The sequence below is a fragment of the Marinobacter sp. BSs20148 genome (assembly GCF_000283275.1).
GTDB classification, from domain to species: Bacteria; Pseudomonadota; Gammaproteobacteria; order Pseudomonadales; family Oleiphilaceae; genus Marinobacter; species Marinobacter psychrophilus.
In genome coordinates, this window is record NC_018268.1 from 344,608 (window position 1) to 402,278 (window position 57,671).

52 protein-coding genes and 3 pseudogenes (2 of these 55 only partly in view) are annotated in these 57,671 nt (G+C 52.6%); 28 read left to right on the top strand and 27 right to left on the bottom strand.

Going from position 1 to position 57,671, the window contains the following annotated elements:
- Positions 1-1,071, bottom strand: partial view of an acyl-CoA dehydrogenase gene (locus MRBBS_RS01475; RefSeq protein ID WP_014869644.1) — the 5' portion only. 108 nt of this gene lie to the left of the window's left edge; only the first 1,071 of its 1,179 coding nucleotides appear in the window; its start codon is at positions 1,069-1,071; its stop codon lies off the left edge, out of view.
- Positions 1,072-1,351: 280 nt separating this feature from the next.
- Here MRBBS_RS01475 and MRBBS_RS20180 point away from each other — a divergent pair.
- Together MRBBS_RS20180 and MRBBS_RS20185 are read left to right on the top strand one after the other, a co-directional pair.
- Positions 1,352-1,429 (top strand): annotated as a pseudogene (locus MRBBS_RS20180) (hypothetical protein); the annotation flags it as partial.
- Positions 1,430-1,526: 97 nt separating this feature from the next.
- Complete coding sequence (locus MRBBS_RS20185) at positions 1,527-1,661, top strand: hypothetical protein (RefSeq protein ID WP_264641355.1); 135 nt, start codon at positions 1,527-1,529, stop codon at positions 1,659-1,661.
- A 106-nt stretch (positions 1,662-1,767) separates the two neighbouring features.
- Here the strand turns inward: MRBBS_RS20185 and csiR are convergent, their stop codons facing one another.
- The 8 genes from csiR to dctP (MRBBS_RS01515) all read right to left on the bottom strand — a co-directional run bounded on the left by csiR (position 1,768) and on the right by dctP (MRBBS_RS01515) (position 10,356).
- Complete coding sequence (gene csiR, locus MRBBS_RS01480) at positions 1,768-2,478, bottom strand: DNA-binding transcriptional regulator CsiR (RefSeq protein ID WP_014869646.1); 711 nt, start codon at positions 2,476-2,478, stop codon at positions 1,768-1,770.
- 77 nt (positions 2,479-2,555) lie between these two features.
- Positions 2,556-3,764 (bottom strand): glycolate oxidase subunit GlcF, encoded by a 1,209-nt coding sequence (gene glcF / locus MRBBS_RS01485; RefSeq protein ID WP_014869647.1) that lies wholly within the window; start codon positions 3,762-3,764, stop codon positions 2,556-2,558.
- 15 nt (positions 3,765-3,779) lie between these two features.
- The gene (gene glcE / locus MRBBS_RS01490) at positions 3,780-4,838 is read right to left on the bottom strand and encodes a glycolate oxidase subunit GlcE (protein ID WP_014869648.1); all 1,059 of its coding nucleotides are present in this window, start codon (positions 4,836-4,838) and stop codon (positions 3,780-3,782) included.
- Positions 4,831-6,318 carry an FAD-linked oxidase C-terminal domain-containing protein gene (locus tag MRBBS_RS01495; RefSeq protein WP_014869649.1) on the bottom strand — a complete coding sequence of 496 codons (1,488 nt, stop codon included), beginning with the start codon at positions 6,316-6,318 and terminating at the stop codon, positions 4,831-4,833. Before MRBBS_RS01495 ends, glcE begins: the two co-directional genes overlap by 8 nt.
- A 98-nt stretch (positions 6,319-6,416) precedes the next feature.
- On the bottom strand, positions 6,417-6,842 hold the full coding sequence (locus MRBBS_RS01500) for a GlcG/HbpS family heme-binding protein (RefSeq protein ID WP_041635017.1): 426 nt from the start codon (positions 6,840-6,842) through the stop codon (positions 6,417-6,419).
- 68 nt (positions 6,843-6,910) lie between these two features.
- Positions 6,911-8,455 (bottom strand): TRAP transporter large permease, encoded by a 1,545-nt coding sequence (locus tag MRBBS_RS01505; RefSeq protein ID WP_014869650.1) that lies wholly within the window; start codon positions 8,453-8,455, stop codon positions 6,911-6,913.
- A complete protein-coding gene (locus MRBBS_RS01510) occupies positions 8,455-9,156 on the bottom strand; it encodes a TRAP transporter small permease subunit (protein WP_014869651.1) in 702 nt (233 codons plus the stop codon). The genes MRBBS_RS01505 and MRBBS_RS01510 overlap by 1 nt, the downstream gene beginning before the upstream one ends.
- Before the next feature lie 84 nt (positions 9,157-9,240).
- The gene (gene dctP / locus MRBBS_RS01515; RefSeq protein ID WP_014869652.1) at positions 9,241-10,356 is read right to left on the bottom strand and encodes a TRAP transporter substrate-binding protein DctP; all 1,116 of its coding nucleotides are present in this window, start codon (positions 10,354-10,356) and stop codon (positions 9,241-9,243) included.
- 290 nt (positions 10,357-10,646) lie between these two features.
- Between dctP (MRBBS_RS01515) and MRBBS_RS01520 the strand changes: the two genes are divergently transcribed.
- From MRBBS_RS01520 to MRBBS_RS01535, 4 genes are all read left to right on the top strand, one after another.
- Entirely contained in the window at positions 10,647-11,369 is a 723-nt protein-coding gene (locus tag MRBBS_RS01520; protein ID WP_144012678.1) for an FCD domain-containing protein, read from the top strand.
- Positions 11,370-11,394: 25 nt separating this feature from the next.
- Positions 11,395-11,763 (top strand): CidA/LrgA family protein, encoded by a 369-nt coding sequence (locus tag MRBBS_RS01525; protein WP_014869654.1) that lies wholly within the window; start codon positions 11,395-11,397, stop codon positions 11,761-11,763.
- On the top strand, positions 11,756-12,487 hold the full coding sequence (locus MRBBS_RS01530) for an LrgB family protein (RefSeq protein WP_014869655.1): 732 nt from the start codon (positions 11,756-11,758) through the stop codon (positions 12,485-12,487). The genes MRBBS_RS01525 and MRBBS_RS01530 overlap by 8 nt, the downstream gene beginning before the upstream one ends.
- A 94-nt stretch (positions 12,488-12,581) precedes the next feature.
- Positions 12,582-14,867, top strand: coding sequence for an EAL domain-containing protein (locus MRBBS_RS01535; RefSeq protein ID WP_014869656.1), 2,286 nt, complete (start codon positions 12,582-12,584; stop codon positions 14,865-14,867).
- Positions 14,868-14,871: 4 nt separating this feature from the next.
- Here MRBBS_RS01535 and MRBBS_RS19820 read toward each other — a convergent pair whose 3' ends face one another.
- Entirely contained in the window at positions 14,872-15,072 is a 201-nt protein-coding gene (locus tag MRBBS_RS19820) for an EAL domain-containing protein (RefSeq protein WP_014869657.1), read from the bottom strand.
- A 593-nt stretch (positions 15,073-15,665) separates the two neighbouring features.
- Between MRBBS_RS19820 and MRBBS_RS01550 the strand changes: the two genes are divergently transcribed.
- On the top strand, positions 15,666-17,219 hold the full coding sequence (locus tag MRBBS_RS01550) for a PAS domain-containing methyl-accepting chemotaxis protein (protein WP_041635018.1): 1,554 nt from the start codon (positions 15,666-15,668) through the stop codon (positions 17,217-17,219).
- Between the two features lie 140 nt (positions 17,220-17,359).
- Positions 17,360-19,285, top strand: a complete 1,926-nt coding sequence (locus tag MRBBS_RS01555) for a methyl-accepting chemotaxis protein (protein ID WP_014869660.1) — start codon at positions 17,360-17,362, stop codon at positions 19,283-19,285.
- Positions 19,286-19,495: 210 nt separating this feature from the next.
- Here the strand turns inward: MRBBS_RS01555 and dctP (MRBBS_RS01560) are convergent, their stop codons facing one another.
- The 4 genes from dctP (MRBBS_RS01560) to MRBBS_RS01575 are packed head-to-tail and all read right to left on the bottom strand — an operon-like array spanning position 19,496 to position 23,313.
- Positions 19,496-20,614 (bottom strand): TRAP transporter substrate-binding protein DctP, encoded by a 1,119-nt coding sequence (dctP, locus tag MRBBS_RS01560; RefSeq protein ID WP_014869661.1) that lies wholly within the window; start codon positions 20,612-20,614, stop codon positions 19,496-19,498.
- 57 nt (positions 20,615-20,671) lie between these two features.
- Positions 20,672-21,994: a TRAP transporter large permease gene (locus tag MRBBS_RS01565; RefSeq protein ID WP_014869662.1), complete on the bottom strand. Its 1,323-nt coding sequence runs from the start codon at positions 21,992-21,994 to the stop codon at positions 20,672-20,674.
- On the bottom strand, positions 21,991-22,518 hold the full coding sequence (locus MRBBS_RS01570; protein ID WP_014869663.1) for a TRAP transporter small permease subunit: 528 nt from the start codon (positions 22,516-22,518) through the stop codon (positions 21,991-21,993). Before MRBBS_RS01570 ends, MRBBS_RS01565 begins: the two co-directional genes overlap by 4 nt.
- A 39-nt stretch (positions 22,519-22,557) precedes the next feature.
- Positions 22,558-23,313: a DeoR/GlpR family DNA-binding transcription regulator gene (locus MRBBS_RS01575; RefSeq protein ID WP_014869664.1), complete on the bottom strand. Its 756-nt coding sequence runs from the start codon at positions 23,311-23,313 to the stop codon at positions 22,558-22,560.
- A 186-nt stretch (positions 23,314-23,499) separates the two neighbouring features.
- On the opposite strand from MRBBS_RS01575, the gene MRBBS_RS01580 reads away from it, so the two are divergent.
- The 5 genes from MRBBS_RS01580 (at position 23,500) to eutC (ending at position 30,087) form a co-directional block, all read left to right on the top strand.
- Positions 23,500-24,909, top strand: a complete 1,410-nt coding sequence (locus MRBBS_RS01580) for an NAD(P)/FAD-dependent oxidoreductase (RefSeq protein WP_014869666.1) — start codon at positions 23,500-23,502, stop codon at positions 24,907-24,909.
- Positions 24,893-26,212: an NAD(P)/FAD-dependent oxidoreductase gene (locus MRBBS_RS01585; protein ID WP_014869667.1), complete on the top strand. Its 1,320-nt coding sequence runs from the start codon at positions 24,893-24,895 to the stop codon at positions 26,210-26,212. Before MRBBS_RS01580 ends, MRBBS_RS01585 begins: the two co-directional genes overlap by 17 nt.
- Positions 26,209-27,672, top strand: coding sequence for a glycerol kinase (locus MRBBS_RS01590; RefSeq protein WP_014869668.1), 1,464 nt, complete (start codon positions 26,209-26,211; stop codon positions 27,670-27,672). Before MRBBS_RS01585 ends, MRBBS_RS01590 begins: the two co-directional genes overlap by 4 nt.
- A gap of 193 nt (positions 27,673-27,865) precedes the next feature.
- Positions 27,866-29,260, top strand: a complete 1,395-nt coding sequence (locus MRBBS_RS01595; RefSeq protein ID WP_014869669.1) for an ethanolamine ammonia-lyase subunit EutB — start codon at positions 27,866-27,868, stop codon at positions 29,258-29,260.
- An 11-nt stretch (positions 29,261-29,271) separates the two neighbouring features.
- Positions 29,272-30,087, top strand: a complete 816-nt coding sequence (eutC, locus tag MRBBS_RS01600; RefSeq protein ID WP_014869670.1) for an ethanolamine ammonia-lyase subunit EutC — start codon at positions 29,272-29,274, stop codon at positions 30,085-30,087.
- A 35-nt stretch (positions 30,088-30,122) separates the two neighbouring features.
- Here the strand turns inward: eutC and MRBBS_RS01605 are convergent, their stop codons facing one another.
- Positions 30,123-30,977, bottom strand: a complete 855-nt coding sequence (locus tag MRBBS_RS01605) for a LysR substrate-binding domain-containing protein (protein WP_014869671.1) — start codon at positions 30,975-30,977, stop codon at positions 30,123-30,125.
- A 227-nt stretch (positions 30,978-31,204) separates the two neighbouring features.
- Between MRBBS_RS01605 and MRBBS_RS01610 the strand changes: the two genes are divergently transcribed.
- Positions 31,205-31,474 (top strand): hypothetical protein, encoded by a 270-nt coding sequence (locus tag MRBBS_RS01610; RefSeq protein ID WP_014869672.1) that lies wholly within the window; start codon positions 31,205-31,207, stop codon positions 31,472-31,474.
- 12 nt (positions 31,475-31,486) lie between these two features.
- Here MRBBS_RS01610 and bhcD read toward each other — a convergent pair whose 3' ends face one another.
- The 4 genes from bhcD to bhcA all read right to left on the bottom strand — a co-directional run bounded on the left by bhcD (position 31,487) and on the right by bhcA (position 35,908).
- A complete protein-coding gene (gene bhcD / locus MRBBS_RS01615; protein WP_014869673.1) occupies positions 31,487-32,491 on the bottom strand; it encodes an iminosuccinate reductase BhcD in 1,005 nt (334 codons plus the stop codon).
- A 65-nt stretch (positions 32,492-32,556) separates the two neighbouring features.
- Complete coding sequence (gene bhcC / locus MRBBS_RS01620; protein ID WP_041635021.1) at positions 32,557-33,720, bottom strand: 3-hydroxy-D-aspartate aldolase BhcC; 1,164 nt, start codon at positions 33,718-33,720, stop codon at positions 32,557-32,559.
- A gap of 26 nt (positions 33,721-33,746) precedes the next feature.
- Positions 33,747-34,709 (bottom strand): beta-hydroxyaspartate dehydratase BhcB, encoded by a 963-nt coding sequence (bhcB, locus tag MRBBS_RS01625; RefSeq protein WP_014869674.1) that lies wholly within the window; start codon positions 34,707-34,709, stop codon positions 33,747-33,749.
- Between the two features lie 29 nt (positions 34,710-34,738).
- Positions 34,739-35,908, bottom strand: coding sequence for an L-aspartate--glyoxylate aminotransferase BhcA (gene bhcA, locus MRBBS_RS01630; protein ID WP_014869675.1), 1,170 nt, complete (start codon positions 35,906-35,908; stop codon positions 34,739-34,741).
- A 296-nt stretch (positions 35,909-36,204) separates the two neighbouring features.
- On the opposite strand from bhcA, the gene MRBBS_RS01635 reads away from it, so the two are divergent.
- Positions 36,205-36,969, top strand: coding sequence for an IclR family transcriptional regulator (locus MRBBS_RS01635; protein WP_014869676.1), 765 nt, complete (start codon positions 36,205-36,207; stop codon positions 36,967-36,969).
- 57 nt (positions 36,970-37,026) lie between these two features.
- Here MRBBS_RS01635 and MRBBS_RS01640 read toward each other — a convergent pair whose 3' ends face one another.
- From MRBBS_RS01640 to MRBBS_RS01665, 7 genes are all read right to left on the bottom strand, one after another.
- Complete coding sequence (locus MRBBS_RS01640; RefSeq protein ID WP_041635022.1) at positions 37,027-37,683, bottom strand: GntR family transcriptional regulator; 657 nt, start codon at positions 37,681-37,683, stop codon at positions 37,027-37,029.
- 126 nt (positions 37,684-37,809) lie between these two features.
- Positions 37,810-38,019, bottom strand: a complete 210-nt coding sequence (locus tag MRBBS_RS20375) for a TRAP transporter large permease subunit (RefSeq protein WP_083846968.1) — start codon at positions 38,017-38,019, stop codon at positions 37,810-37,812.
- A 284-nt stretch (positions 38,020-38,303) separates the two neighbouring features.
- Positions 38,304-39,608: an amidase gene (locus MRBBS_RS01645; RefSeq protein WP_014869678.1), complete on the bottom strand. Its 1,305-nt coding sequence runs from the start codon at positions 39,606-39,608 to the stop codon at positions 38,304-38,306.
- Between the two features lie 52 nt (positions 39,609-39,660).
- Positions 39,661-40,938 (bottom strand): TRAP transporter large permease, encoded by a 1,278-nt coding sequence (locus MRBBS_RS01650; RefSeq protein WP_014869679.1) that lies wholly within the window; start codon positions 40,936-40,938, stop codon positions 39,661-39,663.
- Entirely contained in the window at positions 40,928-41,455 is a 528-nt protein-coding gene (locus MRBBS_RS01655; protein WP_014869680.1) for a TRAP transporter small permease, read from the bottom strand. The genes MRBBS_RS01650 and MRBBS_RS01655 overlap by 11 nt, the downstream gene beginning before the upstream one ends.
- Before the next feature lie 134 nt (positions 41,456-41,589).
- Positions 41,590-42,591, bottom strand: a complete 1,002-nt coding sequence (locus MRBBS_RS18595; protein WP_014869681.1) for a TRAP transporter substrate-binding protein — start codon at positions 42,589-42,591, stop codon at positions 41,590-41,592.
- Positions 42,592-42,654: 63 nt separating this feature from the next.
- Complete coding sequence (locus tag MRBBS_RS01665; protein WP_014869682.1) at positions 42,655-43,515, bottom strand: carbon-nitrogen hydrolase family protein; 861 nt, start codon at positions 43,513-43,515, stop codon at positions 42,655-42,657.
- 110 nt (positions 43,516-43,625) lie between these two features.
- On the opposite strand from MRBBS_RS01665, the pseudogene MRBBS_RS19825 reads away from it, so the two are divergent.
- Positions 43,626-43,826: pseudogene (locus tag MRBBS_RS19825) on the top strand (IS3 family transposase); the annotation flags it as partial.
- 99 nt (positions 43,827-43,925) lie between these two features.
- On the top strand, positions 43,926-44,051 hold the full coding sequence (locus MRBBS_RS20190; RefSeq protein ID WP_014869683.1) for a hypothetical protein: 126 nt from the start codon (positions 43,926-43,928) through the stop codon (positions 44,049-44,051).
- Between the two features lie 96 nt (positions 44,052-44,147).
- Here the strand turns inward: MRBBS_RS20190 and MRBBS_RS01670 are convergent, their stop codons facing one another.
- Positions 44,148-44,804: a GntR family transcriptional regulator gene (locus MRBBS_RS01670; protein ID WP_014869685.1), complete on the bottom strand. Its 657-nt coding sequence runs from the start codon at positions 44,802-44,804 to the stop codon at positions 44,148-44,150.
- Between the two features lie 275 nt (positions 44,805-45,079).
- Here MRBBS_RS01670 and MRBBS_RS01675 point away from each other — a divergent pair, with 275 nt between their 5' ends.
- The 11 genes and pseudogenes from MRBBS_RS01675 to MRBBS_RS01720 all read left to right on the top strand — a co-directional run.
- Positions 45,080-45,541, top strand: coding sequence for a GlcG/HbpS family heme-binding protein (locus tag MRBBS_RS01675; RefSeq protein WP_014869686.1), 462 nt, complete (start codon positions 45,080-45,082; stop codon positions 45,539-45,541).
- Positions 45,542-45,999: 458 nt separating this feature from the next.
- Entirely contained in the window at positions 46,000-46,977 is a 978-nt protein-coding gene (locus MRBBS_RS01680) for a TRAP transporter substrate-binding protein (protein WP_014869687.1), read from the top strand.
- A gap of 97 nt (positions 46,978-47,074) precedes the next feature.
- Positions 47,075-47,626 (top strand): TRAP transporter small permease, encoded by a 552-nt coding sequence (locus tag MRBBS_RS01685; protein ID WP_014869688.1) that lies wholly within the window; start codon positions 47,075-47,077, stop codon positions 47,624-47,626.
- Positions 47,627-47,654: 28 nt separating this feature from the next.
- Complete coding sequence (locus MRBBS_RS01690; protein WP_014869689.1) at positions 47,655-48,941, top strand: TRAP transporter large permease; 1,287 nt, start codon at positions 47,655-47,657, stop codon at positions 48,939-48,941.
- A 19-nt stretch (positions 48,942-48,960) separates the two neighbouring features.
- Positions 48,961-49,755, top strand: a complete 795-nt coding sequence (locus MRBBS_RS01695; RefSeq protein ID WP_014869690.1) for an enoyl-CoA hydratase/isomerase family protein — start codon at positions 48,961-48,963, stop codon at positions 49,753-49,755.
- 39 nt (positions 49,756-49,794) lie between these two features.
- Positions 49,795-50,982, top strand: a complete 1,188-nt coding sequence (locus tag MRBBS_RS01700) for a CaiB/BaiF CoA transferase family protein (RefSeq protein WP_041635023.1) — start codon at positions 49,795-49,797, stop codon at positions 50,980-50,982.
- Between the two features lie 91 nt (positions 50,983-51,073).
- Entirely contained in the window at positions 51,074-52,282 is a 1,209-nt protein-coding gene (locus MRBBS_RS01705; RefSeq protein ID WP_014869691.1) for a pyridoxal-phosphate-dependent aminotransferase family protein, read from the top strand.
- A 91-nt stretch (positions 52,283-52,373) separates the two neighbouring features.
- Positions 52,374-55,325 carry an FAD-binding and (Fe-S)-binding domain-containing protein gene (locus MRBBS_RS01710; protein ID WP_227497563.1) on the top strand — a complete coding sequence of 984 codons (2,952 nt, stop codon included), beginning with the start codon at positions 52,374-52,376 and terminating at the stop codon, positions 55,323-55,325.
- Positions 55,326-55,826: 501 nt separating this feature from the next.
- The gene (locus MRBBS_RS20315; RefSeq protein WP_227497564.1) at positions 55,827-56,249 is read left to right on the top strand and encodes a hypothetical protein; all 423 of its coding nucleotides are present in this window, start codon (positions 55,827-55,829) and stop codon (positions 56,247-56,249) included.
- A gap of 36 nt (positions 56,250-56,285) precedes the next feature.
- Positions 56,286-56,860 (top strand): annotated as a pseudogene (locus tag MRBBS_RS20320) (hypothetical protein).
- Positions 56,861-57,043: 183 nt separating this feature from the next.
- Positions 57,044-57,671, top strand: the 5' portion of a protein-coding gene (locus tag MRBBS_RS01720) for an NAD(P)/FAD-dependent oxidoreductase (protein ID WP_014869695.1). It continues 623 nt past the right edge of the window; the window shows 628 of its 1,251 coding nt (coding positions 1-628); the start codon lies at positions 57,044-57,046; its stop codon lies beyond the right edge, outside the window.

Here is a 57,671-nt window from a genome sequence, read left to right on the forward strand (position 1 = left end):
CACGCCGTACTCATCCGACACGCCGTTGCCGCCGTGCATGTCACGCGACTGACGAGCAATGTCCAGCGCCTTGCCACAGTTATTGCGTTTGATCAGCGAAACCATCTCTGGTGCCCAGTTGCCGCTATCCATCAAGCGACCCACCTGCAACGCCGCCTGCAAGCCCAAGGTGATCTCGGTCTGCATGTCGGCAAGTTTTTTCTGAACCAATTGGTTAGCAGCCAATGGCCGGCCAAACTGCTTGCGATCCAAGGTGTACTGACGCGCTGCGTGCCAGCAGAATTCAGCCGTGCCCATTACGCCCCAAGCGATACCGAAGCGGGCTTTGTTCAGGCAACCAAACGGGCCTTTCAGGCCGCTGACGTTCGGCAGCAAATTCTCTTCGGGTACAAATGCATTATCCAACACGATCTCGCCAGTAATAGATGCACGAAGAGACACTTTCCCTTCGATTTTCGGCGTGCTGAATCCTTTAGTCCCTCGCTCGACGATAAAGCCTTTAATCTGGTTATCGTGGGCAGAAGATTTTGCCCATACCACTGCAATATCAGCAATCGGACTGTTGGTAATCCAGATTTTGGCGCCGATGAGAGAGTAGCCACCGTCCACTTTTACCGCACGGGTGATCATCGAGCCGGGGTCGGAGCCGTGGTCGGGTTCGGTAAGACCGAAGCAGCCGACCATTTCGCCGCTAGCAAGTTTGGGTAAGAACTTCTTCTTCTGGTCTTCCGAGCCGTAGGCTTCGATGGGGTACATTACCAGCGATGACTGCACGCTCATGGCCGAGCGGTAGCCGGAGTCAACACGCTCAACTTCGCGCGCAATCAATCCATAAGAAACGTGATTAACGCCCGAGCCGCCGTATTCTGGTGAAACCGTTGCACCCAACAAGCCGAGTTCGCCCATCTCGTTCATGATCTCGCGGTCAAAACGTTCCTCGCGAAACGCTGACAAAACTCGCGGTTGGAGTTTTTCCTGGCAGTAGTCATGGGCAGCGTCACGAATCTGGCGCTCTTCATCAGTTAACTGCTGCTCCAGCAGCAGTGGGTCGTCCCAATTAAAATGACTCATCGTCAAAACTCCTAAACAAATAATGGCGGTTGGTGGTGCCTAAAGCATTTAGACAAAATATCTACATTTTATCAAAACGTCAAAATAATTTTGAGTGCGCGAAACCCGGTTGGGCTCTTTAACGCCGAATGGACATAACGCTCTCGGGTGTAAAGTCACTAAAATCAGGAATAGACTGTCTATAGATGCGATCTATTCGAACGTCTAAATAATGTTGATATTTTTCCAATTCGTCGAAATTTTACGGAATTTTTAGTTTACATGGGACTACACTGAACCCATGCAACGTGTTCTGGATGACTTCGCCATCCTGTTCATCACTATCCCGATTTACGTGCCAATCGTGCGCGATCTGGGTTTCGACACCACCTGGTTTGCGGCGCTGTTTATTCTCAGCATGCAATCAGCGTATTTAACGCCCCCCCTTTGGCTACAACCTCTTCTACATGCGATTGGTGGCGCCAAAATCCATCACCATTGTGGATATTTATCACTCGGCGCTGCCTTACGTTGGTTTTCAGCTTGTCGGCCTTGTACTGGTTGTCGCTTTTCCGGCCATTGCGCTGTGGCTACCCGGTTTGTTGTTTTAACAAACGCATCGCCTGTTTTACAGGTAGGACAAATGAAAAGGGGGGAAAACGATATCGTTCTCCCCCCTTTTCATTTGTATCAGGCCGTTATTTCAAACTGCTGTTTTCAGGCAATGCCTTGTTGCTTCATGACGGCCGTAATAATCGGCACAGGCGTCATCAGGTGTTCGCGCATCATCGTTTCGGCCTCTTCTTTGCGGCGTGCAAGAGTAACCTCCACAAGCGCAGCGTGCTCCTGGCGTTTTTTTTCTAAAGCCTCGCTGGAAAAAACAGTTTCTTTCAGCCAGACATGGCGATAGCGCTGAACTTTATCAAAAAGCCCGTCGCGCACTTTCATTAGCTGAGGAGAGCGGCAGCCGCAAACCAGAGCGATATGAAACTGGCTATGGCGGGCATCCCACACTTCCAGCAGTGCGCCGGGGATATGGGTTTCGCTCACTTTAGCGAGCTGATAGTTTCGGGCCAGTATCTCCGCTTCCCAGTTGTCATCGCCCCGTTCAATCGCCAGGCCAAGCATCATGGCTTCCAGTTCTGCGCGCGCATCGTAAATATCATGCAATTCTGCAAGCGACATAGGAGAAACGCGATAGCCTCTCTGACTGATGGCCACAACTAATTGCTCGGCTACCAATTGCGACAAGGCTTCGCGTAATGGCCCGATACCGAGGTCGTAACGCTCCTTCAAGATACTCATACGCAGCTTCTCGTCGGGGCGAAACTGACCCTTGATAATGTCATTCTTTAGCAGCTTGTATGCGCGGACACCGAGGTTCTCTCTGACATCCGCCAGCTCTTCTTGGCGCGTGTTCGGATTCATGGTTGATTCATGGTTAACAGATTCGAAAAATTATCCTAAAATCATAACATAATTCGATTGAAAGCAATGGCGTGGGCTCACCGGTCCAGCAGTTCCACCCAATGCTGTACTGGCACATGAGCCTTGCTTTCAAGATGCAGCTGGCAGCCAATGTTAGCGGTGACTATGCGGTCAGGTTGGTCCAGAGTTAGCGCCTCGAGTTTGTTCTTCAACAGCTTCTGGCTCATTTTCGGCTGCATGATCGAGTAGGTGCCCGCGGAACCGCAGCACAGGTGCTTATCTTTAGTTTTGGCCAGGTTAAAACCGACTTTGGTCAGAACCTGTTCTACCAAACCATTTTTCTGCATTGCGTGCTGCAGGGTGCAGGGACAGTGGAAGGCAATTTTGTCGGTGGATGCCTGCAGATCGAGTTTGCCCAGGTCTTCGGCCAGCAACACTTCACTGATGTCTTTCATCAGTTCACTGACACGCTTCGCCTTTTGGGCGTACACCGGGTCGTCGCGAAGCAGGTGGCCGTAATCTTGTACCATGGCGCCACAGCCAGAGGCGGTCATCACAATGGCCTCGGCGCCGGCTTCAATGGCGGGCCACCAGGCGTCAATGTTGTTGCGCATAAAGTTTAAACCTTCCTCATGGGCCGACAGGTGATAACTGACGGCGCCACAACACCCGGCTTTTGGCGCTTCTACCAAAGTAATTCCAAGCTTGTTCAGCACCCGCGCCGTTGACGCATTCGTTGTGGGGGCAGCGGAGGATTGCGCACAACCGGCCAGCCCCATCATCACCCGGGGGTGGTTGGCGGTGGGCCAGGGCGAGGCTTTGCGTCGGGGCGGCACCTTGGCCTTCAGGGCTTCTGGCAGCACGGGCTTGAACAGCTGTCCAAGTGCCAGCAGCGGCCCGAACCGGCTGCTGTAAGGTAGTATTTTGCGCAACGCCAGCCGCAGCAACCGCTCGTTACGCGGGCGTTCCAGCTTTTCTTCAATTACGCCACGGCCAATGTCGACCAGGCGGCCGTATTGAACACCAGAAGGGCAGGTGGTTTCGCAGGCGCGGCAGGTCAGACAGCGATCCAGGTGGTCCCGGGTTTTGCTGGTAACTTCAGCACCTTCTAGAAGTTCTTTAATCAGGTAGATGCGACCCCGAGGGCCGTCACGCTCGTCATTGAGCTCCTGGTAGGTCGGGCAAGTTGCGGTGCAAAAACCGCAATGAACGCACGCCTGCAATATGGATTCAGCTTCCAGGCCTTCCGCAGTGTTCTTAAATTCAGCAACAAGGTTGGTCTTCATAAAGCACCTGCTAGGTTACAACCAGCTGTAGAGCCGCCCGGGATTGAAAAGGGCGTCAGGATCAAAGGAATGTTTCAGTCGTTTCTGGATGGCTTGCAGGGCGGGCTGCTGGTGGTGCATGACTTCGCCGGTGCGGTTACCGCCGCGATACAGGCTGACCTGTCCGCCGGCTTTCTCGGCAAGGGCTTCCATGGTCGCCATTTCGCTATCGCCTCGGTACCAGCGCTGGGAGCCAGCCCAGTCCAGAAGCCAGGAGCCTTTTAGCGGCGGCGTTGCCGCAGTAGAGTTTATGGAAAAACGCCACAGCGGCTGCTCGCCTGCAAAGAAGTCTAACTGCTGATTGCGCAATTGCCGCCAGAAGGTGTCGCCGTCGGTCATTACCGGTATATCCCAGTGCTTAGCCGTGGCTTCCACTGCAGAATGGGCGCCGGACAATCTCAAATAAAGCGTACCATCAAGCCAGCAGGCGCCGGATAAAGGCTTGGGCTCGGCGGCTCGGGCGTTCATAAAACGTATGGCCTCGGAGTGTTCCATTTCCCGTGACAGGGTCATGGTGATTGCTGGTCTCGGTAAAACCTTGAGGCTGATTTCTGTCATCACGCCAAGCGTGCCCATAGCGCCTGCCTGGGTGCGTGAGACGTCGTAGCCCGCGACGTTTTTCATCACCTGTCCGCCAAAACGCAGCTTTTCACCTTTACCGTTAATCAGGTTGACGCCCAGCACTTGGTCACGCACCGAGTTCCACCAGGGGCGGCCCGGGCCTGATTGGTTGCAGGCCAGGGTGCCACCGATGGTGGAGCGGTCGCCAAAGTACGGCGGTTCGAACGACAACATCTGGTTTTTCTCCGCCAGTGCGGTTTCGATTTCACTCAGCGGCGTGCCAGCGCGGACGGTTAAAACCAACTCTAACGGCTGATAGTCAACAATGCCGGTATGGCCGCCAACGTCCAGTTGCACGGCGTTGATCTTGCGACCCATAAACTGCTTGCTGCCACCGCCCACGATGGCCAGTTTATGGCCTTGGTTACGGGCTTCGCTGATCTGTTGCTGAAGGTGCTTGGTGATGTCAGGCATGCTGCACTTCCGGGGCCTGTGGTTTGGCGTTAATGGCTCGGTACTCCTGACAATTGCGCAGGGTGGGTACACCCTTGCCCGGGTTCAAGGTCCCCTGAGGATCGAATGCGCTTTTGACGGCATTGAGCTGCTCAATTTCGGGGTCGGTAAACTGCATGGGCATCTGGCGAATTTTCTCCACGCCAACGCCGTGTTCGCCGGTAATGCAGCCGCCTACTTTAACGCAGAGCTCGAGGATGTCGCTGCCGAAGGCTTCTGCACGCTCCAGTTCGCCCTCTTTGTTGGCATCAAACAGGATCAGTGGGTGCAGGTTGCCGTCACCGGCGTGGAATACGTTGGCGACGCGCAAGCCAAACCGCTTTGACATGTCTTGCATCTCGTTCAGTACTTGACCCAGGTGTGCCCTGGGAATAGTGCCGTCCATGCAGTAGTAGTCCGGAGAAATCCGGCCCATGGCAGGAAAAGCGTTTTTGCGGCCTTTCCAGAGTAGAGCCCGTTCGGCATCGTCTTTTGAGGTACGAATGGAGGTGGCGCCAAAATCCCGGAACAGGGCTTCGGCCTTTTCGATGTGCTCTTGCACTTCTTCCTTGGTACCGTCTACCTCACACAGCAGCAGGGCGGCGGCCTCTACCGGGTAGCCCGCGCCGGTAAAGGCTTCCACGGCTATGATGGCATGGCTGTCCATCATTTCCAGCCCGGCGGGGATAATGCCCTGGGCAATAATGCCGCCGACAGCCGCGCCTGCTTCATCCACTGTGCCGAATCCAGCCATAACGACTCGTGCAATTTCCTGGGTTGGCAGCAGTTTTACCTGTACTTCGGTGATGATGCCCAGCAGGCCTTCAGACCCGGTAATCAGGGCCAGTAGGTCCATGCCACAGCTGTCCAGACCATCGCTGCCGATCACTACACGCTCACCGTCTACGGTAACCATCTCGACGCTTAGAATATTGTGGGTGGTAAGCCCGTACTTAAGGCAATGCACACCGCCGGAGTTTTCACCCACATTGCCGCCGATGGTGCAGGCGATCTGGGAGGATGGGTCTGGACCGTAGTAGAGACCATAGTCGGCGGCGGCTTCACTGATGGCCAGGTTACGTACACCGGATTGCAGGCGGGCCGAACGCGCGAGCGGATCGATATGCAGAATGCGGTTGAACTTGGCCAGCGACAACACTACACCGCCAGCGTCGGGCATGGCGCCCGCACTCAGGCCGGTGCCTGCGCCACGGGCAACCACCGGAATTCCGAACTGGTGGCACAGGCGCATCACCTGTTGCACTTGCTCAACGGTCTCTGGCAACACCACCAGCAGCGGCATAACGCAATACATTGACAGGCCGTCACACTCGTAGGGCTTGAGCGTTTCTTCGTCGGTAATGACGAATTGTGGATCAATGAATTCCCGAAACATTTTTGCCAGCTCGGCTTTGTCAGGCTTGCTGGCGTCAGTGTTTAACGGTTTGCTGTCAGTGTTCATTACGCAACTCCGGCCCTGTGTGGGGCAGTCCTGTTTACGGGGTAGTTCTACTTATATCTACGTTCTGCTCACCGTAAGGTGCTGCAAGCAATGACGTACTACGCGCGACCAGCATTAAGGTGATCAATGCCGGCCTGGGCACAATCCATATCTTGTTGCGGTGAGCCGGAGCTTAGGCCAATACCGCCGACTACCTCGCCATCTACAACAACAGGCAGGCCGCCGCCAACCACGCACAAACGCCCGCCCTGCGAGGTATGAATGCCGAATACCAGGTTGCCGGGTACGCAGGCGGCGTTGTATTCGTGGGTCGCCTTACGGGCAGCGGCGGCGGTGTAAGCCTTGTCTTGAGCGACGATAACACTGCTGATTTTGCCGCCATCCATACGTTCAAAAGCAATCAGGTTGCCGGACTCGTCGGTAATGGCGATGCACATCGGGATGCCAATTTCCCGGGACTTGGCGGCGGCGCCTTCGATCAACAGGCGGGCGTCTTGCTGGTCGAGTCTTTTTAGGGTGATCATTTTGTATTCTCCTTAAGCAATTGAGTTGGCCGCTATTGAGCGGCCTTGATTTTCAAAAGTGCCGGTGGTCAGCCGTACACCAGGTTTGGCAAATAGGTGACAATGGAGGGGAAGACGACACACAGGAACAGGCCCAGTGCCTGCAGCCCCAGGAACACCAGTGCTGACCGGAAGATGGTGGCCATCGAGATTTCCGGGGGGCACACCCCGCGAATATAGAAGAGCGCATACCCGAAGGGCGGACTCAGGAACGACATCTGCATATTCACCAGATACAACACCCCGAACCAGAGCACCACGTCTGAGCTGTCGATGCCGGGCAGGCCGAACAGACCGTCGAAAGTCAGTGCTTCAACAATTGGAATAAAGATCGGCACAGCCAGCAAAAGGATGCCCACCCAGTCCAGAAACATGCCCAGAACCACCAGCAGCAGCATCAGCAAGAACAACACGGCGTAAGGAGACAGGCCAATGTCCAGGATGGTTTCAGTGATGAACACCTGGCCACCTTGCAGGATGTAGAAGCCCACAAACACTGAGGCACCAAACATGATCCACAGCACCATGGCAGAGGCTTTGGTGGTGGTGACAGACGCATCTCGCAGCGCAGCAATAGACAGTGCGCCGTGCTTCCAGGCCACTATCATGGCGCCGAATGAGCCAATGCCCGCTGCTTCCACCGGTGTTGCCACGCCGCCAAACAATAGGCCTAGTACTAGACTTATCAGAATCAGAGGCGCGATTAGGCTTTTCAGCAGGCGCAGCTTTTCGCCCGTGGAAATGCGTTCTTCCAGCGGTACCGGTGGTCCGAGTTTTGGATTAAGCCAGCTGCGAATCAGCACGTAACCAATGTAGGTGGAGGACAGCATGATGCCTGGAACAATTGAACCGAGGTACAGCTCGCCTACCGATTGCTGGGCAACCACTGCGTAAAGAATGGCCAGAATTGAAGGCGGAATCAGAATGCCCAGCGTGCCGCCAGCCATGATCGAACCCAGTGCGATCTTGTGATCGTAACCGCGTTTCAGCATGGCAGGCAGAGCAATGATGCCCATGGTAACCACCGCGGCACCGATAACACCGACCATCGCAGCCAGAATGGTAGAAGCCAAAATTGTGGCTACCGCAAGGCCGCCACTCAAGCCGCCCATCCATTTATAGACCACGCTGAACATTTCCTCGATCAGCCCGGCTCGCTCCAGCATAGAGGCCATGAAGATGAACAGAGGAATGGCCGCCAGGTCAGAGTTGGTCATCATCGGAAAGATACGGCTTGGCACAATGTTAAGCATTGCCGTGTCGCCAACCAGATATACGAACATCACGCCCAGGCCGCCGGTTACGAACGCAAGCGGCAGGCCCATCATAAGGGCCACCATCAGCGAGCCAAACATCAAATAAGTCAGTGGCCCGATGTTAACACTAGCCAGGCTCCCGGCAAGGCGGAACAGAAAAAACTCATCACTGTATGGGTCGAAAAACAGGATGTTGATCATTTCAATACAAATAACAAAGCCGATCCCGACAGTCGCCAGGATCATTAGCCAGGTGCCCAGCTTACCGATAAGAGGGTTCTTCGGTGCGGGGTTGGCGTTGGCAGCTTGAGTGGACATTAAGATGCCTCCCGGCCAAGACGAATGAAGACTGAAATGTCTTTCAGCAGTTTTGAAATACCGGCCAGTAGAAGCAGCACCGAACCTAACAGCATGATGCCCTTGACCGGCCAATACTGGATACCCCAGGTTTCAACGGTGGTTTCGCCCATGGAGTAAGCATTACTGAAGTAGGTCCAGGAGGTCAGTACCAGCACCAACGCAAACATGAAGAAGAACATGGAGGTGAAAATATCCATGCCGACTCGGCCGCGCACGGGCAAATAGTTGTAGACCACGTCTACCCGCACATGGGAACCATGCAACAGGGCAAAGCCGCCCGCCAGAACGTATTGCATTCCCAGCAGCAGATAGCTGGCCTCATGCACCCAGATGGTCGGGGTATTGAAGATGTAGCGCATGATAACTTCGAAGAAATAGAAGCACACCGCGTTAACGGTCCAGAACGAAATGAACAAACCTGATTTGTCGCTAATCCAGTCGATGGCGCGAGTGAACAGGCTCTCGTCTGAGCTCTGGTATTCGACGGTCGATGGCGCGTCCTGACCCTCACCCAACGGAGGCACAGAAATCTCCGTTTCAGGTTGTTTGCCCGAGTCACGCCAGCTACCCAGTGCAATCATAATCAGCGGCATAACCGCAAGCCAGCCCCAATACAGCCAATGGGGCATTACAAAGCCAAAGCCTTCCAGGTCAGACATGATAAACTACCTCTGGTTATACCCAGATGTTGTAAAGGAAAAAAGGGAGAGCAAGTGCTCTCCCTGGATTGGACGCTAAAGGTGTTAGTTCATGCCTTTGATGTCGTCCTCAGTGATGTAACCAACGGTGTCGTTCATCATGTACTCGAGCTGCATGTCGAAGATCTCGCGAGCATCTTCGTCCTTGTTAGCCCAGCTGTACCAGATCGGAATCGCGGCACGACGGAATTCTTGCAGGTCTTCCTGGCTCAGGCGGGTAACAGTGGTACCCGCTGCCTCGAACTTTTTCATCGCCTCAATGTTGCGCTTCTGGATAGCCAGGTAGTGCTTCTGGGAATAGATACGAACTTCGTCTTCCACTATTTGCTGCAGCTTGGGATCTAGCGCGTTCCAGGCTCGTAGGTTCACGGTCAGGTCCATCAGGTCAACCGGCTGGTAGACTGACATAATGCCGGGAGGTCCCATAAGAATGTATTTGGTGACCTGAGAAAAGCCCAGTTCCCAGTTTACGGCTGGCCCTACATAGTCAGCAGCGTCTATGGTGCCTTTTTCCAGCGCTGGGAAGATGTCGGAGCCCGGAAGGCTGACCGCTGCCACACCGAATTTGGCGAATACTTCTGCCACCATGCCACCGGGCAGGCGCATTTTCAGGCCCTTAAGATCGTCAAGACTGTTAATTGGCTGCTTGGAGTGAATGATGTTGGCGTCGTGCTGAATCGGTCCGACGTAGAACAAACCAAATTTTTTGTAGATTTCACGGGTTTTTTCCAGCATGCCCAAGGAATAGAACATGGTGTCCCACTGGTGTGGCTGATCGGGGCCGGCCGGATAAGACGACAGGAATACCGACGCTGGAATTTTGCCCGACCAATACAGGGTAAACGGGTTCATGCCCTGCAATACGCCGTTACGCACGGCGTCGAACAGGCCGTTATTGTCGGCTGCAACCGCTTTGGCAGGGAAACAAGTGAACTTGAGTTCACCGCCCGTTTTTTCTTCCATGCCGTCACACCATTCTTTGAACAGGTCGTAACCGACAGTGCCAGCGTCCCAAACGGACTGGATTTTCCAGGTAGTCGCTGCCTGAACGCTGCTGGCGAGCAATGTTGCACTTATGGCGGCGGACACCGCTAGGGTTTTCAGGAAGCCGCGGCGACGCGCCGAGCCTTTGGTCTCGATCTTGCAGGTGATGTCGGTCATCGTAGAAACTCCAGATGCAGGGCTTTGTTGTTGTTGGAACCACTCTGTAGGCCGAGTGCCGAACTAATTATGTGAGGGCACAGCACTTTACAAGTTGGTTTACATCCTACTTATCGTTCGAAATGGCATTCAAGTCCAGTTTTTGCTTACTGGTCAGACCAGTTTTTATAGACAGGCACGCATGCATCAGCCATATTCGTTGATAGATGCGTTATTCGCTAACCTACACGTTTTTCATGGAGAACTGGTCTAACCAGTTAATTTGAGTGATGCAGGAAAAACCCATTCCCATGTCGCGGGCGGTTGCGCACCGCCTTGAACAATTGGTTCTCGATGGCAGTCTTGCGCCGGGGCAAATGATTCCCTCCGAACGGCAGTTAGCAAGCCGCTTTGGGGTTTCTCGCGCCATCGTTCGGGAAGCCCTTCATGAGCTTCAGGGTAGCGGCATCATTCGAACACAGCATGGCAAAGGTTCCTTCGTGTCGCACATGGTGCCGGAGCCCGAGGGGGACAGCCCCTTGATGCAGATGTTCATGCAGCATTCCCGCACCCTTTATGATCTGTTCGAGGTGCGACAGGAACTGGAGGGGAAGGCCGCGTATCTGGCGGCAGAGCGCGCTACAGCAAAAGACCAGTATCAAATTACTAAAGCCTTCGACGCAATGGAGAACGCCGACCCGCTCACCAATGCAGACCTTGACCATGCCTTTCATCGGGCCATTGTAAACGCTTGCCATAACCCGGTGCTGATTCACGTGCTCAACAGCTTGAAAGACCTTATGTTGAGCTCGGTGCAGGCATCGGTGGACAATCTTAGCCACCGGGATGCATTCAAGCAGCAGATCGACAAACATCACCGCCAGATCTACCATTCGGTCATCAGCCGGCAAGCCAAGTGGGCCCAAAAAGCCGCTATGGCGCATGTGGCTCATGTTGCTGAAGCGCTCAGAGCCATTGAGACGCAGGAGAATGGTCTGATCCGGTCTTTTATCACGCCACCCACCGCTCGTTAATTCTGATATTCCTGGATGACATTTAATGCAGTTAATTAATGGAATCACTCTGCTACTGATCTACCAGCTGGCCGGTGAAGTAAGCGTCCGGTTGCTGGGGTTGCCGGTGCCCGGCCCGGTGATGGGTATGGTCATGCTGTTTATAACGTTGATGATACGGGGTCAGATGGCCAAGGCCGTTGAACCTGCGTGTATTGCCCTTCTGGGCCACCTTTCTCTGCTGTTCGTTCCAGCCGGGGTGGGGCTTATTGTTCACTTCAACCGCCTTGGCAACGAGTGGTTGCCAATCAGTGTCACCCTGCTACTCAGCACCATTATCACTATGGCAGTCACCGCTCTGGTGATGCAGTGGGTCACCCGGCTGACGGCCAGGCGAGAACCGAACCATGATTGAACCAGACTTGAACAGGATATGGGTTTATCTGTCTGCGTCACCTCTGTTGGGCTTGACCATGACCTTGGTAGCCTACAGTTTGGCGCACCGCCTTTACCTTCGATCGGGTTCCAACCCTTTGCTGAACCCGGTGGTGACGTCGGTTACGGCACTCATCCTGTTTCTGCTGGCGACGGACACGTCCTACGATGATTATTTTGATGGCGCCCAGTTCGTTCACTTCCTGCTGGGCCCTGCCACTGTGGCGCTGGCGATTCCTCTATACCAGCAATTTAAGAAGCTGAAACAGGTCTGGCTGCCGGTCACCGTGGCGCTGGTAACCGGGGTGGTCGTTGGTGCGTTCAGCTCGGTGGCCATTGCCCGACTGCTGGGCGCGAGCCTTGAAACCCAGTTGTCGCTGGCCCCTAAGTCGGTAACGGCACCGGTAGGTATGGCGATATCGGAACAGATTGGAGGCTTGCCGTCGCTAACAGCGGCTTTAGTAGTCGTTACCGGTATTATTGGCGCCGTTATTGGCTCCAAGCTATTCGACTTAATAGGTATTCGAGACGACAGTGTAAAAGGTATTGCTATGGGCATGACATCCCACGGTATCGGCACCGCGCGGGCTTTCCAGGTCAGCGCTCAGATGGGCGCATTCTCTGGTCTTGCGATGGCGCTGTCGGCTTTTCTTTACTCGGTTTTTCTGCCGTGGCTGTTGAGCATTACCGGTGTACTTGGCTGACTCGTTACATCATTCTTATACCAGCATCACACCGGTCAGGTTAGGGCACCTGGCCTAAATGGAATGGCCTCTACAAAACCTGGTGTGATTCATTATGATAATAGGCTTCATCAATCTCTTAGCGCTGCTGCTGTCACTGAGTTTTCTACACGGTTTTATCTTTCGGTTCTTACACAAAAAGCACCACGTTGAAAAAGTGCTATCAGGCATTGTTTTTGGGAGCATTTGTGTTGTCGGCATGTTTTCGCCTGTAGAATTCAGCCCCGGCGTTATTTTTGATCCTCGATCCGTCGTTCTGAGTATATCGGGTCTCTTTGGTGGCCCAATCGTAGCTATTATTGCAGCCGTCATCGCAGGAGGATATCGCCTATTTCTCGGTGGAGGCGGTATCTATGTGGGCGTCACGGTTATCATTGCATCCGTCTGCATGGGTTTAGGCTACCGACACTGTGTTCAAAAAGGCTGGGCGAAAATTAACGTATGGCAGCTTTTGTTATTTGGCCTGCTCGTGCATCTTGTTGTGATACTGATATTTACCCGGCTGCCAGCTATTGTTGTTGCCGGAGTAATGTCGACGGTTGCTATTCCACTCGTTCTTACTTTTACACCCGCTACTGCCCTCTTGGGCCTGTTGCTAAAAGACGTTGAAAATCGCCTGAAAACGGAGCATGCACTCAGAGAAAGCGAGTTGAAGCTATCTCATCATCTGCGCAATACTCCTTTAGCCGCTATAACATGGGATAGAAATTTTTATGTCACACAATGGAACAAAATAGCCGAGGAGATTTTTGGATACTCAGCCGAGGAAGCGATAGGTGAACATGCGACAGATTTGATCCTGAAAGCTGACTCGAAGGCAGCGGCTGAGGTTGGTCAGGTTTTTGCTGCGTTATGGGAACAAAAAGGTGGAGAGCGAAGCAATAACGATAACGTTACTAAAGATGGCAGAACGATTAACTGTGAGTGGTATAACACACCGATCTTGGATGACGATGGCAAACTGATTGCGGTAGTTTCTCTCTGCGACGATGTAACGGTTCGAAAACAATCGGAGCTGATTATTTGGCAACAGGCGCACTACGATTCACTCACCGGATTGGCCAACCGTAAAATGGCGAATGATAAACTCGATCAAGCCATTAAAGTAGCTGATCGTTCGAATAAAAGTATCGCATTCTTATTCCTTGACCTCGATGGTTTCAAACATATCAATGACACACAGGGTCACGCTTTTGGTGACACACTTTTGTTGGAGGTGTCAAAACGGCTACGCAGCTATTTCCGAGAAGTCGATACCCTTGCACGATTTGGAGGAGATGAATTTGTCATCATTGTGGGCGGCCTGGATAGCCCGGAAAAAGTTGACCTGATAGCGAGCGACTTGGTTAAAAAAATGGCAGAACCATTTAAGATAGGGCAAGAAACAGTCTATATTTCAACAAGTGTTGGCATCACAATTTATCCACAAGATGCTTCTGATCCGGTTGCAATACTGAGAAATGCAGACCAGGCAATGTACGCAGCGAAGAATAACGGGGGTAACAGATTTCAATACTTTACGCCCTCGATGCAGCAGAGCGCAGTATCTCGCATGGCTTTGATTAGTGATTTACGCACCGCCTTGCCAAGAAATCAGTTCCAACTCTACTATCAACCCATCGTAGACTTGGTAAATGGTGATGTTTATAAAACCGAGGCACTTATACGCTGGAATCACCCTGATAAAGGTTTAATCGGGCCGGTCGTGTTTGTTTCAATTGCAGAAGAGACAAAATTGATTTTGGGTATCGGCGACTGGGTGTTCCATGAGGCCAGTCGGCAGGCAGCACGCTGGCGCGCCTCTCTCCGACCCAACTTCCAAATTAGTATTAATACCTCGCCGGTACAATACAAAAACGATACTTTCAGTGTAAAAAATTGGCTTGAACACCTAAAAACGCTGGAGTTACCAGGAGATGCCATTGCGGTTGAGATTACAGAAGGAATATTGGTGGAATCCGGAGCCAGTGTCGACAAGATACTATTCGATTTTCGAGAGGCAAATATTCAGGTATCAATCGACGACTTTGGCACGGGGTATTCATCGCTATCCAGCCTGAAAAAATTTGGTATTGATTACCTGAAAATCGACAAGTCATTTGTCGATAACTTGGCACCCGACTCTAACGATTTGGCTTTGTGTGAGGCAATGATCGGCATGGCGCACAAGCTTGACCTGAAAGTAATTGCAGAAGGCATAGAAACAGCGCAACAAAGAGATTTATTGATAGCCGCCGGCTGTGACTATGGGCAAGGCTACTTATTTTCCAAGCCGTTACCCGGGATAAAATTTGAAACGTTATTGAAGTCTATAGGCGGTCATTTTAGGCTTCCGAGCTAGTTACCTAATCGATGCTGTTCCCTTTCTTTATATTGCGGAATCCCACCGGCAAGAGGTCAGGAAGTTGCTTCAAATCGGCCAGAGGCATCGGTCGTGCGAACAGATACCCCTGTAGTATATCGCAGTGTCTCCGGGCCAGGTCTTGCTGCTGCTCCCGGGTTTCGATCCCTTCCGCCACCACGGTCATGTCCATGTGGTGAGCCATGGTAATCACGCCCTGAACGATGGCGGTAATTCAGAGTTGCCATCAGTTCGACAACGGGCGCTGTACCATCCAGCAAGACGCTTTCGGTCACTTCCAGTTCCAACAGCTGAGGCGAAATGCCGGCCTCTTTGAGCACGCGACGAACGTCGTCCAAAAAGCCGTCACGGATAAGCTGCAGGGACAAACTGCAGGCTTGCCTGAGAATTCAAAGGCCCAAGGGCACGATCTGGCCAGTTTTTTTGGCCAGTAGAACCTCATTTCGGCAAGTGTAGTTGAGTATCAGCAGACAAAATTCGTCCCCGTCTAACCGAGCAACGATCACCTCAGGCTCAACCAGCTCTCAGCTCTCAGCACAGAAAACGCAATATCGCTCATAACAAGAAATTCCGTTCATAAATGATGCTCTCAGCGTGTAGCTCTTACGCACAATTTCCAGGGCAATTTCAAACTCACCTCATCAGGTTGTGTGGCTTGAGGCTAGCGCGATTTGGAATGAACGTTATGGTTGCAAAAAATCTTTGTAGATTTTGGAATGTGTGCCGATAATAAATAAGTAGGTGATTTATACAATTAGTTTTAGCAGGTAACAACACGTGCGCAAGAATCTGCCGACCACCGATCGAGAAAGGACGTTTCCAGCAAAGCAGAAATTAATATCTACAACAGACCTCAAGGGTAAAATCCTCCACTGCAACGAGGCATTCGTCGTGATCAGTGGTTTCACTCGTGAGGAGCTCATTGGTCAGCCCCACAACCTGGTTCGACATCCTGACATGCCACCGGCCGCTTATGAAAATATGTGGTCGCACCTCAAAGCCGGGCGACCCTGGATGGGGCTGGTTAAAAACCGTTGCAAAAATGGCGATTTTTATTGGGTAAGTGCTTACATCACGCCGGTATCCAACAACGGAAAAGTGGTGGGCTTTGAGTCGGTCAGATCATGCCCCAACAGAGAGAACGTCAATCGCGCTGAAAAGCTGTACGCTAAAATGCGTAAAGGAAAAACCGGTACGCCCTGGTGGAAAAGACTGGCTCCAAGCACGTTATTTTTGATGGCAACTTTTGGTCTGGCCGCGATTCTTTTTTATGTTGGGCAATCAATGATCTCTGAGGTGGTGCTGGCCTTGGGCGCCATTTGCTATGGCGTGTGGATGAATCTGTCGAAGCGCCATTTGATTCAGTCAATAACCAAACTCATGGCCAGAACATTCACTGATGATTTGGCCGCAAGAAGTTATACCGACGATGACCTCCAGCTTGGCCGCATTAAAGTAGCTGTGATTGCCCAACAAGCTCATCTGGATGCTGCATTGACGCGAATTGAAGATGCCGCAGGCCATGTTAAAACGGAAGCCGTTAATGGGTTGGAGGTTACGCTTGCAGCACAGGAAACCCTGCGTAGGCAGCAGGCCGAGACGGAACAGGTCGCAGCAGCGGTTCATGAGATGTCGCAAACCATTGGGGAAGTGTCTTCCAATGTTCAGCAAACAGCCCATAAGGCTGAGGAGGCCAGGGAGTTTGCCGGTCGCGGAACATCCGTGGTTGCGGCCACTCGCGAGTCTATTCAGAATCTGAAGGATACGGTTCACAATATCAGTGAGTCTGTAGGCGAGCTTGCTCACGAAAGCGAGAAAATTGCAGAAGCGGCAAAGATCATTGAAGCCATCGCTGATCAAACCAACTTGCTTGCGCTTAACGCTGCGATAGAAGCCGCCAGGGCCGGCGAGCATGGTCGAGGGTTTGCGGTAGTCGCTGACGAGGTACGAAATCTTGCCCGGCGGACGCAGGAGTCCACGAGAGAAATCCACGCCATAATAGAAACATTACTCTCGCGCTCCTCCGCCTCTGTGCTTATCGCCGGGGAGGGGAACATAGCCGCAAATAAAGGTCTTGAGCGGATGCTGGAGGCTGAGGGGACGCTGAACGAGATTACGGAATCTGTTGGCAATATCGCAGAAATGGCGATTCAGATGGCGACGGCCGTTGAAGAGCAGTCTCAAGTTTCTGAACAGATCAACGAGCAGGTCGGGAAAATCTCCGTTCTGGGCGCAGACAGCCTTGTACAGGGTCAACAGACCACGGCGAGTGTCCAGAAAATAGAGATAATTGCAGGTGAGTTGCGCGAACTGGTCGTCAGGTTTAAGTAGTGCCGGCGGATCACGAACTGCTTTTTTAAAGTTTTTTCTAGCTGTCGTTAAACAAATGCAAATAAGACGAGATAGACGGCTCTCAAGGCCCTAATTGGTATCAAATACCAAGACGACGTTACTCGCATTTCGGAGCCATTATGACCGTTCGCAGCCTTTTTTTGATAGCCGTTTCAGGGTTACTCATTGCTATAACCGTTATTGCCAGCCTCTTTGTGGCCGTTGAAACAAAGAACAGCATTGCGGCCGACGTCCAGGAACAGAAAAATGCCCTGCGGGACGAGGTCTACAGCATTCTCTCTGTCACCGACAGTTTAATGGGCAAGCGGGTCAAGAGTTCGCTGGATTTACTGATTGAGAGGGGCGAGCGAATCGGCACGCCCCGAATTGATGGTTTCTCCGATGTAGGTGGCACCAGCGCTCCAGCACTCTACCTCGGTGATTCGATGATGAACAACGAGTTTGAGCTGGTTGATGGCCTTACCAAGGTTATGGAAGGCACCGCTACCCTCTTCGCTAATGATGGCCAAGAGTTCATCCGGGTGACTACCAACGTCAAGAAGGTTGATGGTTCACGGGCGATTGGTACCAAACTCAATCTGAACAGCGGCGCGGGTCGAGCTATCAAGCGCGGCGAGACCTTTTTCGGCCAGGTCGAAATTCTCGGGAATCCCTATTTGACCGCGTACAGCCCGATGCGCAATGCACAGCAGGACACGGTCGGCATCTGGTATGTCGGCTACTCGGCCGATCTCGAGGTTCTGGACGACGCCATTAAGTCTTCCCGCCTGCTCAAAGAAGGGTTCGTTGGCGTGGTCGACGATAAAGGTGAACTCAGGATGCTGTCGGATAATAGCGACCGCGATCGGGTTAAAGCTCTGTTGGCGGATACGCCGAAGAACTGGCAAATTCAGCGTACTGACTTTGAACCCTGGGGCTATCAGATCGTTACCGGCCACTCTCAGTCTGAAGTGTCCGCAATGGTCTGGTCGCAAACGGTCAGAACTATTGTGCTGATTGTGCTCGGCAGTCTGGTGTTGATTGTGTGTCTGGGCGTGCTGGTTCAGCTGGTCATTGCCAGGCCGCTCAAACACATGATCGATACCATCAATGACATCGCCGGAGGAGAGGGCGACCTGACGGTTCGATTTAATTCCTCGAAGCGTAATGAACTTGGCGTTATGGCTCAGGGTTTCGACAATCTTCTGAACCGGCTGCAAGCCACCATCGCCGAAACCAAGCGGTCGTCGGATAGTTGGCTTGAAGCCTCTGGCAAGCTTGGGCAGATTGCTTCTGCGTCTGAATCTGCTGTTGCTGAGCAGGCCGGTCAGACTGAGCAGGTAGCCACCGCGATGAGTGAAATGCGCGAAACAGCTCAGGCAGTGGCACAAAGCGCTGCGACGGCTGAAGATCTTGCCACCGAAGCAGACGGCCTGGCTACCAAGGGCCAGGCGATGCTTGGAAAAACCATCGATGCGATCGCGCAACAGCTCAACAACAATGAACAGTCAGTCAAGGCCAGTAGCGCGCTTCAAGAGGCCTCCGATAACATCGGCAACATACTGTCTGTTATTGAAAATATTGCCGGACAGACGAATCTGCTGGCGCTGAACGCGGCTATTGAGGCGGCCCGGGCCGGCGAACACGGCCGCGGCTTTGCAGTCGTATCTGATGAAGTGAGAAATCTCGCCAGCCGAACTCAGGACTCGGTCAAAGAAATTCACGATCAGATTAATCACTTGCAGGAAGGCGTCAAAATGGTGGGCGAAGTCATCGGAGACGGCAACCGACTTGCCGCTGCCGCCCAGGACACTATTAAGCAGGCTGAAGCAGCCATTGCCAGTTTGAGTGACAGTGTTCGCGCCATCCGCGAAACCAATACCAATATAGCCAGTGCCGCCGAGGAACAGAGCCAGGTGTCCGAGGACATCAACGCTCGTCTGGACCAGATACGTCGGATCGCCGGAACCAGTCATGACAACGCGACAGCCACGAGTGAGGCCGCGGAGTCACTGACCGCCATGGCGGAAAGCTTGCGTGCCCAGCTAGCACATTACAGAACCTAGTAGTGTGGCAAAACAGGGCTGCCGTGATTGTGGAGGCCATGCCTGACTGGATACGCCAGTGGAACGAATTTTGTTCAGTGGCGATGGGGGCAGACAACGACGGCATTTGAAGAATAAGCAGTCGAAGCCGTCTATATGGAAAAGCCCCCGGAGCGACAGCCCCGGGGGCTTTTTTGTGTCCGTTGGAATGGAACAGTAAACAACGACAGATTAGCGGTACGGATAGCCCGCTTTCTGCATAAGAGCTGAGTAGTCCTTGAAAATCTGTACGACTCTGCCCGCGCGCGGGCTTGTGTCGGCTATTTTGTCCCAGAATATTTCGGCGTCGCCGGTCACTTTTTCCCACTCTTCTTTGGGCAGTGACGTGAGCTCAAGCTTCCCGCCTTCTACACGGAGTCTTGCTTCTCCCGCCCAGTACCATACGTTGCGGTAATAGTGTGACTGGTCGATTGTGGACCGGAAGAGCGCCTGCAAATGTGGTGGCACCTTGTTCCAGCTTTCAGTGTTGGCAAAGTAAGAACCACACCAGGCACCGGTTATCGAATTGGTGAGTGCGTAGTTGCAAACGTCTGCCCAGCCAACTTCATAGGCCTCTGTGAAACCGCACCAGGCAACGCCATCAAGCTCGCCTGTCTGCAGTGCTACTTCAACGTCATCCCAGGGCACCGTCACCGGAATCAATCCGTACTGTGATAGGAACTTACCCGCTGTTGGTACGCCGAAAACGCGTTTGCCTTTCATGTCGGCGAGCGACCGAATTGGCTCCTTGCTAAAGATGTGTAGCGGATCCCAGGCTCCAGCAGAGAGCCAGGTGACGTTGTCGACCTCGCCGTAGGCTTCTTCCCAGATCTCATTAAGCCCGTGATACTTGAACATGGCTGCCATATCTAGGCTAAAGCGACTGTTGAATGGAAAATAGCCGCCGAAAACAGAGATGTCTACGGGCGAGGCCATGGTAGCGTCGTCAGACTGAACAGCATCGATCGTGCCACGTTGCATGGCTCGAAACAGCTCCGCCGTTGGCACGAGCTGGTCGGCATAGTAGAGCTCGATTTCCATCTCGCCATTCGCCGCTTCGTTGAATGCGTCTATCTGGGGTTTGATGACGTGCGCACCCAGTGGCGCTCCCGAATAGGTCTGTAATCTCCACTTGATGGGCTTTGGCTGGGCATTGACGTAAGGGGCACCGATACCTGTTGCTATGGCGGCGCCACCAATTCCAGCAGTTTTTATAAATTTGCGGCGTGACGAAAGTATCTTGTCTGGTGGGCTCTGGTTCGACGGACTCTGATCTACTGATGATTTTTCTGTCGGTTTAGCCATTTTCATGTGACTCCTGTGAACGGTCGAAGTACGGTCATTGCTTTAATCTGGCGCCAGCCTGCTTCAGCCTCCGCGCACCAGTTCCGGTAACCACAGTGCTACCTGTGGGAAAATCATCACGATCACGACGGTGATCACCATCATCGCCACAAAGGGCCAGATCGATCGATAAATGTCGAGTAGACCGATTTCTTTCGGGGCCATCGCCCTCATTAGAAACAGGTTGTAGCCGAAAGGCGGGGTGATGTACGCGATCTGGCAGGTCATCGTGTACAGCACGCCAAACCAGATCAGATCGAAACCCAATAAATCGACTAAAGGTATGTAGAGCGGTGCCACGATCACGAGCATGGCGGTATCGTCCAGAAACATTCCCATGATGATAAAGCTGACCTGCATCATGATAATGATTTCCCACGGCGACAGATCCCAGCGAGTGATGAACAGTGACTCGATTGCACGCACCGCGCCGAGGCCGTCGAAAACCGCCCCGAATGCCAAAGCAGCCAAGATGAGCCAGAGAAACATGCACGAAATAGCCAGCGTCTTACGCGAAATTTCATGGATGACCTTGAAGCTGAGCCTACGCTTGAAGGCGGCTGCCAGAGTTGCCGCCGTCGCTCCTACCGCCGAACTTTCTACCAGGCTGATATAGCCAAGTACGAACAGCCCGGTCATGGAGAAAAAGATCAAGAACGGAATGATACCGGCGCGCAGCAGGGCGAGCTTTTCACGCAGGGGCATGTCTAGCTCTTCATCAGAAACCACCGGAGCCAGGGCGGGATTGATCTTGCAGCGGACGACAACATAGATAACAAACATCGTGGCCATCATCAGGCCCGGTACGACTCCGGCAAGCCACAGTTGGCTCACCGGTTCTCTTGCGATCATGCCGTATAGCACCATCACAACGCTGGGTGGAACCAATATGCCGAGAGACGATCCGCCCTGAACGACGCCCGTAATCAGGATTTTGTCGTAACCTCTGCGCAGCATCTCCGGCAGCGCGATGGTTGCACCGATGGCCATACCCGCAACAGAGAGCCCGTTCATGGCCGAAATAATCACCATGAGGAAGATCGTTCCAATCGCCAGGCCGCCGGGCATTCGCCCGCACCAGACGTGAAGCATCCGGTACAGGTCCTCAGCGATACCTGACTCCGACATAACGTAGCCCATGTAAATGAACAGCGGCAACGTCAGCATCGGGAACCAGTTGAAAAGCTTGAAGGCTGCGGTGAACGGCATTTCAATGGCACCGTCACCATAGAGCAACAAACCTGCGGCTGCGGCTACGAAGCCGATTGCGGCGAATACGCGCTGCCCAGTCATGAGCAGCACCATCATGGAAGCGAACATCAGAAGTGCAATCAGCTCATAGCTCATTTAAGTTCGAACTCCCAAATCGTGGCGACGTGTTTGAAGATGAGCGAGACGCTCTGCAGCAACATCAGCACGATGCAACCAACCATGAGGGCCTTAATGGGAATCATTGAAGGATTCCACATAGAGAAGCGGGTTTCGTTGGTATCGATGGCGTATTCGAGACTGGACAATGAACCAATCAGAAGTACGGCAAGGTAAAAGATGAGGCATGTGATGGTAACCAGGTCGAGCTTTGCCTTGCCTTTGGCTGAGAGCCCGTCGTAGAACAAGTCCATCCGAACGTGATCGTTGTTTTTCAACGTCATCGCGCCACCCATGAAGTAGTAGGCAGCCAGCGTGAATTGCGCCGCTTCTATGCACCAGTGAAGTGGAATTTGGATAACGTTGCGGGTGATAGCATCGAGTAGCAAGATAGCGACCATGGCGAAAATGAGATACATCGCGATAAGCCCGATGAAATCTGAAACGCGATCTACAACCCGAACGTGAAACCGAACCGCGTTTAACAGCCAATGACTACCCATTTCATCCTCCTTGCAATGCAGCGCCAGTTGGAATTCCGGTCACCGGAACTCGATTCCCTTTGTTTTTATGGCTGCAGCGAAGCCGGTTCCGACGTCACTGCCACTGACAAGTATGTCGATGTCTTCGGTTTTCGCGACATTAAATGCCGCTATTCGCCCGAGTTTGCTGGAATCCGCCAGCACGATGGTGCGTCTTGCGCGGCTGATCATTGCTCTTGCAACCTGGGCCTCATCAAAATCAGAGTCCATGGCACCGATTTCGGTATCAAAAGCCGCGACGGTAATGACGGCGGTATCCGCTTGAAAACGTTGTATCTGCTCTATGGCCAGAGGGCCGACCGTCTGTGAGTTGTCGGCTGTGAAGCAGCCTCCAAGCAGAAAGGTTTTAGTACCTCTTGAACTCGCGCCACTGGTTTGAGCAATCATCACCGAATTAGTGATCACGGTAAGACCTTCGATCGCACCTAGCACCTCGGCGCAGATTAGAGTGCTTGACCCGGTATCCAGAAACACGGTCTCGTTCGGTTCAATCAGTTTGGCTACTTTTTCCGCGATGACACGTTTTTCGGCGGTGCGCTCAGACATGCGTTCGTGAAAACTTTTCTCAGAATGCACTCTGACCCGCGCTGCGCCGCCGTGAATCTTTTTGATGACACCCAATGTGTCCAAAGCTCCAAGATCCCTGCGTATTGTTTCGGCGGAAACGCCAAAATGCTCTGCGAGCTTATCGACACTCGCCTCGCCCCGCGCAATGATCAATTCCTGGATAATTTGCTGTCGCTGTCTTGGCTTCAAAGAATTAATTCCCCTGATACGTCGTTAGTAAATACACTGATAAATATTCATGTCAACAAAATAGTAACGTATAAACGACCAAGTGGTCATTACACGGGCATAAAGTTGACTGAATGACCACATACGTGCAATAAGTTTCATCATAGTGCAAAGAAAGATCGTTACGGATTGAAAACTGGAGGTGCAATGAGCACTGATCACCAGAATGCTCAGTTTGATATTGCTGTCATCGGCGCGGGTGTCATCGGTTGTGCGATCGCCAGGCAGTTCACTCTCGAGGGCGCGCGGGTGGTCGTCATCGAGAAAGCCCCCGACATACTCGATGGCGCCTCTAAAGCCAACAGCGCAATCCTGCACACCGGATTTGATGCGCCACCCGGCTCCTTAGAGGCCTCATGCGTTGCAGCGGGCCATGCTGAATACCTCAAAATCCACGAACGTCTGGGTTTGCCACTGATCAAATCAGGAGCTCTGGTCATTGCCTGGACAGAGAGTGAGGAACAGCGCCTGCCAATGCTAATGGAACGCGCACGCGAAAATGGCGTGGAAGACGTTCAGTTACTGAGCTCTGGGCAAACCCATGAACTCGAGCCGGAACTTGCAGAACACGCCAAGGCGAGTTTTATCGTTCCTCGTGAGTACGTCATAGATCCTTGGTCTGCGCCTTACGGCTATCTATTGCAGGGTCTGGCTAACGGCGCTGTTATTAAGCGGAATTGTGAGGTGAAAGGCGGTCGCTTCGACGGTGTTCGCTGGAAACTCGACACGGTTCAGGGACAGATTTCAGCCACCACAGTTATCAATGCCGCCGGCTTATACGGTGATGTTATTGATCAGAAACTGACAGGCAGCACTCGGTTCTCCATCAAGCCAAGAAAAGGTCAGTTTATTGTCTATGACAAGCCTGCATCGGCATTGGTAAAGCATATTCTTCTGCCGGTGCCGAATGACGTCACAAAAGGCGTGGTGATCTGCAGGACAGCCTACGGCAACCTGCTTGTTGGCCCTACGGCAGAGGCTCAGGACGATCGCGTTAATGCGGCCCTGTCGGAAACAGCAATGACCGCGTTGCGGCAGCGCGGTGAAGAAATTCTTCCGGCGTTGGCCGACCATGATGTGACCGCCGTGTATGCGGGGCTGCGCCCGGCCACCGAGTTCAAGGATTATCAGATTCATGCGCACGAAGGACTCAACTACATCACTGTTGGGGGCATACGGTCCACCGGGCTGAGCTCAGCGCTTGGCACTGCAAAACTTATTTACCAGCGGTATCTCGAATCGGGTGAAGCGTTTCAGCCACCGGCAACTATCCATTGGCCCAAGGTCAGTAATATTGCCGAGAACTACCCGCGTGACTGGCAGTGTGAGGGAAACCAGGGCATCGTCTGCCATTGTGAACTGGTCACTCGGCGCGAAATCACCGAGGCGCTTGAGGGGCCGCTTGCGGTGCGCTCGATCGGCGGGCTCAAGCGCAGGACACGGGCAACAATGGGCCGGTGTCAGGGGTTCTACTGTTCAGCCGAGCTTGCCAAGATGACCCAGCCGTACTTCGATGCTGCAGGCAGCACAGTGAGGTCTCATGTCGGGGCTAACTGAACAGCCAACTGAACAACTGTCCGCCCAAGGGCCGACGCGCGGCGACGAGCTTTCTGGAATGTATGGGCCAGAGAACAAGGCCGATGTGGTGATCATTGGTGCCGGACCTGCCGGCCTGGCCGCTGCGACCGAACTCAGGCGCTGCGGCGTGCAGTCAGTTGTGGTGCTCGACAGAGAGCCTGTCGCCGGGGGTATTCCGCGGCACTGCGATCACTATCCTTATGGGCTGCGAGAGTTTTCCCGGCTGCTGCGTGGGCCGGCCTATGCTCGGCGGCTGGTTATGGCAGCTTTGGCGGCCGGCGTCAGAATTCACACCGGCGTAAGCATTCAGTCGCTAACCATTGGCCCGGTGTTAACGGTGACCAGCGATGCGGGCGTCAGGGTTGTTCATGCGCAGCGCGTGCTAATCGCGACCGGCGCCCGTGAAACATCCAGAGCAGCCCGCTTCATTGGTGGTACCAAACCCGGCGGCGTCGTTTCTACCGGCGCCCTGCAGGGCCTGGTTCATCTTGAGGGCATCAACCCGTTCCGTGCACCCGTGGTTCTTGGCACGGAACTGGTGTCTTTTTCAGCCTTGCTGACCTGCAGGCATCTTGGCATTCGGCCCGTCGCCATGATTGAACCGGGCGCTTCAACGACGGCTTTCTGGCCGGCAAGGTGGTTGCCCAGGATCCTTGGTATTCCGCTACTGTTAAAGACTGAATTGCTCACCATCGAGGGTGAAAGCACCGTTAGCGGAGTCACGATTCGCAGGCCTAACGGCGATATCGAGCGACTCAGTGCGGACGGTGTGATCGTCAGCGGTCATTTCCGGCCGGAATCAGCAATTCTGGCCAGGAGTCACATCGAGCTTGACCGTCATACCGGCGGCCCGGTGGTCGATCAGTTTGGACGCTGCTCCGACCCTGATTTTTTTGCGGCAGGCAATCTGCTTCGGCCGGTCGAAACGGCAGGCTGGAGCTGGCAGGAAGGCAAAGCCGTAGGCCATGCGATTGCCCAAAGTCTGGGGGGTAAGTTGCCCAGCCCAGCCACAGGAATCTCGGTTGAACTGGCGGGCAGGTCGCTCAAATACGTGGTGCCGCAGCGAATAGTTCCGACCGATGTGCCGCCCGCGCTGGACAGTTTTCAGTTCCGCGTCTCTCACAAGGCACAGGGTCGTTTGTGTCTCTCGATTAATGGAACCCGTAAAACCGTTAAATCACTTTCCACGGTGCCGGAGCGCCGAATCCGGGTGCCGCTGACGGTACTGCCACGTTCACCTTCTGGCACAGCGACGTTCGAACTGGTCGAGAGTGACAGATGACCACAATCGTCGCCATTGATCAGGGCACCACGAGTACCCGTGCGATTGCGCTCGGAAGCGATGGCCAGCCCAGACTGCTTCTGAGCCGCGAACACCAGCAGTTCTACCCAAAGCCCGGGTGGGTTGAACACGATCCGCGGGAACTCATGGCGATATTAGAGGATTGCTGCGCCGCTGCCGGAGAATGCGGTGATCTCGCCGCCCTGGGGCTGGACAATCAGGGTGAGAGCTGTCTTGCCTGGGATGCCAGAACCGGGGAAGCCGTCACCCCGGTTATTGTCTGGCAAGACGCTCGCACCGAGCCGGCAATCGAAGCGCTTAAACTGCAAGGCGCCGAGGCAATGGTGCGGCAGAAAAGTGGCTTGCCGCTTGATGCCTATTTTTCGGCATCAAAACTGGGATGGATGCTTGCAGAGCTACCGCAAGTTCGGCGTTTGCACGAACTCGGCCACCTGCGGATGGGCACGACAGATGCTTTTTTTCGGGACCGGCTGACCGGGCGCTTCGAAACAGACGTGACGACCGCATCAAGAACGGCGCTGATGAATCTCGAAACCCTGAACTGGGACCCGGAGTTGTGCCGTCTGTTTGGCGTGCCTCTAGACGCGCTACCGGTCATCGGCCCGAGCTCTGGCGATCTGGGCCTGATTCGGTGTGGCTCAAAGCAGGTGACTCTCACCGCAAGCCTGGTCGATCAGCAGGCATCTCTCTATGGCCACGGCTGTCGTCGTCCGGGTGACCTCAAAATAACTTTTGGGACAGGTGCTTTTCTACTTGGAATCAATCACTTTGACGGTAGCCAGCTCAGCAACGAAGCAACGCAGACCGTTGGCTGGCAGAAATCCGGAGAGCCGCCAGTCTTTGCGTTGGAGGGCGGTGTGTATTCGGCAGCCTCGGCGCTGAACTGGTGCCGCGGTTTAGGGCTGTTTAAGGATTTCTCGGAGCTGGCGGTCACATATACAAGTTCGGCAGCCTCCAAAGGGCTGGTGTTCGTGCCTGCCCTTTCTGGTCTTGCCTGCCCACATTGGGATAGAAGTGCCAGGGGGAGCTGGATGGGGCTGTCGCTGCATACAACGGCGATTGATATGGTGCAGGCCGTTCTGGAGGGTGTTGCTTTTCGCACCGCGGAAGTGTTTCTGGCCCTTGAGCGCAACCAACCCGTCACCGGAAAAATTTCACTTGATGGCCGGATGACCGAGAATGCTTTTTTCGTGCAGTTTTTATCGAATGTGCTGCAGCGGGAACTGTCGTTATCGTCTGAGCCAGAGCTGACCGCTATAGGCACTGCAACCCTGGCCGCTGAAGCCACCGGAATAGATTCAGGCTACGTGGCTCGTCAGCAAGTTATTACCCCGGGCGAGTCTTGCGCTTCGCTTCAGGAATTGTTCACTGCGGCCCGAACGGCTACTACAGCGTTCGCAGGATCGGCCCGGGAACCCACCTCGACAATTTTGAAATGACCTACTCTTGCCTCCCGGATCGGTTCATGGGAAAGTCGAAAGGGTTAGGGAACTGCTCACCGGTTTGTCGGATAAGCGTACTCAGGGACAAACCCCTGAGATAGGCAACCGCCTGGAAAATCCGTTAAAGAAGGTGGCATTCTGATGCGTAACCACCAATCAGCACCCCTTCCTATTTGCAACAGAGGCTGATATGGCTAGTTTTTCCCATACTGTCGGTGTCATGACTTACCGCTTCGACGACCTTAAAGAGGTTATGGCCAAGGCCAGTCCAGCTCGCTCTGGAGATTTTTTGGCGGGTGTTGCGGCAGTAAACGATGGCGAACGAGTTGCGGCACAAATGGCTCTGGCAGACATTGAGCTGAAGCGCTTTTTGCACGAAGCATTGGTCCCCTATGAAACCGATGAAGTTACCCGACTTATCATCGATACCCATGACAAAGCCGCGTTTTCCGCTGTCAGCCACATGACAGTGGGAGGCTTTCGCGACTGGCTACTTAGCGACGCCGCTGATGAGCAAAGTCTGCGTGCTCTGGCTCCGGGCCTGACGCCGGAGATGGCCGCTGCTGTATCGAAGATCATGCGCGTGCAAGACCTGATCCTGGTAGCACAGAAAATCTGCGTAGTGACCCAGTTCCGCAGCACTGTTGGCCTGCGTGGTCGGCTCTCGACACGCTTGCAGCCCAATCATCCCACCGACGATCCGGCAGGGATTGCGGCGAGCATTCTTGACGGTCTGCTTTATGGTAACGGCGATGCGATGATAGGGATCAACCCGGCCACTGACAGCACCTCTTCAATCTGCGCGATGCTGGAAATGCTCAATGCGGTGATTCAGCGCTACGAAATTCCCACCCAGGCCTGCGTGCTGGCTCACGTCACCACCTCCATCGAAGTGATCAACCGCGGCGTGCCATTGGATCTTGTGTTTCAGTCGATTGCTGGCACCGAGGCCGCAAACGCAAGCTTCGGTGTAAGTCTGAAAATTTTGCAGGAAGGTTACGAGGCGGGGCTGTCATTAAACCGCGGCACGCTTGGACGAAACCTCATGTACTTCGAAACTGGCCAGGGCAGTGCGTTATCGGCCAACGCTCACCACGGTCTGGACCAGCAGACCTGCGAAGCCCGAGCTTATGCTGTTGCCAGGCATTTCAACCCGTTTTTAGTTAACACTGTGGTCGGCTTCATCGGCCCGGAATATCTTTACAACGGTAAGCAGATCATCCGCGCAGGCCTTGAAGACCACTTCTGCGGAAAATTGCTGGGTGTGCCTATGGGTTGCGATATTTGCTACACCAACCATGCCGAGGCCGATCAGGATGATATGGACACTCTGTTGACTCTGTTAGGCGTAGCCGGAATCAACTTCATCATGGGCATTCCCGGCTCCGATGACATCATGCTCAACTACCAGACAACGTCCTTCCACGACGCCCTCTATGCACGCCAGACCTTGGGGCTGAAACCTGCTCCAGAATTCGAAGAATGGCTGGCAAAAATGGGTATTTTTACCCAAGCTGATGGAAAAGTGCACTTTGGCAACAGCCTGCCACCGGCTTTCCGTCAGGCTCTAGCGCAATTGAAATGAGCGAGCACGTCATGGACAAACCGACCACTGATATCCAGAACAGGAACCAGAGCCCTTGGCGGCAACTGCGCAACCTTACGTCGGCACGGATTGCTTTGGGTCGCGCCGGCACCAGCATGCCTACAGCCGCGCAACTGGAGTTCCAGTACGCCCATGCTCAGGCCCGTGATGCTGTGCACCTGCCCTTCGATCACGCTGGGCTTAGCGCTCAACTTGCCGAGCATGGGCGTGACAGTCTGCTGCTACACAGCGCCGCCAGTGACCGCCACAGCTACCTGCAGCGTCCAGACCTGGGGCGCCGTTTGAATGATGAATCTGCTCAGTTACTGAATCAGCATCGTGCAGACAACCCAGAGGGCTACGACCTGGCTATTGTCGTGGCCGATGGCCTTTCCGCCCTGGCAGTCCATCGCAATGCCATGCCCATGCTGAAGCACATTGAAGAACAGGCCTTGGCTGAAGGCTGGAACTTATCGCCCGTCGCCCTTGTCAGCCAGGGCCGGGTAGCTGTGGCTGACGAAGTGGCTGAACGGCTCGGCGCGCGTATGGTGGTTGTCCTGATTGGTGAGCGACCTGGTCTGAGCTCACCAGACAGCCTGGGGTTGTACTTTACCTACGCACCCAAGGTCGGCCTGACCGACGCCTACCGCAACTGCATCTCTAATATCCGCTTGGAAGGTTTGAGCTATCCGATGGCTTGTCATCGTCTGTTTTATTTGATGCGCGAGGCCTGTCGCCGTCAGCTATCGGGGGTAAATTTAAAGGATGACGCTGAAGAACCACTGTTGGCAGGTGCCGGCAAGAGCGGGAATTTTCTACTTGGTTGAGTATAAGTGAGCGTCTTATTATTGACCCGGAAAAATCATTGCAAGTTCTGAAAGGCACTTTTCACGTGGGCAGCCAAAGCGTTATTGAGGGGGTTGGAGCCTCTGCGCACGAGTGCCAGCTGATAACGGCCTATCTCTGGCAGGTCGTCGCTGACAATCTGTTTGAGCGGTAACCGCACAAGGCTCAGAGGGAAAGGTGCAACGGCAAGGTCTGCAAGCATCGCAGCTTCCTGACCGGAGCAGTGCTCGCAGGTGTAGGCGATCCGGTATTGCGTGCCAGCCTTTTCAAGGGCGAGTAGTGTCATCTGGCGCCATGCGCATCCCTCGTGAGCCACCGCAATCGGCAGGGGCCTGTTCAGGTGTGCAGACGAACCCTCCTTGCCTGCCCAAACCAGTGGTTCCTCATGCACAACTTCACCACGAATGCCCCTAACGCGTTCTGACACAGTCACCAGCACCATATCGAGTTCTCCCGCATCCAGCTTTGTCAGATTCTGCTTGCTTGAACCGACAACAACATTGACCAACACAGCCGGATAGGAACGCGCAAACTGGGCGAGTACCTCGGGTAGAATTCGAGTACCCACATCATCGGAGGTACCAAAACCCACCTTGCCTTCCAGCGCGGGTGCGATGAAATGCTCTACCGCCTCCTGGTTGAGTCGCAATAACCGACGGCTATACGCCAGTAATACCTCACCGTCGTTGGTCAACCGAACCTGACGCGGCTCGCGAACAAACAGACTTTTGCCCAGAGTTTTTTCAAGTTGCTTGATTTGCATGCTCAACGCCGAAGGCGTTCGGTGGACGACTTTTGCCGCAGCGGTAAACGTTCCACACTCTGCAATCGCGACAAACGTTCGAAGCACTTCATTATCGAGCAGCGGCATCGTCACCTGATTATATCTCCGAAAAAAGCATGGATATCTGGCTTAAGTATATCTGAAGGCAGAGTTAAATTCTTTTCGTTTGATTGAAGGCAAAGAAGCCTTCATTATACTTGCACAAAGCGATGAGGTAAGCGCGTTTGCAGACCTCAGCCATTCATTTGGGTTAAACACTCATACAAGGACGAATAGCGATGCTAGGCTCCCACAAGAATGATCAGACAATTAGAATGCACACCGCTACCTTGGTGGGTAGCTTTTCCCGGCGCCAACAGTTCCGGCGCATGGCGCTGACGCTGTTGGCCGAGAAAGACGACACACTGTCGGACCTGGGTTATAAACGTTGGGAAATCAATGTTGCACTCAAGCTGCCGCTTCGGACCGATGCGATGGCTTTTCTGGAGCAGAACCGGCAAGCCTCTGGGCTCGAACACGACAACGAGAGCTTACGCTTTATGAAGGCGGGCAAACACCCTCGCGGTGTTTATCAATACGCTTGAGGCAAACTCAATCTACAGCGTGACTCGCTGAGCAAGCCCTCGCACTTCGGCAAGACTCGCGGCTGCTGAGGCAACCGCCAAGTCTTGAAGTCCTACACCGGTGCCGTCAAATAAGGTGATCTCCTGCTCTGATTGACGGCCCTGGTGTGAGCCATTAATGACCTCTCCAATGGGTGTGATTTGCTCGGCGAATAAGATCTTTGCGGCCACAGCATGCTGGGCTTCACCGATACTGATCGACTGGGCGATTTCATCAGTGAAGACCGACGCCCTCGCCAAAAGCTGTTGATCGACTTCTTGCTTTCCCTTGGTATCCGTACCCATGCAGGCGAGGTGCGTGCCGGGTTTTATCCAAGCGGCCTGCAGCAGAGGTTCTGAGGCCGACGTGATGGTAATAATAACATCCGATTGAGCCCCCAGAGTTTGTAAGGAAACGGCTTCGAAGGGTAGGCCATGTTCCCTGCAAACGTCAGCCAGCCGCGTCAGGTGCTCAGGGTGGGTATTCCAGGCCACTACTTTCTCGAAGTCGCGCTGCTCCAGCGCGGCGTGAAGTTGGAAGGTCGACTGAAAGCCTGCACCTATCATGCCTAACACTTTGGCGTTCTTTCGGGCTAGATGGGCAATCGAGACCGCGGACGATGCGGCGGTGCGAATGGCGGTCAGATAATTTCCACCTATGAGAGCCTTGAGTTGCCCGGTATCCGGGTCGAACAGCGCCACGATTGATTGATGATTGGTCCGCCCCTGAACGACATTGCCGGGCCAGTAGCCGCCCGCTTTTACACCTAAGACCAATCCTTCGCTGTCGAAACCAGATTTGAAGCCATAGAGTGCATTTGCATGTCCGATCGCTTCCCGCACCACGGGGAAATTGTAGGCGCTCCCCTTGGCCATGGATGAGAAGACCGACTCAACTGCCTGAAAGGCTTCATGGCGGCCAATCACTTTCTGGCAGGCGTCTTCGCTTACGATCAGAATCTGATGCGGTTGAGTTAATGCTTCGGATGAAGTGTCCATCGTTAGTCTCCTTTGTCATTTTAGCCAGCCCCCAAATCGCGTTCGGAGGCCTGGCGCAAGCTGAATCAGAACATTTTGCCGCGGGCGCTGACGGGCCAGAGCGTTTCGACCTTGCCGTTGCGAACGCCGACGTACCAATCGTGGACGTTGCAAGTCGGGTCGCAGTGCCCCGGTACCAGTTTGAGTTTTTCGTTGATTTTGAGTACACCCCGGGGGTCACTGATGACGCCATGCTCGTCTGAGCACTTGACGTATTCGACGTCGTCGCGGCCAAAGATAAACGGCAGGCCACTGTCTACAGATTGAGCTTTGAGACCCGCATCGCAGATAGCTTTATCGGCCTTGGTATGACTCATAACGCTGGTCAGGATGAAAAGTGCGTTCTCCCATTCGCCCTGATCGATGCGCTTGCCATCTTTGTCCAGAATGCGGCCATAATCGGCGTCCATGAAGGCGTAGGAGCCACATTGCAGTTCGTTGTAAACGTCGGAGTTGCTCTCGAAATAGTAAGAGCCGGTGCCACCGCCAGAGACAATTTCTGGCTTCAGGCCCACCGCCGTTAAACCATCCACTGCGTCTTGCACCATGGCAATGGCTGCCTCCAGTTTTGCCTGGCGTTCGTGGTAGGACGCCATGTGCTGCATGGCGCCCTGATACGCCTGGATTCCGGTGAACGTGAGGTTGGGTGCGGCATCGATGGCTTGGGCGATCGTGACCACATCCTCAGTGGAGTTCACCCCGCAGCGGCCCGCACCGCAGTCAATTTCGACGAAGCAGTGCAGTTTGGTACCATGCTTTTGGCACGCCATTGATAGATCCGAAACGTTAGCAACGTCGTCGACGCACACAATAATGCGTCCGCCATAGTTTGGCAGTTGGGCAAGGCGATCAATTTTTAGTGGATCACGCACCTGGTTGGAGACCAGCACGTCTTTGATGCCCGCACGGGCGAACACTTCGGCTTCAGAGGGTTTTTGGCAACAGACCCCAATGGCGCCCCCCAGGTCTTCTTGGAGTCGTGCTACATCAACGGACTTGTGCATCTTGCCGTGTACTCGGTGGCGCATGCCGTGCGCCTTGGCGTAATCGCCCATTTTCTTGATGTTGCGCTCCAGTGCGTCCAGATCGAGGATCAGACATGGGGTCTGAATCTCGCTTTCGTCCATGCCAATGGCGGCAGGAATGTTGTAACCAACTTCCAGTTCTTCAGTGTGAATAAACGTTGTCATGGTAGGGCTCCTAATCAATGTCTGTTTCAGGTCCAGGGAAGTGTATCCATATCCACATTGCCGCCGGTGATGATCACGCCCACCCGTTTGCCCCGGAAGATCTCGGGGTTTTTCAGGATGGCCGCCAGGGGTACTGCACAGCTGGGCTCAATAACAATCTTCATTCGTTTCCAGGTCAGCTTCATGGCGTCGATGATTTCCTCCTCGGTCGCCGTAAAAATGTCTGAGACAAAGTGGCTCACAAAATGCCAGGTCAGCTCCTTCAGCGGCACTTTCAACCCGTCTGCTACGGTATTGGGCGCATCATCGGCAATGATGTAACCGGCCTTGAGGGAGCGGGCGGCGTCGTCGGCATTGAGTGGCTCAGCTGCATAAATTGTCACCTTCGGTGCCAGGTTCGAAAGGGTCAGGCAAGTACCGGAAACCATGCCGCCGCCGCCAATCGGTGCGATCACCATGTCCAGGTCCGGGACCTGGTCCAGCAATTCCAGTGAGCAGGTGGCCTGCCCTGCGATGACCCTGGGGTCGTTATAAGGATGGACAAAATCGGCACCTGACGCGGCCATTACATCGGCAAAGACCGCTTCGCGGGAGCTGGTAGAGGGCTCGCACTCGATGATTTTGCCGCCGTAGCCGCGTACCGCGTCTTTTTTGGCCTGGGGTGCGGTATGAGGCATGACGACTGTTACCGGGATACCTCGCCGGCCAGCCGCATAAGACAGCGACAGAGCATGATTGCCGGAAGAGTGGGTGGCGACGCCAAGGGCCGCCTTCTCTTCGCTCAAGCCAAAGACGGCGTTGCAGGCACCGCGCACTTTGAAAACCCCGGCTTTTTGAAAGTTCTCACACTTAAAAAAGAGTTCGGCCCCGGTCAGCTCGTTCAGATAACGGGATGTCAGGACGGGCGTTTTGTGGATGTAGGGTTTGATCCGTTCGTGGGCGGACAAAACATCGTCAAATGTGGGTATCTGGTTCCTGTGATCACTCATGGTTCACCTCGTCAGTCTGTGTCTGCCGGTTACGCGGTGGTGGCGCGAAAATGGTTTTGGGCGGCGCGGACGCCCGAGCCCAGTTCAATGGGGTAGTCGAGATCCGCCATGGCCATCTCGATGGTGGCCAGTCCAGACAGCACCATGCTGTCTGTCAACGAACCCAGGTGGCCGATACGGAAGGCTTTGCCGTGCATTTCGCCAAGGCCAATGCCGAAGGAAACGCCGTACTTTGCAAACGTGTGGTCGGTCAGCTCGTTGCTGTCGAATCCTTCGGGCACATAAATGGCGGTAACGGTATTGGAATACAAATCAGGAGACTGAGCGCACAGCGCCATGCCCCAGGCATGTGCCGCCTGCCGCACGCCCTCGGCCAGCCGGAAGTGACGGGCGTAAACATTGTCTAACCCTTCTTCAAACAGCATTTTCAGGCTTTCTTTCAGGCCGTAGATCAGCTGCAAGGGTGGAGTGTAGGGAAAGCCGCCTTGGGCGTTGGCCGTCATCATGGCGCGAAAATCGAAGAAGGCACATGACAGTTTGGCGGTTTCCATCGCTGCCAGTGCTTTTTGGCTGACCGCGAGTATGGCCATGCCGGTTATCAGCATGAAGCCTTTTTGAGAGCCCGACACGGCAATATCAACACCCCAGTTGTCCATCTCGAACGGCATTGAGGCCAGGGAGCTGACGCAGTCAACCAGTAAAAGGGCAGGGTGAGAGCAGCTGTCCATGGCTTGACGAACAGCATCAATATCGCTTGTTACGCCGGTTGCTGTCTCGTTGTGGACAACCAGAACCGCCTTGATCTTGTGTTGAGTGTCGGCGCTTAAAGCTCGCTTAAACTCATTCGCCGGAGCACCGCTGCCCCACGGACATTCAATGATCTGAACGTCCAGCCCGTGACGCTGACACATCTCAATCCAGCGACGAGAAAACATTCCGTAGCGGGCGATTAATACCTTATCTCCAGGTGACAGGGTGTTGCAGATAGCCGCTTCCCAGCCACCGGTGCCGCTGGCGGGGAATAGGATGACTTCGCCAGATTGGGTGTTGAAAACCTTTTTGCAATCCTGCAAAAGCGGGGAGAGTGTTTCCACGAAGCCCGGCGAGCGGTGGTCGCTGCTCTGCACGTTCATCGCGAAGCGCAACCGATCGGGGATATTCGTGGGGCCCGGAATAAAGATTGGGTTTTGATCAGACATAAGGCGTTCTCTCTCCGTAATTGCGATTACCAGAAGCACCGTCACCGGACTGCCTCCTCCGCTTCATGTCTTCACAATAGGTCGTCGGGTTTTATTTTCGCAATATGAAAAATTTCCACAATGTGGAATTTAAAGGATAAATATCGCCTGAAATTTCAAGTATCTGGTTTATATGAGGTAAATATTTAGAAAAGGCATTATTATAATTTCCACATTGTGGAAAGTAGTATCCGTGTAATAGAATATTTACTAGTCGTACCTCTGATCTCACCTGACCGTTACACTCGGAGTTCCTGATGACTGACGCCAAAACTGAATCCCGGATTCAGGTCATTGACCGGGCCGCGCTACTAATGGATGCGATTGGGCGTTATTCCAAGCCGGTCAAACTGAAAACGCTGGGCGCCGAGACTGGGCTTGCGCCTTCCACGGCTTATCGAATTCTTCAGTCATTGATCAGCAATCGTTTTGTTGAGCGAGATTCCAACGGGGGTTACCGTCTGGGCCAGAAATTGCTGCAATTGAGCAATCGTCTGCATTCGGATATTGACCTGCGGGGGGTCTCGCTCCCTTACATGCGGGAATTGTGTGACCGATTGGGTGAAACCATCAATCTCACGATTCGAGAGGGTGATGTGGTGATCTATTTTGAAAAGGTGACGCCGAATCGCATGATGCATGTAAACCAGATCGTAGGTAGTCGCGCACCCTTGCATGTTACCGCTGTGGGTAAGCTCATGCTGGGCCTTGCGGGAGAGGATGAGATTGAGAGTTACGCCCGGCGAACCAATCTGCCCGCTTATACACGCAATACACTGTCTTCACTGAGCAAGCTTGAAGATGCTTGTATGACCAGCATTCGACAGGGCTACTCACTGGATAACGAAGAAGCTGAGATTGGCGTCGGTTGTATTGGCGTGCTGCTGTTCGAAAAGTCCGGAAATGTGAGCGCGGGGCTATCAATTTCCGCGCCGATCGAGCGGAGAAAAAATGAATGGATCGGTGAATTGAAGAAAGCCGGTGAGGAAATTTCCCGGCATTTAGGGTATCGGCCGGGTTAACGCCCTGGTGGGTCAGCGACGGCTAAGAGGCGAGGTGGCCGGGAGAGTGGCTCTGGATTAGTCAGTTTTCATCCCCATCAGGTTGGCAGCCTCCAGCTTACGACTTAAGTGACATCGGAGAATGTTGCCAAGACGCTCTCCATCGCGATCTTGAAGAGCCTCAATCATGTGTTCATGGTCTTTCACTGCTTTGTGCCAGTAATCGTCGGTCATCTGAGCGGAATATCGAATTCGTACAATACGTTGACTAAGGTTGTTATACATTTCCAGAAGCACGTCATTCTTTGACGCCAGCATGATGCATTCATGAATTGCCTGGTTGGCGCGGAAGTATTCCTTGAGTTCACCGCGGTGAAAATGCTCGACCATTTTAATGTGAAGTGCACGTATGTGGGTAATTTCAGCATCACTGATGTATTGGCAGGCAGTTTCACCGGACAACCCCTCCAGGGCGCCCATGATGTTGTAGGTATGCTCGACGTCCTTCGCGGTTAAACGGGTTACTCGAGCACCGCGATTGGGCAGCATTTCAATCAGCCCTTCGGATTTCAGAACTTTCAACGCTTCGCGGAGAGGCGTTCTGGAAATGCCGAATTTTTCGCAGAGCCCTTTTTCGGAAATTTTCTCTCCAGATGCCAGTGTGCCAAGTTCGATCAACTCTCTGATTCTGTCGGCAGCTTCTTGATAAAGAACTCTCTGTTGTATCTTTTCCATGTGATCTTTTCTTAAGATAAGTTGTGAGCTGCCGACAATTTTCATGGGGCAGTCGTATCTCAGGCACCAGCCGCCCAAGGGAGATCTATTGGTTCAAACAGCCCACAGGCTCCGATACGCTTTCGATCAAATCTCTCTGCATGGCCGAATCGATATTTGTATTCTTAAGCCAACAGGTCGACAAAAAACATAGAAAGATATGCCCGCAATCTGGGAGGCCAGGTACAGCGCTAGCGCGATCGGTGGGGCAATATACGCCATGGATAGGTAAGTCGTCATAACTGCGCCAAAATGAATAACGTCAAACCCGACGGCCTTCACTGCAGGACGAAACAACGGAACGAGTCAGTAAATCGTGGATACAGGATCGAGGCGTTCGCAATCACACCTTAGAGAATCAGATTTATGCTTGGGGGTATGACCACGTTGAATATCCAGCCCTCCGCCACCGTTGCGCACGCAAAGCCGATCGGATAACCGAACCGTCCGATACGTTATAAAAAAATTTACGGGCCGCGCGTTTACCGAGCGCGCGGCGGACAACACAAAGAAAGATGTGAGAATCAGAAACGAGGTTTTTCAAAACACATAACGGTCAAATCATCGATTTTATGTTCGTATTATGCTGACTCAATGCCACTCCCGTCGTGTGTTGCGAGCATGATAGCCTTTGCGATAGACAGTAGTTTTGCATCGGCCCCTTCCGCGCCGATGAACTGCATACCAATGGGCATGCCGTGGACACCTTTGCCTATGGGAAGAGAAATACAGGGCAGACCTAGAAGCGTCCAAGCTCGGCAATAGAGTGGATCGCCTGTAGCATCGTGGCCCAGAGGTGCTTGGCCGTTCACGCTGGGCGCCAAAATGACGTCCAAATCAAAAGTGAATCGCTTTGCGATCTCACGTCGGTGCCAGGCTGTTGCCTGAATGGCTGCTCGATAATCCTCGGGAGCCACGGCCAAGCCCTGCTCAATGATGGCCACAAGCTTTGGCCCCATTTGATCCCGGTACGTGTCATATTCGAAAGCGAGGGTTCGGGCGGCTTCATAAGCCATGACGCATTTTTGTACGTCGACCAAGGCGTCGAAGTTGGCGGGTAAATCAAGTTCGGTGACTTGGGCGCCGGCTTTCAATAGCATGCGGCGGGTGGTACCCAGTACGCTGACGGTGTCGACAGTGAGAGGGCCATCCAAGGGTAAAGCTCTGACACCGACCCGCAAACCATAAAGACTCAAGCCCTCAATCTTGGGCGGGGGCGACGCGGTGAGGACAGCAAACGCCAAGGCGATATCGTCAACGCTGCGAGCGAACCAGCCAACCGTGTCCAGGGACGGGCTGAAACCTTTAACGCCCGCCAGTGGGACCGTGTTAAATGTGGGCTTGAAGCCGATGACTCCGCAGAAGCTCGCCGGGCGTATAATACTGCCGGCGGTTTGAGTGCCAAGAGCCAGCGGAACCATGCCAGCTGCAACCGCCGCTGCTGAACCGCTGGACGACCCGCCCGGGGTTCGTCTGTAGTCCAGCGGATTGCGTGTTTTACCCGGTGTAAAGTAGGCAAGCTCTGTACTGACCGTCTTACCCACGATGGTCGCTCCCGCGCGTCGGAGCAGAGTAATGGCGGCGGCATCCCAAGGGGAGCGCTCCGAGCGGAGATACGATGTTCCCCATGTTGTCGGCATATCTTGGGTGTCGAAATTATCTTTTACGCCAATTGGAATGCCTGATAAAGCCGCTCCGTGCGACGCGTTCAGACCGTTCAGGCACTCTGTTTTCTCCTGCAGGTGCTGCCAAGCACAAACGTCCTTCTCGCGATCGGCTATGCGCGTAAAGCAAGCGTCAATCAGAGCCGCTGGCTCATCATAGCCTTCTGCGACTCGTTGTTGGAAATCAACGGCGGAAATCGTATTGAGATCTGAACAGGGCATAAAATATAAACCTCCTTGAACGGATGAATGCCATGGTTTCAACGCGGCCGAATCAACCAAACACGAAGTTTGGGAGCGCCAGGCTGATTGCCGGGATGTAGGCGATTAACAGGAGTAAAACGAGCATACCGATCAAGAACGGCATGACAGTCCGAACGAAATCGTAGATCCGAATTTCAGCAATAGCGCTCACTATGTACATCGCCATTCCGATGGGAGGCGTGATGAGTCCGACTTGAAGCCCAAAGATCACAATCACCCCCAGATGCACAGGATCGATTCCGAGAAGCACTGTGAGTGGAGCGAGAATCGGAACGATCAGAGCCAGGGCTGATATCGTCTCCATAAAGCAACCGATGATGAGGACGCCGGCAAGGATCGCAAGCATCGCTACCCAATATTGCGAGTCTTCTCCCAAGTCAAAGATAATCCCGCCGACTTGCTCACGGATAAGAATCCAACTGAACGCGCTTGCCATCATCACGATAAACATGAAAATACCAGTGTACTTAACCGTGTCGCGCACAACTCCGATCAGCTCCTCCTTCGTGAGTTCTCGACGAATCGCTATAAGTATCAGCCCATACGCTACGGCGACACCCGATGCCTCTGTTGGCGTAAAGAAGCCACTGAGTAAGCCACCCATCAGAATTACCGGCATCATCAGTTCTGGGATTGCCCCCATCGCCGCTTTCCAGAGTTCGCTAAAACGGAATTTGGACTTTTCGGACGCATGCTGTTTGGCCATTATGCGCACGATGAGCATAAAGACCAGCCCCAACAACACGCCTGGCACTGCACCGGCAAGGAACAGGCGTCCAACCGAAACCTGAGCCATTGCGCCGTAGATGATGAAGGGGATACTTGGCGGGATAAGTGGTCCAATACAAGCAGATGCTCCGGTCACAGCCGCAGCGAACCGTGGCGTATACCCCGCCTGTTTCATGAGCCGGATCTCTACTGCGCCGAGCCCCGCCGCGTCTGCGGACGAAGAACCTGACATGCCCGAAAAAAGCATGCTTGCCGCCACATTGACCTGCGCCAATCCACCGGTTAAATGTCCTACTAGCGCCTTTGCAAAATTCAGCAAGCGCATCGCCATCGGCCCCGTCGTCATAAGCAGGCCGACAAAGATGAACATAGGGATTGCCATCAGCGTAAACGAGTCCGCTGTAGCAACGGCCCGCTGCAGTAAAGCAGTGAGAGGAATACCTGTTTGCCAGAAGTAAAAAATTCCGGCCAAGCCAAATGCGAACGGTACGGGGATTCTGAGTAGAAGCCCGATCAGGAGAACCAGTATTCCAAGTCCAAGTTCGAACTCAGACAGCATGAGACGCCCTCCTACCCAGGCATTTGTCGACCGTATCAAGGGCGACAAAGGTCAGCATAATGAATGCGGCGACCGGAGCGCTTGCGTAAACGTACACCATTTGGATATTCAGCGCGGGTGAGTATGAAGTGGCAAACTCCAGGGCCTGCCAACCGTACGTCAGAAGAAAGATCAGGATTGCGACACAGACAACCTTCACGAAGAACTCATGCAAACCCTTGAGGCGATCCGGCATGATAGCGTTGATCGCATCAATGGTTACATGCTGTCCTTTACGAAACACAACGGCTGCACTTAGCCATGCCAGCCAGACAAATACATAGCGAGTAAGTTCTTCGGTCCAGGTGGGTGGAGCTTGGAGAACGTAACGGGAAAAAACCTGAGCGATGATGAGAGCCGCAATGATGACAAAGGCGCTTCCGGCAACGAAAATCAATGCATCTTCTATTTTATCCGCAGTCAGGCTCGCCCAATTTTGCGATTGCCGATCTTTGCTTGGTTGCGCAGCTATAGCCATAACCGATCCTCACACAGCACTCGATCCAAGTATGGAAAGCCGAAGAACCTATATTAGGATTTCCATTTCCTCAGGCTTTGTCTGTTTTCAATGATGGCCATAGGGCTTGAGAGCCCTATGGCCTGATTCACCAATCACCGAAGGCGCACGATTTCCTCATAGACACCCTCTTTCCACTTGTCGGCGTACTCAGTAGCGACAGACTCGACCAGGGAAGAAAATTCATTGAGGGTTTCTTTATCCAGCTCGATGATATTGACTCCCGCAGCTTCGAATTCCGCTAGGTACTTGCCATCGGCTTCAAATTCCCACTGGTTCGCGAGGGAGATCGCTTCGTCAATATTGTTCTCGAATGCGGCTTGTATTTCGGGGGATAAGTTCTGCCAGACGCGGTCACTGATTTCCCACCAGAAAGCCTCTCTTATGTGGGCGGTTAGGGTCACGTTGTCCTGCACTTCCTGGAAATTGTTAGCGACCATAATCGAGGCGGGATTTTCCTGCGCGTCAATGGTCCCGGTCTGCAGAGCCGTATAGACTTCGGGGAATGCCATCGGGACAGGTCTGGCTCCCAGCGCGCGGAAGGCATCAATTTGTACAGGGATTTCGCGGATTCTTATTCGCAGATCTTTCATATCCGCCGGACTCTGGACTTTTTTCTCGCTCGTGGTCAGGTGCCGAGGTGCACGGTGGGCCCATCCCAGGATGCGAATGCCCTTTTGGTCCAGAAACTGTTGATGCATCTCTTTGCCAATCTTTCCGTTTAATACTTTTGTAACGTGATCCGCATCAGCGAACACATAGGGGAGCAGGAGTGCACCGTATTCAGGTGCCAGGACCGAGATTATCTGGGCTCCGCTGACGCCCATTTGAATGGCGCCAGACTGGAGCATGTCGTAGGTTTCTCGCTCGCTCCCGAGTTCGTGTGTATGGAAGTAACGAAACTTGACGGCACCTTCTGTTTCTTCTGTCACTGCATTGCCGAACCATTCCAGAGCTCGGGCGGTGGGCGTGCCCACCCCCATTTCGTGATTGACCTGAATCGTGGTCACGTCGGCTTTTACGGTTGCGGCGAACGAGATCGAAATGGCAATGGCAATCTGGACTATGGTTAACTTATGGAACAGTGAAATTTTCATTGGCTCTCCCAATATATTTATGTTCATAGATTTAGAAGTCCGATACGAGCATTTAGGTCAACCTCATTCTCTCTGTTTTTTTGCAATGTCTCCGTACAAGTCTGGCCGTCGCGCTTTCATGTAGCCGAGCTTCGCTCGGGCCAGTTCGACAACTGATGTATCAATTTCCCAACCGAAATCGACGCCTGGTTCACGGTCTTTTTGTACAGCGATCTCGCCTTCGGGCGTGATTACGCAGGAACTACCGTAGAAGTCAGCCGGACTGACTTTGTCGACAGTAAGTTCATCCCCGCCTTTGTTTACTGCAACTACCCATACCCCGTTTTCAATCGCTCTGATTTGGAGCTCTTGAACGAACATTGCGGAGCGGAAGCCACTTGAGGACGCAGGAACAATGACCACCGAAGCGCCATTAAGGGTCAGTGCCCGCCAGGCTTCAGGGAAGGACCGGTCATAACAGATCAATATGCCTACCCGCACGCCCTTGATGTCCCAAATGGCGAAGTTGTTACCCGCAGAGAAATAAAAACGTTCAAAGCCACGGGTTTTTCCATAGTTAATATTCGGAATGTGGGTCTTGCTGTATTGACCTTTGACAGCCCCGTCTGTACCCATCAGGACAGCGGTGTTCAGATATTTCTCGTCGTCTTTGTGGAACAGCGTTCCCACTACCTCGCATCCCCCCCGTACCGCCAATTTGGAAAGACATTCTGTTGTCGGGCCAGGAATAGACTCCGCCAGCGCAAACCACTTGTTGTCTTTCTCCAACGGGAAGTAAGGCGTTGATATGAGCTCAGGGAAAATCAACAGGTCCGGAGAGTGTCGTTCGACAGCTTGCATTCCAAGCGTCTCGATCGCGTCGAGTTGAACCTCCAGGGAGCCTGCGTAGGGCCCAAGCTGTACGCAGGCAATTTTTAAAATCATTGATAAATGTCCATTTTCGGCGTTGGCTTTATCTTATAGTAGAAATGAATAATGAATGCAATAGTTGGCCGCCTCGTTAAACGGTGGCCAGACGATCACAAATATGGTCCCCAGAGATCTTCAACACCGACCAAGGCAGCCAGCTTGCTAGCGACGGTTTGACCAGCATTTTCGATGAACATCAAATCAAGATCAGCAAGGATGATAACGGTAGGAGAATTGACAACGTCATCGTGGAGAGACTTTGGCGCAGCGTGAAGTATGAAGAGGTCTATCTGAATGCATACGATGATGTGGTAATGGCCCGACGATCTCGAAACATCGGAACGTGTCAATTTTCAGTTCGTCCCCTAAAAGACATGGCTCGACCTGTTTACCGTCGGCAAGTGTGGTGAACAGGAGAAGGTCAAATGGCGACAGGCCAGCTACTTCCATCCGGTGACCTGATGGGCGGCGCCGTCGAGTTTATTGATAAGCTGCGTGTGGGTACGATTTCCATTGAACGCTGCAAAAGCCACTTTGGCGGTGCTAAGTGACCTAGAGTACGTTCTGGTATTCCTGAACCTCGATAACGGACGCCTGGAAGTGCTCGGCGTCCAGCGCCCGGGTGCGGCTAAGAAAGCGGCCCTGTATTAGTCGGTTACCATCCCTGTCAGATTTGCGGCTTCCAGCTTGTGATCCAAGTGATTCCGGAGAATGTTGCCAAGACGTTTTCCATCGCGGTCCTGAAGTGCCTCAAGCATGTTCTCATGATCATTTACTGCTTTGTGCCAGTAATCGTCGGTCATCCGAGAGGAATAGCGAATTTGTTTAATACGCTGACTCAAGTTACTAAATATTTCCAGCAACAAATCGTTTTTTGAAGCAAGCATGATGCATTCGTGAATTTGCTGGTTAGCGCGGAAGTATTCCTTCAGTTCGTTACGATGAAAATGCTCTACCATTGTAATATGGAGCGCACGTATATGGGCAACTTCAGCGTCACTGATGTTTTGGCAGGCGGTTTCACCGGACAACCCTTCCAGCGCGCCCATGATGTTGTAGGTGTGCTCGACGTCCTTAGCGGTCAATTGAGTTACTCGAGCACCGCGATTTGGCAGCATTTCAATCAGACCTTCGGATTTCAGAACTTTCAATGCTTCGCGGAGGGGTGTTCTGGAGATGCCGAACTTTTCGCAGAGGCCCTTTTCGGAAATTTTCTCTCCCGGCGCCAGTGTGCCGAGTTCGATCAATCCTCTGATTCTGTCAGCAGCTTCTTGATAAAGAACTCTCTGTTGTATCTTTTCCATGTGACCTTGTCTTAAGAGAAATGGTGAGCTGCCGGCAATTTTCGTGTGGCAGTTGTATCTCAGGATGGAATCCTGCCCTAAACTATACATTGAATTTAGAATTCAAAATAAGGTGCAGCGCGCCGCTTTGCAAGGCTCAAAGGCCTTTAATGCCCTCTTTCGGTGATGGTGCTCCATCCGTTCTGAATGTTCTGGGGACGTAACAGCTGGGCCATTCCCCGAGACCGGAAACTTCTATTTAGATTTTCTCATCTTGAACGATCCAGGATAATTATATGGCAGGTAAAGTTTTTCGATCCAGTGTAAAAATTTCAAGGGCGCAGGCTCGCCAAATCGTAGACGGTGCATTTGCTATGGCACGAGCCCGGGATATGGATCCGCTGACGGCGTTTGTTATGGATGGGGGCGGCAACATGATTGCCGCTGAACGGGAAGATGGCTGCGCGCCGCTGCGCCTTCCGGTGTCAAGGGGCAAGGCGTTTGCTGCTCTGGGGAATGGTGCTTCCAGCCGAACGGTGGGCGAGCGCAACGAGCTACGACCCGCTTTTTTAGCGTCAGTTGCGGCTGCGGCAGACGGTCAGTTTGTACCGGTAGCGGGTGGTGTGTTGATTCTAGACTTAAACGATGAAGTGATCGGCGCAGTGGGAATTAGCGGTGCTTCTTCAGATGAGGATGAGCAGGTAGCGATTGCCGGAATTGAAGCTGCAGGTTTTAAGGTGGGAACCGCTCCCGACTGAGACTGGGGGCGGCTATCGCTCGTTTTTAAAGCGAAACGTGGCCGCGTTCGTTCTGTTCATTTTCAACAAGAGGACGGGCGCTACCGTGTGCCCAATTTTTTGCACTCAATGCTCACCGATGCCTCTATTCTATCCTTCACCCAGCTCAGTCTGAGTGTCTAGCCCCGTAATTTAGCCGAATTATCCAATCTCTTCTACGCAGTGAAGCCCGTTGGCACTGGCCTCGCATCGTAATTAGACTAAAGTCTAATACAGAATTATGAATTATGAATTCATATTCGGAGCGTGGTTGATTCGAACGCCTCACCGGAACAATGGATTTCGGTGCAGAAATCGACGGGTCAGGCTCACCGATCATTTTTAAAGGTGGCACGAAACGGCAACACGGTCATTTTGGAGAGATTTAACTATCGACGGTTTTGCTTACAAATAAAAACAATGAAATATCGGAGATCAGTATGAAAATCTTGAAGACAGCATTGCTCGCTTCCGTGTTTGCGCTGGGTGTACCAGCCGCGCAGGCAGCAGAGACCCAAATCAAGTTTGGTCATGTAGGAGGCCCGGGATCTCTATTCGAAAAATCAGTCAACGAATTTGCAAGAATTGCTAATGCAAAGCTGGAAGGTAAGGCCGAGGTCATACCTTTTGGTTCCAGCCAGTTAGGCAGTGACGCCCAGATGCTTAATAAACTGAAGCTGGGTACGTTGGATTTGGCTTTGCCCTCGTCCGTCATGAGCAGTGTTGCTCCCGAATTTTCGGTGTTTGAAATGCCCTATCTGATTGAAGACAGGGGCCATATGGAGCGTGTGCGAGATGAACTTGTGCGGGACGTGCTTTACCAGGCTGCAGAAGACAAAGGCTACCGAGTTATTGGCGTTTGGGAGAACGGCTTTCGGCAAATAACCAACAATGTCCGGCCTATCGTTGTGCCTGCGGATCTGGATGGCATCAAGCTAAGGACCCCCAACGGGGTGTGGCGCGTTGAGATGTTTAAAAGCTATGGCGCGAGTCCAGCCCCCATGGCACTTTCCGAAGCTTTTGTTGCGTTGCAAACAGGCGCGATGGACGGTCAAGAGAATCCTCTGGTCCAAATCTACTCGCAACGATTCCACGAGGTTCAGGATTACCTGTCGATAACCAATCACGTTTACACACCTGCCTACGTGCTGGCTGGCGCCCGCTGGAGCAGACTGCCGGAAGACGTCAGGAATGTGCTGATTGAGACAGCTCAAGAAGTGGAAGCCTTCGCACTTGAACAAGGTGAAATGCTTGATAACAGTCTAGTCGAAAAAATGAAATCCGAAGGGATGCAGGTCAACAACGCAGATCAGAAAGCGTTTGTTGCCGGCTCAGACACGATCTATAAAAAGTTCGCTGATGAAGTAGAAGGCGGTCAGGAAATGCTGGATAAGGTTAGTCAGCTCCGTAAGCAATAAAGGACGATTCCCGCTTGCTGTGCATGGTTCGCGATCACTGTGCGGATCATGTATTGCACGCAGGTACTAACCGGCTTTGGTGTTTCAGGGGATATCAATGAATTCACTTACAATTTTTAAAAACGCCTATTTCAAGTTTCTTGAAGTTATTGTCGTTGCCATAATGATTGCTCTGGCATCGGTTGTTACCGTCGGTTTTCTTTCGAGGTTTTTTGGATCACCGTTTAGTTGGTATGACGAAGTCGCCTCTGTGGGCCTGGCCTGGCTGACTTACTATGGTGCCGCGCTTGCTGCAGCCAAGGGTGCTCACATTGGGTGTCCGACCGTGGTTAACTATTTTCCTCCCTCAATCCGGTTGCCTATAGCATTGCTTGCTGAGGCAATCACTATCGGTTTCTTTGTTTTACTCGCCTACACCGGCACTCAAGTCGTTCTAATACTTGAAGGGTCAACGCTTATCAGTCTGACCAGCGTGTCCGTGCAGCTAACACAATCTGCAATTCCTATCGGGGCTGTCCTCTTTATTATCGCCGAGCTCTTACATCTGCCAGAAGTGATCGCCAGTGCAAAGGGTAAAGGGTTTACAGACCATGAGTTGGAAGAAGCGGGCCTCAGCTACGACAAGGCTTCAATAACCACTAAGCAGTAGCATTGAGCGAGCCCAGGAGAATAATAAGATGATCATTTTTCTAATGTTTGTTGGTCTGATATGCCTGATTCTAATCAATGTGCCTGTAGCGATAGCATTAGGTATCGTTGGCGCTGTGGCGACCGTCAGTAGTTACGGAGTCGCAGCATTGCCCAATGTCGCGATGGTAATGTTTGATGGTGCAACGAAGTTCCCGCTCATTGCAATTCCACTCTTTATTTTGGCGGGCGCCATTATGAACGCCTCCAGCATATCCCGTCGCTTGATTGATCTTGCGTCGGCACTGCTCGGTTTTATTAAGGGTGGGCTGTCGATGGTTACCATAGGCGCTTCGATATTTTTTGCAGAAATTTCGGGTTCAGCTGTCGCAGGGGTTTCTGCCATCGGCAGTATTATGATTCCGGCGATGAAAAAGAAAGGTTATACGAAGGAGTTTTCGGCAGCTATTTCATCCTCGGCGGCGAGCCTTGCAATTATATTGCCGCCGTCCATTCCGATGATTCTTTATGCCGTAATGTCCGGCGTTTCTGTGGTCAAAATGTTTGTCGCTGGCATTTTGCCTGGGATATTGGGCGCCCTGGGTTTAGCCGCCATGTGTTACTACCTGGCGAAAAAGAATAACTTTCCATCGGAAGGTGAGTTCCGGGCCAAAAAGCTCTGGGAAGCGTTTAAGGGTGCCATTTGGGCATTATTTATTCCGGTCATCATTTTGGGCGGTATATTTGGCGGGATCGTAACCGCGACAGAGGGTGCTGCACTGGCCGTTGTTGTTGCCATCTTCATTAGCACAATTGTTTACCGCGAATTCAACCTGCGTATTTTCTACAAATCCTGTCTCGATGCGGGCGTTCAAACGGCTGTGGTTATGCTTCTGGTTGCGAGCTCTGCTGTCGTGGGGCTTTATCTCACCGAGACTCAACTCCCACAACAGCTCGCCAATTCCATCAGTGACATGACCGACAATAAGTACATCATCTTGGCGTTGCTCAATGTCATTTTCCTGATTCTGGGCATATTTCTGCACTCTGCCGCAGCCATCATCCTGGTAGTTCCAATCGTTCTTCCGCTGATTCTCGCGGTGGGTATTGACCCGGTTCACTTTGGTTTGATCGTTACACTGAACCTGGCCATAGGCCAACAAACACCTCCTGTTGCGAGTGTGCTGATTGCTTCTTGTTCTATTGCAAAATCCGATATTTGGGCGACCTCGCGTACCAACCTCTGGTTCTTGGCTGTGCTGTTCGTGATTCTCATCATAAATACCTATATTCCAGCCTTTGCCTTGTCATTGGTGAACCTGGTTTATGGCACCTGATAGCTGAAAGGAATACGAGATGAGTAAACCTGACCAAGGCAGTGTCGACTGCAAGGTAAACCAAGGGGTGGCTTGGGTTGGCTTCAATCGCCCGGCAAGCCGCAATGCAATGACCTGGAGTATGTACGACGCACTGGAGCGCATTTGTGAAGAGATTGATGGGAAAGCCGAAGTCAGCGCTGCGGTCTTTTATGGTTATGGCGGGGAAGCCTTCGTGGCCGGAACGGACATCAAGCAATTTGCTGACTTTAACCACGGAGATCAGGGCATTGCTTATGAGCGTCGTATTGACAGTGTGGTCTATAGCTTGGAAACCATGAGGACGCCGACCATCGCGATGCTCGAAGGCTTTTGCGTCGGCGGTGGAGCCGCTATTGCGCTTGCTTGCGACTTTCGCTATTGCACGCCCTCGTTGAAGTTTGGGGTGCCCATTGCCAAAACCCTGGGCAATTGCCTGTCAGTTACCAACGTTTCACGCTTGATGGATATTGTTGGCATCCCCAGAACCAAGGAGATTCTGATGGCAGCAAAGCTGATCGAGGCACCGGAAGCCGTCTCCTGTGGATTAGTCAGCGAAGTTTTTGAGGCAGATACCATTAAAGACGAGGTCGACCAAAAGGCACAAGCCTTCAGTCAACGAGCGCCGTTGACGGTGCTCGCTGCCAAAGAAGTGATCAACCGCGTGCTGGCACACAGACGGACGGCTGCAGATGTCAGCGATGACTGGGTGAGAACCTGCTATGCCAGTGCCGACTTCAAAGCAGCGGTCAATAAGTTTGTCACCAAAATACCGTTTGAATGGACCGGAAAATAGCTGGCTTACCGAACAGCTTTTCCGACACGGAGAAAACACATGCTTCCCTTGAAAAACATAAAAGTTCTGGATGTCTCGCAAATCATGGCTGGGCCTTATTGCACCATGGTGCTTGGTGACATGGGGGCCGAAGTCATTAAGGTGGAAAAGGCCAATGGTGGCGATGACAGCCGACAAATGGGGCCCTACGTTAACGACGAATCTACGTGTTTCTCCCAGATCAACCGAAACAAGAAAAGCATTTCCTTAAACCTCAAGGACGAACGCGCGAGGGAGATATTTTATCGGCTCGCCAAAGACGCAGATGTCATTGTTGAGAACTATCGGCCGGGAGTGACGAAATCTCTGGGGATCGATTATGAAACCATCAAAATGATCAACCCCGGCATAATTTACTGCTCTATTTCAGGCTATGGCTTGACGGGTCCGTACAGCAATAAAGGGGGTTTTGATCTGGTGGCCCAAGGCATGAGCGGTTTGATGTCGATGACGGGCGAGCCAGGTCGACGGCCGGTAAAAACCGGCATTGCCGTTTACGATATCGGTGCAGGCATCACGGCGGTTTACTCGATTCTGGCGGCGTATATCCACAAAATGAATACTGGTGAAGGTCAGCAGATTGATATCGCCATCACCGAATGCGGCTTGCCCTGGTTCAGTTGGGAGGCTGCGGCGTACTTCTCCGAAGGCACTGTGCCGGAAGCCACCGGCTGGCGGCATCGCGTTTCAGCCCCTTATCAGGCTGTTAAAACCCAGGATGGTTACATGATGCTGGGCTGTGCTAATCAGCGAACCTGGGAGCGGTTTTGTCAGGATGTCATCGCGCGGGACGATTTGATCGCTGATGAGCGGTTTTTAACCAATAGCGACCGTGGGCGCAATGTCGAGCAACTTGAACGTGTTTTGGAAGAAATTCTGTCCCTTCGTGAAACGGCGCACTGGCTGGATCGATGCGACATTGCAGGCGTGCCGGCCGGACCGATCAATAATTTTGCCCAGGCCATGCAGGATGAGCATTTTCTTGCCAGAGGCATGGTCGAGGAAGTCGATCACCCGGTGATCGGCAAGATGAAGACGATCGGCTTTCCCAGCAAATTTTCCTGTACGCCTTCACAGATTCGCTCTCCGGCGCCCCTCTTTGCGCAACACACCGATGAAATCTTGTATAGCGCTGGTTTGAGTGAAGAGGAGGTTAGCAATCTCCGCCAGGAGGGATGTATCAAGTAGTTCATCAACTCCATATTTACCCATAATGCGCTTCATGTGTGAATTCAAAATTCAGAATTTATAGGCACCACAGACTCACGGAGTATTCCCTATGTTGAAACTTGATTTTCATCCCTCAGGTCGGCACTTCCTTCAAATACCTGGGCCGTCTCCTGTACCGGACCGAATTCTGCGCGCCATGAGCCTCCCGACGATTGACCATCGCGGGCCTGAGTTTGGCGCACTAGGTCTGGAGCTGCTGAAAAAAATTCAGACTATCTTTAAAACGACCCAGCCCGTCATTATTTACCCTGCATCCGGAACTGGAGCCTGGGAGGCCGCCCTTATTAACACTATGTCTGCCGGTGACCATGTGCTGATGTTCGAAACGGGTCACTTCGCAACACTGTGGGAAAAAATGGCGCGTCGGCTTGGGCTGCAGCCGGAATTCCTGGGGCTGCCCGGATATGAGGGTTGGCGCGCAGGCGTGCAGGCCGACATGATTGAAGAGCGCCTCAGAAAAGATACAGGCCACACCATCAAGGCGGTGTGTGTGGTTCACAATGAAACCTCAACCGGTGTAACAAGCAATATCCCTGCAGTACGCCGCGCCATCGATGCCGCCGGCCATCCAGCACTGTTATTGGTCGATACGATTTCAGGCCTGGCGTGCGCCGACTATCAACACGATACGTGGGGGGTGGACGTAACCATTTCCGGTTCCCAGAAAGGTTTGATGCTGCCGCCAGGCATCAGTTTTAACGCCTTGTCGGATAACGCCATCGCTGCCAGCAAAACTTCAAATTTGCCAAAAAGCTTCTGGGCCTGGGATGAGATCCTTGAGGCTAACAAAAACGGCTATTGGCCCTATACGCCCAACACTAACTTGCTTTACGGCCTGAATGAAGCGTTGGATATGTTGCTGGAGGAAGGCCTGGAACAGGTGATCGCACGCCACCAGCGCTGGGCTGTCGGTGTGCGTACGGCTGTTGAAGCCTGGGGGCTGGAAGTTCAGTGTCAGGAACCAGATGTCTACTCCCCGGTTCTGACGGGTGTCGTGATGCCCGATGGCGTGGATGCGGATGCGGTTCGGCGTCTGATTTACGAGCGCTTCGATCTTTCGCTGGGCATGGGGCTAGGCAAGTCGAAAGGCAAGATGTTCCGAATAGGACACCTCGGTGACTGCAATGATCTGACTTTGATTGCCGCGTTAGGCGGCTGCGAGGCTGGTCTGAAGTTGTCTGGCGTGAACCTCAAAGGCAGTGGCGTTTTGGCAGCGCTGGAGTACTTCTCCCAGAATCCGCCTCACCACGTCAATTAATAGCGGTGTTTATAACGGCATAGATCAGGAGTAAACGATGAACTCGTTTTCAGAGCCTAAGATACAATCGCAAAATGCGCGAGTAAAACCGATGTCTGATGTTGCCGCTCGTTTGGCACGTGAACTTGCGGGCGATGTGCTTTTTGACGACGCCTCACGCGGACGATACTCCACGGACGCGTCTATCTACCAGATTATGCCGGTCGGCGTCGTGATACCCCGCAATCAGGCGGACTTGCAACTGGCCGTTGATATAGCTCGAGATGCAAAAGTTCCGATACTTGCGCGCGGGGCGGGTACCAGTCAGTGTGGCCAGACTGTTGGCGAAGCGATCATTCTGGATACCAGCCGCTGGTTAAATCAGATTGTCGAGTTTGACGAAGAGCAACAGACAGTGGTCGTTGAACCCGGTCTGGTTCTTGACGACCTCAACCGCTGGCTCAAACCCTATGGGCTTTGGTTCCCGGTTGATGTATCAACGGCCGCCCAGTGCACCATTGGTGGTATGGCGGGCAATAACTCCTGTGGCTCAAGGTCCATCAAGTACGGCAACATGGTCCACAATGTTCTGGGTATCGACGCCTTACTTGCGGACGGTTCGCAAGGGCATTTTGGTTTGACCAGCAACCTACCTGTCAATGAAAGAATTCGCGCAATAGCCCAGCAGGTGCAGCACATTGCAGAGCGGGAAAGCGCCAACATAATGGAGAGTTTTCCCAAGGTTCTGCGTCGCGTGGGTGGCTATAATCTTGATATCTTCAACTGTCAGAACCCGCGTCCTTATAACCTGAGCGGCCAGGTTAATCTCGCTCACATGTTAGTCGGTTCTGAAGGAACTCTGGGGCTTACACAGAGAATCAAGCTTCAGCTTGCACCGCTACCGGTTCACAAAGTGCTGGCCGTGGTTAACTTCGTTCAGTTCTATCAGGCCATGGACCTGACCCAGCACATCGTTACTCTCAATCCATCAGCGGTAGAGCTGGTGGATCGCACCATGATAGACCTTGCGATTGAAAATGCAGCGTTCCGGCCCGTGATCGAGAAAGCGCTAATTGGCAAACCCAAAGCCATTCTGCTGGTTGAATTCTCCGGGGAAGACGCGCAGAAACTGCGAGGCGATCTGGCAAAGCTCAATGAGCTGATGGGGGATCTGGGTTTACCCGATTGTGTCATTAGCATGACCGGCGCCGCTGAACAGGCCGCTTTGTGGAATGTGCGCAAGGCAGGCCTTAACATCATGATGAGCATGAAAGGTGACGGCAAGCCTGTTTCCTTTATTGAGGACTGCGCAGTACCGCTTGAAAGCCTTGCAGAATATACCAACAAGCTCACCGAAGTATTTCATAAGCATGGCACTGAAGGGACCTGGTATGCCCACGCCAGTGTTGGCACTTTGCACGTTCGGCCGATTCTGGATATGCGTCGTGACGGAGCGCAAAAAATGCGTGCGATCGCCGAAGAAGCATCAGCGCTGGTTCGAGAATACAAAGGTGCATTTTCAGGCGAGCATGGCGATGGGATCTGTCGCGGAGAGTGGGTTGCCTGGCAGTTTGGGCCACAGCTCAATGCCGCATTCAAGGAGATTAAACAGCTTTTCGATCCTGAGAATTTGCTGAATCCCGGAAAAATAGTCGATACCCCGCGAATGGATGATCCAGACTACTTCCGGTTTAGCAAAGGCTATGAGGGCATACCAATAACGCCGGCGCTCGACTGGTCAGGCTGGGATGTACTTCGCGATCCGTTAACCGGCGAACAAAGTGCGCCGGGCAGTGCGGGTGACCCGACATCCGGGTTGATCAAAGCGGTTGAAATGTGCAACAACAACGGCCATTGTCGGAAATTCGACGCCGGCACCATGTGTCCCAGCTTTCGCATTACCCGGGAAGAACAACACCTGACACGGGGGCGCGCCAACACACTGCGACTGGCGCTGTCCGGGCAGTTGGGGTCAGAAGGCCTGGCCAGCAATGATGTCAAAGAGGCTCTGGATCTGTGTGTGTCTTGCAAGGGCTGTAAGCGTGATTGCCCAACCGGTGTGGACATGGCCAAGATGAAGATTGAGGCACGTTCGGCTTGGTCAAAAACACACGGGATTTCACTTCGAGATCGATGTGTAGCGGAAATGCCTCGTTACGCTGCATACGCCCGGCATTTTTCAAGCGTCATCGCGGCTGTTGAACGGGTACCTGTTTTGTCAAACTGGGTTAAGCGCACCCTAGGCTTGGCAGAACAGCGCGCCTTGCCGAACTTTTGCGGTAATTATCTGGCCAGCGCTGCGGCGAAGCCTGGTAACACAGTCTGTGAAAAAGAAGTTTTGCTATTTGTCGACACCTTCAATAACTACCTTGAGCCTTCTAATGCGGAAGCGGCTCAACGGGTTCTCACGGCCGCTGGTTACCACGTACACTTCAACAAAGCGCCAAGTGAGCGACCGTTGTGTTGCGGCAGAACCTATCTTGCCTCCGGCCAGGTAGATAAAGCCAAGGCCGAAGCTAAGCGCACACTTGAGTACCTGATGCCGTTCGTTGAACGGGGTATCAGCATCGTTGGGCTGGAGCCTTCCTGCCTTTTAACTCTACGTGATGAGTTTTTGCAGTATGGCTATGGGACGCAGGCCGTCGCTTTATCGAAGGCGTCTTTTCTGTTTGAGGAGTTTCTGGTCAAAGAACACGATGCTGGGCGTCTGAAACTCGATTTAAAAGCTCTGGAAACACCCAGAGTTCTTCTGCACGGCCACTGTCATCAGAAAGCATTTGATGCTCTTCGGCCAGTAGAGCAGGTGCTTTGCTGGATACCGGAACTGGAGGTTAAACACATCGAAGGCTCATGCTGCGGAATGGCCGGTAGCTTTGGATACGAACGTGAACACTACGATGCCTCGATGCAGATGGCCGAGCTTTCACTGCTCCCGGCGGTTCGTAAGGCCGAGGCAACTGATCTTGTGGTTGCCGACGGCACCAGTTGTCGACATCAAATTCACGATGGTGCCAATAAAACTGCCCTGCATGTCGCAAAGGTTCTGGAAAGAGCATTGGCCTGACCAACCCTGTGCATAACGCCCCTGAAACGTGTCAATACCGACACGCTTTTTTGGTAATGAGCGGAAACACTGTTGTTATTGCGACAGTGTTTCCGCTCAGTGGCGAGGCAGCTATCTTGTCTTAAATCGGTTAATTTTGAGTCGACGCTAATGGGCTAATACTGCTCAGGCGGTTTCATCCTTGACCACGCTGTTGTGAAATTGAAAATATCGATACCATGAATTGAGCATTACATGTCTCTTCGAAAGCTGCCACTCTCAATATATTAGCTGTACTTATATTCGATATAATTTTATATCGTTTGACTACCGATATTCAGTGCCATATATTTATAAGTTAACGTCTATGTAAAATCTTAAAATACTCTCTAATTAAAATAGCTTAACCGAATTTTATATTATCATTATATAAATAATATAACTTAAACGTTACTATGAGAATTTTAAAGTAATATAAATTTGCATTAAAATAGACTTCGACAGAAAAATGGAACGAAGAAGATGAAAATATACAGTCACGAAAAACAAAAGCTTCATCATCCCAAAAGCTATTTTTCTCGAGGGAAAATGCTCCAACCGCAAGAAACACCCGAGAGATTGACTGAGCTATTAAAAGCCCCACAGATGATGGGCTTAGAAGTAACGACTGCCAAAGAAATAGGGATCGAACCAATTTTAGCAGTACATGATTTCGACTATGTTGAATTTTTAAAGCATGGCTATGAAGAATGGATGGCTTCGGGTGAGGAAATGGGAGAGGAGGTACAAACTACTGTCTATGTACCGAATAACAATTCTGGGCTTGGTATTTTGGCAAAAGCGGCTAAAAATCAAGCTGATAATAGTGCTCCAATTGGCAAACATTCATGGACCCCTATTTATTGGTCCGCTCAAACGGCACTCAATGCCGCTGATTCGTTGTAAAATGATCAGACCCATCAAAGCGATATTAAAATATGCCTGACGAGGCCCGCAGGGCATCACGCCAGAAAAAATGCAGCAGGTGGTTTTTGTTATCTCAATAACGCAGCAATTATTGCTGAGCACCTGCGCCAGAAGTTTCAAAAAATCGCTATTTTAGATACCGACATGCATCATGGTCAGGGCATTCAAGAAATATTTTATGACCGCAAAGATGTGCTATATACTTCGGTGCATAGCAATCCTATTAATTTTACCCCGTGGTCGCAGGTCACGAGCACGAAATAGGCTATGGAGAGGGCTGCGGTTATAATATTAACTTTCCAATGCCACATGGTACAGATGAAACAGGGTTCTTTAATTATGTGGATAAATCGATTGAAATTGTAAAGCTGTTCAATCCGGATGTCATTGTCCATGTGCTAAGGTTCGATGTTTATAAAGACGATCCACAAGCTAAATGTCATGTCAGTACACAGGGTTTTAAAACGCTAGCAACAAAGGTAAAATCACTGAATAAGCCCGTGATTATCTTAGTAGAAGGCAGTTACTGCATAGAAAAGCTCAACGAAAACCTGCAAGCATTTCTATCTGGACTTATTTCAAAAGACTAAAATCAATAACCAGTAAAACTGGAAGTTAAAATTTTTCTACAATAATCATTAATTCAGATAATTGCTCACTTTAGACTGCCTTCACCAACTTACTGATCAGCGAAAAATCGGGCGTTAATGAAAATCTTTCTCATGTTGAAAGAAACATAGTATTTTATATACCTATCGTGAAGAGGAGCTGGTATGCGATACAAAGTCATCGTGATTGGTGCTGGTATGGTTGGAACGTCTATTGCCTGGCATCTACAAAAGAACAATTCTCAGGTTCTGCTGTTAGACAAGAAATCACCGGGATTAGAAACGTCGTACGGTAATGCAGGGTTGATTCAGCGGGAAGCGATTCATGTTCATCCTTTTCCTAGAAAGCTGATTGAACTGATAAAAATGTTACCGAACAAGAAGACGGATATTCGTTATCGCTGGCCTGCCGTCCTACGTTATCAACACGCGCTACGACAGTACTGGCGGTTTTCTGCACCATTCTCGGTCCAGAAAATAGAAAAAGATTGGCAGACTCTCATTGAGCATTGTACCAGTGAGCACCAGAAAATGATCACGGCTGCCGACGTTGAGGATTTGATCAGACGTGACGGTTGGATCGAAATGCATCGAACTGAAGATAAATTCAAAACGGCCGTGGCGGTCGCTAAAAAAGCCCGGGAACAGGGGGTTGAGCACAAAGTACTTTCCCTTTCGGAATTGAAAGAGCTAGAACCTAACGGAAATTTTGAAGGGTTTGTCGGTGCGATTCATTGGTTAAATTCCTGGCAAGTCTCAAATCCGGGTGCGTTGGTGAATGCGTATGCTAAAA

Coding starts and splice junctions, on each gene's coding strand:
- csiR (WP_014869646.1), bottom strand. CDS start 2,478: ATGAATCCGAACACGCGCCAAGAAGAGCTGGCGGATGTCAGAGAGAAC.
- glcF (WP_014869647.1), bottom strand. CDS start 3,764: ATGAAGACCAACCTTGTTGCTGAATTTAAGAACACTGCGGAAGGCCTG.
- glcE (WP_014869648.1), bottom strand. CDS start 4,838: ATGCCTGACATCACCAAGCACCTTCAGCAACAGATCAGCGAAGCCCGT.
- MRBBS_RS01495 (WP_014869649.1), bottom strand. CDS start 6,318: ATGAACACTGACAGCAAACCGTTAAACACTGACGCCAGCAAGCCTGAC.
- MRBBS_RS01500 (WP_041635017.1), bottom strand. CDS start 6,842: ATGATCACCCTAAAAAGACTCGACCAGCAAGACGCCCGCCTGTTGATC.
- MRBBS_RS01505 (WP_014869650.1), bottom strand. CDS start 8,455: ATGTCCACTCAAGCTGCCAACGCCAACCCCGCACCGAAGAACCCTCTT.
- MRBBS_RS01510 (WP_014869651.1), bottom strand. CDS start 9,156: ATGTCTGACCTGGAAGGCTTTGGCTTTGTAATGCCCCATTGGCTGTAT.
- dctP (WP_014869652.1), bottom strand. CDS start 10,356: ATGACCGACATCACCTGCAAGATCGAGACCAAAGGCTCGGCGCGTCGC.
- MRBBS_RS01520 (WP_144012678.1), top strand. CDS start 10,647: ATGTCGCGGGCGGTTGCGCACCGCCTTGAACAATTGGTTCTCGATGGC.
- MRBBS_RS01525 (WP_014869654.1), top strand. CDS start 11,395: ATGCAGTTAATTAATGGAATCACTCTGCTACTGATCTACCAGCTGGCC.
- MRBBS_RS01530 (WP_014869655.1), top strand. CDS start 11,756: ATGATTGAACCAGACTTGAACAGGATATGGGTTTATCTGTCTGCGTCA.
- MRBBS_RS01535 (WP_014869656.1), top strand. CDS start 12,582: ATGATAATAGGCTTCATCAATCTCTTAGCGCTGCTGCTGTCACTGAGT.
- MRBBS_RS19820 (WP_014869657.1), bottom strand. CDS start 15,072: ATGGCTCACCACATGGACATGACCGTGGTGGCGGAAGGGATCGAAACC.
- MRBBS_RS01555 (WP_014869660.1), top strand. CDS start 17,360: ATGACCGTTCGCAGCCTTTTTTTGATAGCCGTTTCAGGGTTACTCATT.
- dctP (WP_014869661.1), bottom strand. CDS start 20,614: ATGAAAATGGCTAAACCGACAGAAAAATCATCAGTAGATCAGAGTCCG.
- MRBBS_RS01565 (WP_014869662.1), bottom strand. CDS start 21,994: ATGAGCTATGAGCTGATTGCACTTCTGATGTTCGCTTCCATGATGGTG.
- MRBBS_RS01570 (WP_014869663.1), bottom strand. CDS start 22,518: ATGGGTAGTCATTGGCTGTTAAACGCGGTTCGGTTTCACGTTCGGGTT.
- MRBBS_RS01580 (WP_014869666.1), top strand. CDS start 23,500: ATGAGCACTGATCACCAGAATGCTCAGTTTGATATTGCTGTCATCGGC.
- MRBBS_RS01585 (WP_014869667.1), top strand. CDS start 24,893: ATGTCGGGGCTAACTGAACAGCCAACTGAACAACTGTCCGCCCAAGGG.
- MRBBS_RS01590 (WP_014869668.1), top strand. CDS start 26,209: ATGACCACAATCGTCGCCATTGATCAGGGCACCACGAGTACCCGTGCG.
- MRBBS_RS01595 (WP_014869669.1), top strand. CDS start 27,866: ATGGCTAGTTTTTCCCATACTGTCGGTGTCATGACTTACCGCTTCGAC.
- eutC (WP_014869670.1), top strand. CDS start 29,272: ATGGACAAACCGACCACTGATATCCAGAACAGGAACCAGAGCCCTTGG.
- MRBBS_RS01605 (WP_014869671.1), bottom strand. CDS start 30,977: ATGCCGCTGCTCGATAATGAAGTGCTTCGAACGTTTGTCGCGATTGCA.
- MRBBS_RS01610 (WP_014869672.1), top strand. CDS start 31,205: ATGCACACCGCTACCTTGGTGGGTAGCTTTTCCCGGCGCCAACAGTTC.
- bhcD (WP_014869673.1), bottom strand. CDS start 32,491: ATGGACACTTCATCCGAAGCATTAACTCAACCGCATCAGATTCTGATC.
- bhcC (WP_041635021.1), bottom strand. CDS start 33,720: ATGACAACGTTTATTCACACTGAAGAACTGGAAGTTGGTTACAACATT.
- bhcB (WP_014869674.1), bottom strand. CDS start 34,709: ATGAGTGATCACAGGAACCAGATACCCACATTTGACGATGTTTTGTCC.
- bhcA (WP_014869675.1), bottom strand. CDS start 35,908: ATGTCTGATCAAAACCCAATCTTTATTCCGGGCCCCACGAATATCCCC.
- MRBBS_RS01635 (WP_014869676.1), top strand. CDS start 36,205: ATGACTGACGCCAAAACTGAATCCCGGATTCAGGTCATTGACCGGGCC.
- MRBBS_RS01640 (WP_041635022.1), bottom strand. CDS start 37,683: ATGGAAAAGATACAACAGAGAGTTCTTTATCAAGAAGCTGCCGACAGA.
- MRBBS_RS01645 (WP_014869678.1), bottom strand. CDS start 39,608: ATGCCCTGTTCAGATCTCAATACGATTTCCGCCGTTGATTTCCAACAA.
- MRBBS_RS01650 (WP_014869679.1), bottom strand. CDS start 40,938: ATGCTGTCTGAGTTCGAACTTGGACTTGGAATACTGGTTCTCCTGATC.
- MRBBS_RS01655 (WP_014869680.1), bottom strand. CDS start 41,455: ATGGCTATAGCTGCGCAACCAAGCAAAGATCGGCAATCGCAAAATTGG.
- MRBBS_RS18595 (WP_014869681.1), bottom strand. CDS start 42,591: ATGAAAATTTCACTGTTCCATAAGTTAACCATAGTCCAGATTGCCATT.
- MRBBS_RS01665 (WP_014869682.1), bottom strand. CDS start 43,515: ATGATTTTAAAAATTGCCTGCGTACAGCTTGGGCCCTACGCAGGCTCC.
- MRBBS_RS20190 (WP_014869683.1), top strand. CDS start 43,926: ATGGCGACAGGCCAGCTACTTCCATCCGGTGACCTGATGGGCGGCGCC.
- MRBBS_RS01670 (WP_014869685.1), bottom strand. CDS start 44,804: ATGGAAAAGATACAACAGAGAGTTCTTTATCAAGAAGCTGCTGACAGA.
- MRBBS_RS01675 (WP_014869686.1), top strand. CDS start 45,080: ATGGCAGGTAAAGTTTTTCGATCCAGTGTAAAAATTTCAAGGGCGCAG.
- MRBBS_RS01680 (WP_014869687.1), top strand. CDS start 46,000: ATGAAAATCTTGAAGACAGCATTGCTCGCTTCCGTGTTTGCGCTGGGT.
- MRBBS_RS01685 (WP_014869688.1), top strand. CDS start 47,075: ATGAATTCACTTACAATTTTTAAAAACGCCTATTTCAAGTTTCTTGAA.
- MRBBS_RS01690 (WP_014869689.1), top strand. CDS start 47,655: ATGATCATTTTTCTAATGTTTGTTGGTCTGATATGCCTGATTCTAATC.
- MRBBS_RS01695 (WP_014869690.1), top strand. CDS start 48,961: ATGAGTAAACCTGACCAAGGCAGTGTCGACTGCAAGGTAAACCAAGGG.
- MRBBS_RS01700 (WP_041635023.1), top strand. CDS start 49,795: ATGCTTCCCTTGAAAAACATAAAAGTTCTGGATGTCTCGCAAATCATG.
- MRBBS_RS01705 (WP_014869691.1), top strand. CDS start 51,074: ATGTTGAAACTTGATTTTCATCCCTCAGGTCGGCACTTCCTTCAAATA.
- MRBBS_RS01710 (WP_227497563.1), top strand. CDS start 52,374: ATGTCTGATGTTGCCGCTCGTTTGGCACGTGAACTTGCGGGCGATGTG.
- MRBBS_RS20315 (WP_227497564.1), top strand. CDS start 55,827: ATGAAAATATACAGTCACGAAAAACAAAAGCTTCATCATCCCAAAAGC.